We start from the raw sequence: 50,896 nt of genomic DNA, 5'->3' as shown, positions 1-50,896 counted from the left end.
GGGGGGGGGAAGCTAGAATCTAGCCTTGTCTCATCTCCTTCATCTCTTGCTAGCTTTTTTGTCTTTTTTGCTTTTTTATGCTGCTATGCTTTTATTGTATCTTATGGTAGTGCGTTGGCGGTTATTGATGACCACACGCTTACAAAGTATCTACTCATCGGGCAAAATATCCCGCTAACTCACCATATTATCCCAGAAATTGGCAGATTTTTCCCATTAAATGGGCAGGATCTCAATGTCTTAAGCGCGATCTTTGGTGCTTCTGCCTCTGTGTTTTATGGTTTTAACGCATTGTGTGTGCTAGTGGTGGGATTGTGCCTTAGCTATGCTCTAGCCACATTGCTGCCCATCATTGCCCCACATACCAAAAACCCTAAAACAACTGCCTATATATTGACTGCATTGTTTATCCTTACTCCAGCATTTTGCGGCTCGTGGTTTCGGCTTTTTGTGCCTGAGAGAATGGAGTTTGTGTTCCTAAGCATTATGCTTGCAAGCTACGCATTTGTCGCAAACAATAGGGGCGCACTAAGTGTGATTGTGCTCATTATAGGCGCACTTAGCGCGATGATTGCTTGCTTTTATAAAGAAACTTGTTTCATATTAATTGGCGGATTTGCCTTTATGCACTTGCTACTAACTTTTACCAACAAGCGTTATGCTAATCATTATGCCTTGCCAAATCGTAAGCTTGTAGTCTTTGATGTATTGCTATTGTGTGCTTGTGTAGTGTGGGTGCTTGCTTACTATATCTTTGTCATCGCGCAGAAAACGACTTCTGGCAGATATGGCGACACATTGCATAATCCACTTATCGTATTTGTTAAAAATCTCTTCACCTACATTATGAATGAGCCGTTTTTGTTTGTACTTGTGCCTTTGCTGTTTTTCTATCGTGTGTTTGTGGTTGTGCGCACTTATAAAGTAAGCCCTAAAAGCGTACTATTTATCCCTATTTTAGATTCTAGTCTTTGTGCGTGTATGGCATTTATCGGTGCGTATTTGGTGCTTAACATTTCTAGTGCGCATTATCCGCTTCCGGGTTATATCTTTGGGCTTGTGGCATTAAGTACTATCCCTGCTTTATGGACGCATTTGCGCGGCTTTATGTGCAAGGTTTTTGTGGTGGCTATTGTGTTGTGTGTGGGTATTTTTGTGAGTAACTCACTTTTTTACTCTGCTCATACAATTGCCCACTACAAAGCTTCTGGGCAGAATCTCCAATCTAGCCTAGCATTTTTTTCTAGTCAAAATCAGCCCATTACTATAAAGCTCGATGGTGTAGATTGCTCATTGATAGAAAAAGGCGAAGTGTGCTATAGCTTTGAGCAGTGGCTTAGATTCTCTGGGGTGCAAGCAAGTATTATCCCAGATAGAGATAGATATAATCCATTGCGCAAGTCTAGCGAGCAGGATTCTGGTGGCTTAGATTCTAGCACGATAGAATCTAAAACTGCGCAATACCTAATCCTAACACCTTATAGTAGCAATTTTGTCAATAGTGATTATATCGCGCATTTAGATTCTACCTATAAGCGCATATACCACGCAGATTCTGGGCTTAATCTAGGCTTTGTGGGTTTAAAAACATTGATGAAATATGCGCTAGTAAAAGACTCTAGTATTCTTGTCTTTTCTGGCAATATTTGGAATCTACCCGTGCATTTCTATGTCTATGAGCTACCGCAAAATTAGTGGCGATTACTTTAAGAAAATTTTAGCTACAATTCCCACTTAATTTTAACAAAAAGGACTTACAATGAAGACTTGCGTAGGTTTTAAAGGATTTGGTAGCGCGGCACTTGGATCGCTATTAGCTTTTAGTGCTGCAAATGCGGTGGATATTAATGTGAGCACTTATGGTAGGTTGGGCTCACTAGGCTCAATTGATTTTGGCGGTAGTAGTGAGCATTTTGCTGGTGTGCTGGCAAATGCCGGAGCAGATTTCTCACTGACAAATGGCTTTCGTTGGGGGCTTGGGGCAATTGGTGCTTGGACACCCTATGATAGTGAGAGCAAGGCACAGCCTTATGGAAGTGCTGGTGATGCGTCAGAAGCCTACATCGGGTATAAAAACCGCCTAATTTCTTTCTATGCCGGGCGATTTAAAAACGACTTTATGAAGTTTGATTGGATACAAGGCAATGTGCAAGGGCTTTCACTGCGCTTTACAACCTATGAAGATAAAATGATCTATTGGCTTACTTATGCAAACTCTTATCTCTACAATAGTAAGCAGCACAACTACCTACAAGGCGATAGAATCGCAGCTGATCTTTCAAGTCTAACTGCCTATATGAATGGTACAAGCAAAAACTCTCTCTTTGGTAAAGGCGAGCTAGTCGCTGCAGGTGTGGATTTTACTTATAAGGGCTTTTTGCTTAAGCCTTTTGCGCTTTTCCATAGTCAAGCTGGTATGGACAATAAGCTACTTTTACAAGGTGGTTTGAAAGCTGGCTATGCCTTTGATTTTAAGGGCTTAGAAGGGACAACAGTACTGCAAGGAATGTTCCAATACTGGGATCGTCCAAACGATTCTATTTCTGGGCTTGTGTGGGGGGATCAGTCTTTCCGCTATAAGAAGCAGTTTCTCTTTGGTGCAGGTATTGTGGGTGTGCTAGGTGGACCGCAAAGCTATATTTATGCGCTTAGTGATTCTTCTAAATTCTATGGCAGAAGCTTTGCTGGCTCAAATGCTAGTAATATCGCGCCATATTTTGCTAATGGTTCATTTTACGGCTATGTTTTTGGCGGATTTGACTTCAAATGGGTGCGACTTGATGCGATGGCAGCGTTTGGGACATACCAAGAGTATTCTATTATGTCTAACTTCCATGTGTGGCAGCAGAGAAATATGGGGCTTGACCTTGGTGCAGGCTATGCTTATATCAAAAACAACATCACAGGTAGTAGCTCAAACTTCAGCGACAATGCACTAAAAGTATTTGCTAAATTCTCTTACTAAATCTGCAAGGGCTTAAGCTTTGAGCCCTGCTTTTTCCTACAAACCTTTGCTATAATTCGCGTTATTTTTTGGAGTAGAGTTATGGTTATTAGTATTTTATGCGGTGGCTCTGGCACAAGGCTTTTTCCACTCTCTAGAGAGCTTTTGCCCAAGCAGTTTGCCCACATTCTTCCAAAGACCGCCAAGTATTCCACCTCTCTTTTTCAAGAGACGCTAGCGCGCAATATCGCATTAGGACAGATAGCGGGCACTACTATAAAGCTCCAAATAATCACCAATGAATCACTCTACTTTCTCGCTAAAGATCAAGCCCAAGATTTAGGTGTACAAATTGACCACTATATCTTAGAATCCTATGGGAAAAACACTGCCCCAGCCTTAGCTATAGCTGCCTTGCATACGCAAAAGCACTATGGAAACGATGAGATTATCCTAGCACTGCCAAGCGATCATCTAATCGCTAAGGATAATTATAAGTCCTGCATAGAGCAGGCTCTAGTCCACGCGGCAAATAATCAAATCGTAACTTTTGGCATAACTCCTACAAGCCCACACACTGGCTATGGCTACATACGAGTCGATAAGCTTACGCAAAAGGTCCTAGGCTTTTATGAAAAGCCAGAATCTAAAGTCGCACAGGGGTATGTGGATTCTGGGGAGTATTTTTGGAATAGCGGTATGTTTTGCTTCAAAGCCAGCGTGCTACTTGATGGACTTAAACGCCACGCCAATGACATCTATACTCTTTGTGAAGAGATCTTTATCCAAAGTCAAAGCCAGCGTATCGATGAGCAAGAATGCCTGCGTTTAGATAGAGAGCTAAGCGAAAAGCTTCGAGAAGAGAGTATCGACTATGCTCTAATGGAAAAGGCAGATAATATCGCTTGTATCACAAGTCAGTTGCATTGGAGCGATGTTGGGAGCTTTGAATCCTTGCGCGAAGAATATCCAAGTGATGAGCATAGCAACGCTACAAATACTCACTTCATCGCTAAAGATTCAAGCAACAACTTTATCCTATCATCTCGTCCTGTTGTAGGCGTGGGGATAGAGGATATGATCATTGTTGATAGTGATGATTGCTTGCTTGTTAGCAAAATGGGAGAATCTGCGCGTATCAAAGAAGTACTACCACTTTTGCGCGAGACTTACCCGGAGCTTGCGCGCACACACCGCACGACATATCGTCCGTGGGGGAGCTACACAATCCTCCTAGAATCTAGCTTTTATAAAATCAAGCAAATCATTGTCAAGCCAAAATCCCGCCTAAGCTTACAGAAGCACTTTCATCGTAACGAGCATTGGATCATAGTAAATGGTAGTGCGCTTGTGCAAATAGGAGAGAAAGAGATATTTCTACAAACCAACCAATCCACCTATATTCCTATGGGGCAGTCCCACAGGCTAGAAAACCCTGGCAAAATCCCCCTTGTAGTCATAGAAGTGCAGATGGGCGAATACCTTGGCGAAGATGACATAGTGCGCCTAGCAGATGACTATGCTCGCAGCTAAATCACTCGCCTCAAAGGACTCCAATGCTCTTTAACTCCTATCTCTTTATCTTTTGCTTTTTACCTATTGTGTGGGCTGGGTTTCATATCCTTAAGGCGTTGAATGTTAAAAAAGGTTCTGCTACATATATGAATCTTGCTAAAATCTTTTTAGTTCTATCAAGCTTATTTTTCTATGCGTATTGGAAGCTTATATATCTGCCCATATTACTTGGCTCTATTGTTATTAATTATTTTTTAGCTCAAGGTATTATAAGAAGCTTTGCAAAGCAAATAATAGATTGTAACGGGGGGGGGGGGGAATCCTGTAAGGATTCGGCTTGTAGCGATAAAGGCTTGATTGCTTCACGCTCGCTGCAGTTACATACGCCAAGTATGCGCCCTTGTGAGCGTTCGCAAAGCAAGCCTTTCTCATCTACAAGCCTAGAATCCCAAGCAGAGAGTGAAAAGCCCAAAACAAGGCGCAGCCGCAGTTTCTTTAGTAAATCCCACCGCGAGCAAGTTGCACTAGAATCCACACAAGCCATAGAATCTAAGCAGATTACAGGCGATTCTAAGATTGTAGAGAAAAATACAGAAAATGTGTTTTGTAGCCAGCTCGTAGGCGGCAGGATTTTTGATGAGAAAGCAGAGTTGTGCAGTGGTGAGCAAGGAGATAAGACTTGTGGTCTATCTCCGCAGGGAGACACAAACTCCCTGCTTTATCGCAAAAAGCCAACGCCGGAACCAAGCCAAGCTGAATCGCTTACAACACAAAAGCTCTCTGCTAAAACACTCCTAACCCTTGGTATTATCTTTAATCTCTGCCTACTTGGTGTCTTTAAATATACTGACTTTTTCTTAGAAAACTTTAATCTTTTTAGCAAGCTTTTACATTTAGACTTCACTATCCCTTTGCCTCATATTCTTTTGCCCTTAGCCTTATCATTTGTAACCTTTCAGCAAATTGCGTTTTTAGTAGATTGTTATAAACAAAGTAAAGTGAGGGAAGAAACTCAAAGATTAGAATCTAATGTAGAAAACCATCGAGAATCTCAAAGCCAGCATTCTCTAACACAAGCTACTTTATCTACAACCACCGCAAAAGAAAAAATGTTTATCCTATCCCCACTCCCCTTAGCCCAAAAGCGCAAAGCGACCGCTTTTCTTTTTTACAATCAAGGGGAGAGCCTCGCTATTTCCACTTCTAGTACTCAAGCGGCGATGGGCACTACTGCCTATCATCAATCCGCTTTCGAACACCACGAAGCGGGCGAGAATCGGTGTGCCTTTGGCGTGCCTAATGGATTAGATTCTGCTAACGCAGAATCTCAAAAGCCAATACAAGAAAGCATACATATCAATTTCTTAGATTATTGCTTATTTATCACCTTCTTCCCTCAACTCATTGCTGGACCTATTGTGCATCATAGAGAGATGATGCCACAATTTTATAAGATGAGCAGGAGGGATTCGGCTTGTAGCGATAAAGCAGGGAGCTTGTCTTTTGCTTGTGCGATAGACGCTCAAGTCTTATCTCCGCGCAAAAGCCTACGCAACCCTGCTTTCTCATCTACAATCCTAGAATCCCAAACAAAGAATAAGCCAACAAATGATTCTAGGATTTCTAAAGAAACATCGGCTATCGCCGAGCGGTATCCCTTGTTTTGCGATGAGAAATCGGGGCTTTCAAGCGATTGGCAAGGGAGTTGCCTAGATGGTAATGACCGCAGACAATCGCGCAGAATCGCCGATTTATCACGCAAAGCCGAATCCACCAAAAAAGCTGAATCGCTCCATATCATAAACTGGGAGTATATCGCTAAAGGCTTATTTATCTTCTCCATAGGATTATTTAAAAAAGTAGTCATTGCTGATAGCTTTGCTAAATGGGCAAATACTGGGTTTAGTGCGGTAGAAAATGGAGCTGTTTTAAATTGTTTAGAATCTTGGGCAGTGAGCTTAAGTTATACCTTTCAGCTCTATTTTGACTTTAGCGGATATTGCGATATGGCAATAGGATTGGGATTATTATTTGGCATTGTTTTACCTATCAATTTTAACTCACCTTATAAGGCATTAAATATTGCTACATTTTGGAGAAGATGGCATATCACTTTGGGGAGGTTTTTAAAAGAGTATCTTTATATCCCATTAGGGGGTAATCAAAATATTAAACGCGTTGCCTCTTTGAGCAAACAATCATCAAAACTAGAATCTAAGCAACCACACTCTTATAGAGAATCACTACTCAACAATCTACTCACCTTAAGAAATCTTTTTATCGTGGCGTTTTTAAGCGGAGTATGGCACGGGTCTGGGTGGGGCTTTGTGATATGGGGGAGTTTGCACGGGATGGCAATGATGGTGCATAGAATCTATATGCTTATGTATAAAAAGCTAGATTCTGCAAGTCTTTATGTGCGATTTATGCAAACTAGAATCTATATCCTGCTTTGCTGGATTCTTACTTTTAATTTTATCAATATTGCTTGGGTGTTTTTTAGGGCGGAGAATGTGCAGGGGGCGATAAATTTATTACAGGGGATGTTTTGTGGAGAGGTGGTGCTACCAAAGAGTTTAGAGTCTAAATTTGGGGCTTTGAGTGAGTGGGGGGTGGAATTTGGTGTGATGTGGATTGCAAATGTCGTGAAGTTTGAGAGCTCCATTTTTATGGTGATTTTTTTAGCCGCTGGCTTTGTGATTACGCTATTTTTGCGCAATAGCTGTGAAATCGCTAGCAATTTGCGATTAAGAGTTTATAGCGCCACTTTTTGCGCCATTTTGCTGAGCATTTCTCTGTGCTATATCGGTGGCAATGATTATAGTGCATTTTTATACTTTAATTTTTAGGAGTTGTGATGGCATATAAAGCATTTGTGCTATGGGTGATTGCGTGGGTGGTGGCTTATAGCACGACGATTGTGGGGCTACTTTATATCTATGATCCTTTGCAACTCTACCATAAGCCATATTTCCGTGAAAATGCCTTCACTGATGATACTAGAGTGCAGAATAAGGGTATTATCAAGCACTATGACTTCACGCACTATATTCTAGGTTCATCTATGCTGCAAAACATCCTAGCAAGCGAGATGGAGCAAAATTTAGGTGGAGCGTGGGTAAATATCTCTATGGCAGGAAGCTCATTTGATACAAGAGCGGTGATTTTACGCTATTTGCTAGAACATAAGCAACCCAAGCATATAGTGTATTCCTTAGATGAGTTTTCTCTCATATCACCAAGTCATAGCAAGACAGACTCCTTTGACTATCTCTATGATGAAAATCCCTATAATGATATAAAGATTTATATGAATAACAAGTTTCTTTTCTGTGCGCTTACTTTTTCTAGCGCGAAAATCTGCACAGGGGTAAAGGATCTTAATATGCTTCTGCCTTGGGCATTGGTCGATGAAAGTGGGATAACAGATCTCTTTGGTGGGTTTGATAATTGGATAGCGCACGAAAATGATAGGGTGCAATCGATGATGGAGAGTCTAAGGAGCTTTGATTACGCACCTTTTTCCAAGCTTGATAATATGTCTAGCACTGATGCAAGAGCTACTAGAATCTATTTGCAAACTTACCTTTTGTCTTTTATTAGGGAGCATCCAGATACACATTTCTCTCTCATCATCCCCCCATATTCGCGCCTACATTGGCGGATACACGGGAGCGATAAGCTCGCTAAATGGCAAGAGTCTATCACCTATCTCACCCAAGAGATTGCTGAGCTACCAAATGCTAGTATATATGGCTTTGATGATTTAAGTTATACTGCGCAAATTGCAAACTATATGGATCCAACACATTATAATATCGATATGAATAGAATCTTTATCCAAGCCTTGAGAGAGCGCACGCATATTATCGACAAAGTCAATGTTTCTAGCTACCTTTGGCAAATGGAGCAAAATATTCGCGATTATGATGTCTTGCCATTTATTACTATGCTACAGGATTTAGCCAAGTAGCTTGCGCTTAAGTCATCTTGTGCTAGAATCCGCGCATTTTACTACAAGGCAGCTTTAATAATGCGTGCTTATCAAGGCATATCTGGCATAGTATTTTTGTTTGTTGGCATTGTGCGGGCATTTGCAGCGAGCGAGTTGCTATCTAGCCAAGTAGTTTGTGATGATCTCTGTCAGGCAGTAGCGGAGCGTACTGCCATAAGTCGCCAAAAAAGCGGGAAATATATCGGGCTAGGTGTGAGCGTGAGTTTGCTTAGTGGTGCTAAGGGTGATGGGGGTATTAGTATCAATAACAACATTGCTAGCCCTTATGATGATCTTATCTCTATTCCGTCATTTGGGATACGCGCAGGCACGATGAGCTTTTTTAATCGCTATGTGGGTGTGCGCGGATTTTTTGGTTTTGATATGGGATTTGGTAAGCACTCTGGTGTGCTTACTATGCTTTCTTTGGGGATTGATGCGATCGCAGAGTTTTCTGTTTCTAAGGAGCATAATGTCTTTTTGGGCGGTATTGTGGGGATTGGGGCTGATGCCTATCTCTACTATGACCAAAAGGATTATAATCGCTGGAGTAGTATGAAAAAGGCTGGAGAGATCTTTATGCAAGCAGGATTGACAGCAATGGTAGGCAAGCATAGTCGCATTAATCTTATCTACCGCTTTTTGCCAGCACGCAGGGCATCGCACTTTAGCCCTACTGGGATAGTATCGCTAGAGTATGGGTTTAAATTTTAGCTCTTATAGATTTTGTATTAACTAGATTCTAGGCTTAGGAAGATCGCGTAGCTTTCTTGCAGGATTGCCCGCGTAGAATCCTGGCTCTGTAATATCTTTTGTCACAACTGCTCCTGCACCAATTACGACATTATTACAGATGCTAACGGGCAAAATCGTTGCATTACTCCCTATGCTGACATTTTTGCCTATATGCGCACCCCTCCATTGACTTTTATGCGCCGTCGGTGTGCCATTAGTAAAGGTATCGTTGATAAACATTACTCCATGCCCTATAAAGCAGTGATCATCAATGCGTGTGAGTGAGCAGATGAAGCTATGGCTTTGGATTCTACAATGGCTACCTATGGATACATCGCTTTGGATTTCGACAAATGGACCGATAAATACATTGTTGCCAAGAGTGCATTCATAGAGATTTGTAGGTGCAATCACGCAGAGATTCTCGCCATGCGTGATGTCGCGGATACAAGAGTGCTTGATAGTTATATCTTGCTTATCGGCTTGCTGGGTCATAAAGGTGTGCCTTGATGGAGTGGATTGCTGTATGGATTGTGTGGAGCTGGTCGCGCAGGGTATTAAGCTCTTGCAGGATGGCTTGGGCATTGTGTGCATAGGTGCTTGGGATAAGTAGGTTGGCTAGATGTTGTGTGTGGATCGTGCCATCAGCACCTGTTTTATACAAATGTGCCAAGGCTTGTTCTCCTTGCTGCGAAAACAAGTAGCAGTATAAGCCTTGCGCTATGGTTTTGCTAGGAGCGCGTAGCACAATAATCCCGGCATTGACGACACTTTTATGCGTGATTTTTCCTAAGATTGTAAGCTTTGGGGTAATACCGCGAATTGAGAGTAAAATATCATAAGAGCGAATTTGGTATTTGTTGATTTTGTCCTTATTGCCACGCTGTTTTTTGGTTTGAAAGCTCTCTGTGTAGCCACAAGGCGCAAAATCAGCAATTCCTATGTCAAAAAATTCTATCGCCTCATCTTTTTGTGTGCCATAGGTCCGCTGTCCACGGAAGATTTCTATGCCAAGATCTCTAAGCGTATGGGCTGTGGATTTTGCTGGGATGGTGCGCTCTTTGACATAGCTGTGTGCGCGTAAATCTTGAGAGTTTATGGACATAATTGGTGTTAGGCTTGAGTAGGGGCTTTGTGATTTGGTGCGGTAGAGATGTAAGATCTCTTGGATATTGATTAGGCGATTATACTTGCCATCTTTGGCGTAGAAATGCTCACTGCTTGCATCAATATGTAAAATCTGCTTATTGTGATGTGAGATCACAAGCAGGGAAAAATCGTGGCTTTGGTGAGGGAAGATGTTTTTAGGTAGCTCGATGATGGCTTCTATCATCTCATCTTCGCATAATTTATCGCGCAATCGTTTTTCTAAAGAAGATTTCATCAGGGTTTGATTGCGTACGATAAATACACCTCTTTCCCCAAGATGCGCGAGTGAATGGAGTAAAAACACTAGCTCAGGATAAGTTTTGATCAAGCTACCAGCAGTGCTAAATCGCTCATCATCTTTGAGAAGTTCTGTACCTAGGTGCGCGTTTAAAGGGGGGTTACACAGGATTTTATCAAACTTTTTGTAGCCAGAATTCTGTGTGAAAATTGGGTGCGCTAAGATGTCATTGACATAGAGTTGGCTAGATTCTAGCGCACTAAGCTTGGCAACAATGCGTGCAATAAGTGAGAGCTTAGGATCAAGCTCTTCGCCATAGAGTGTGATAGACTCCGCAGTATAGGCAAGACTTAGAAACACGCTCCCCATACCATAGCAAGGGTTGTAGATACTCTCTCCTGCTTGCATATCCAAAATGCCCACCAAAAGCTGATTAATCTCATAAGGTGTGGAGTAGAAGTAGAGCTTATTGGCAGTTTTTTTCTGCGTGATGATATGGAGAAACTGCTCTATAGTGCTGTGTGATAGCTTGGTGGTGGCTAGGAGTTTTAGAATCTTGTGTGGATTGATTTTGGGGTTTGGCTCTATAAGTAGCTCTGGCTCAATGAGTGTGCGTAATTCCTGTGCCAATGCCTCGTATGCTTTGGGTTTTTGGAGCTTTAGTATTTGCTCGAGCTTCTCTGGTTGCTTAGATTGCAAGAAAAATAACTCCATCATCACTGCTATGGCATCAAGCATATCGATATGGTAAGATTTGAGATACTCAAAGCACTTGAGCAGATTCTGCATAGGAACTCCTAAGAGATACTAGTGAAATAAGGCAAGACATTGTAATATAAAGACTATAATTTGTAAAACCGTTTTAACGATATCTAATAAAGGGGTGCTTATGTTGGAGATTTTCCCGGCGATTGACTTGCAGAATGGGCAAGCTGTGCGATTGTATAAGGGCGATATGCAGAGTGTTACAACCTATGGCGATCCGTGTGAGTTTGCTATAAGATTTGAGCAAGATGGGGCAAAATGGGTGCATATAGTCGATCTTGATGGGGCATTAAGTGGTAAAAGTGAGAATTTGTCTGCCATAGAATCTATTCGTAAAAACACAAAGCTTTCACTTCAGCTAGGCGGAGGGATTAGAGATGAGAATAGCATTAGACGCTATCTTGACTTAGGGATTGATCGATTAATCTTGGGCTCTCTGGCTGCGAACTCACCCGAACTCACTAGATCGCTTGCGGAGAAATACCCAATAGCAGTGGGGATTGATGCGATAAATGGCAAGGTCGCCACCAACGGCTGGGTAGAATCTAGTAGTATAGATGCGCTGGATCTAGCTAGATTCTATCAGAGTAGCAAGGTGCAGGCACTTATTTGTACAGATATTGGGCGAGATGGTGCGCTTAGTGGGATCAATGTGGATTTTAGCGTGGCTATGGGGATGGCAAGCGGGCTACCTGTCATCGCAAGTGGAGGACTTAAAGATGCACAAGATATAGCCTCTCTCTCGCAAGCTTTTATTGCGCACAATCTGCAAGGCGGTGTGATTATTGGCAAGGCGCTGTATGAAAAAAGAATCGATTTGCCAAAAGCTTTTATACAAGCACAAAGAAAATGAGATAAATTTTATAGTTTTATGCTATGATTCCAAATTATTACTATCCATTGAATTATCTCTGTGGGATCTTTGCAAGGCATTAGTAATTGCGGAGATTTCTCGATGATCCATATAAGGAGTTGCTTTGAAATTATTAGTTGTTGATGATAGTTCTACTATGCGCAGAATCATTAAAAACACTTTGCAGCGTTTGGGGTATGAAGATATTTTAGAAGCTGAGCACGGGGTAGAAGCGTGGGAGATTATGGATACAAAAGAGGGAATTGGTGTGCTGATCACAGATTGGAATATGCCAGAGATGAATGGGCTTGATTTGGTAAAAAAGGTGCGCGCTGATGATCGCTACAAGGAGATCCCTATCATTATGGTAACTACTGAGGGTGGGAAGACTGAAGTGATAACCGCACTTAAAGCTGGCGTGAATAACTATATCGTTAAGCCATTTACACCGCAAGTTTTGAAAGAAAAGCTTGAAGTTGTGCTTGGGGTTAATGACTAGCCCAGCACTTTTGATCTGTTGACTTATCTTGCGCTATTGTCTCACTAGAACTCCTATTCTAAAGCTTTCTTATGTCACAACACATCAGCACTAGCTCCAATACCTATGCGGAGATGGTATGTATCCCAACAGATTGTTGTGAGGTTTTCGCAGATTTTATTGCGCAGATTACAGGCGAAGCACTTGAAGAGATAGTCATTGGCACGCTGGCTGATTTGTCCGCATTTAGATTCTATAATGTCCCACAAGATGATATAAAATCTATGCTTATAACACCGCGAACTTTACCGCTCCAAGCTCTTGTGATCCGCTCTTCGTATGACCCTAGTCTTACGCCTTTGTGTGATTATACATGTGCGGAATCTGTATGGATAGATGACGAGCTTAGCGATAAGACACTTGTGCAGGCTCTAGAATCCTTCGCTTGCGTGGTGTCGCAGCGACTCGGGCGTGAGGTTGGGTTTGTTTATGCGGTGGAATATAAGTCTAATCAGGACTGGATCGCGCTCTATCAAGCTGGCATTGCTCCGTTAGAGTGTGGTAGATATTATATTCACCCATCGTGGCATTTACCCAAAGCCGGGAGAGAAAATATCGCGATTGATCCAGCTTTGGCATTTGGATCTGGACATCACGCAAGCACTTTTATGTGTATATCATTGTTGTCTGCTATGGATCTTGCCGGTAAGTGTTGTCTTGATGTGGGCTGTGGAAGCGGGATTTTAGGTATTATTATGGCAAAGCAAGGTGGCGTTGTTGATGCGTGTGATGTGGATATGCTAGCTGTGGAAGAAACACGCAAAAATTTTGAGAAAAATGCTGTGTATGCGCGTAGAGTTGAGCAAGGCTCTTTGGCAGATATGTTACTAGAGTCTAGCGTGCAACATTCTTATGATGTGATTTGCGCGAATATTGTAGCTGATGTACTTGCATGTATGCATAATGATTTTATTGCTGCTTTAAAACCTAGTGGCGTGCTGATTCTCTCTGGGATTCTTGAAGAAAAATGCGAATGGATTTTAGAGATTTTTGGTGATATGCAACTTTTACAAAAAGAGCATAGAGATGAGTGGGTGAGCCTGAAGTTTGCATTGGTAACATAAACATTATGCAAAATATATTATAATGTAAGGATCTAAGCAGTTATACAAAAGAGGAAGAAATGGCACAAAATGATAATCCGAACAACGATAAAAAACCGCCAATGAAGCAAAACCCCATCTTGCTTTTTGTGGTATTTGCGATTGTGGCTATGCTTGTGGTGAAGTTTACAAGTGCAGATTCTAGCTTGGGTGGCTTTGGCACAAGTGCTAGCAGAAATATTGAGTATTATGAGCTAAAACAGCTCATTGCGACTAAGCAAGTGCAAAATGTCAGCATTGGGCAGACAATCATCAAGGCAAGTGGGATTGATGCAAGTGGTGCAAAGGTCGTGTATGTCGCACGCAAAGTCACTGATCCTTCACTTGTGCCGTTGCTAGAAGAGCATAAAATCAGCTATGGTGGTTTTAGTGAATCCAATTTCTTTACCGAGACGCTTGGCTGGTTACTGCCTATTTTTGTATTTTTGGGTTTGTGGATGTTTCTCGCGAGTAGAATGCAAAAGAGTATGGGCGGAGGTATCTTTGGTATGGGGAGTAGCAAGAAGCTTGTTAATGCCGAAAAGCCTAAGGTCAAGTTTGATGATATGGCGGGGAATGAAGAGGCTAAAGAAGAGGTTGTAGAAATTGTAGATTTTCTCAAATACCCTGATCGTTACGCTGCTGTGGGCGCTAAAATCCCTAAAGGCGTACTACTTGTAGGACCTCCGGGCACGGGGAAAACTCTCCTTGCCAAAGCTGTGGCTGGAGAAGCAAATGTGCCGTTTTTTTCTATGAGTGGAAGTAGCTTTATAGAGATGTTTGTAGGGCTTGGTGCGAGTCGCGTGCGCGACTTGTTTGAAATGGCGAAAAAAGAAGCCCCTAGCATTATCTTTATTGATGAAATTGATGCCATAGGAAAGTCTCGCGCTGCTGGTGGTATGATAAGTGGTAATGATGAAAGAGAGCAGACTCTTAACCAGCTTTTAGCAGAGATGGATGGTTTTGGCAGTGAAAATGCTCCTGTGATTGTGCTTGCTGCGACAAACCGCCCTGAGGTACTAGATCCAGCTTTGTTGCGTCCGGGGAGATTTGATCGGCAAGTGCTTGTAGATAAGCCGGACTTCAATGGGCGTGTGCAGATTCTTAAGGTACATATTAAATCTGTCAAGCTTGCGCGTGATGTCGATTTAGAGGAGATAGCCAAGCTTACAGCTGGGCTTGCTGGAGCGGATTTGGCAAATATTATCAACGAAGCAGCTTTACTTGCAGGGCGCAATAATCAAAAGCAAGTATCTCAAGTAAATCTTAAAGAAGCCGTTGAGCGTGGGATCGCTGGATTAGAGAAGAAATCTCGCAGAATTTCTCCTAAAGAGAAAAAGATTGTCGCTTATCACGAGAGCGGACACGCACTAGTAGCTGAGATGACAAAAGGTGCATCTAAAGTCAATAAAGTTTCCATTGTACCGCGTGGTATGGCAGCACTTGGCTATACGCTTAATACCCCAGAAGAAAATAAATACCTTATGCAAAAGCACGAGCTACTTGCAGAAGTTGATGTATTACTTGGGGGTAGGGCAGCTGAAGATGCTTTCTTGGGTGAGATTTCTACTGGAGCGAGCAATGACTTGGAGCGTGCCACTGACATACTTAAGGCGATGATTAGTTACTATGGTATGACTGATGAAAACGGACTGATGGTGCTAGAGAAGCAGCGCAACGCGTTTTTAGGTGGGGGAATGGGGAATGCTAGGGAGTTTAGTGAGAAAACAGCGGAATATGTAGATGTATTTGTGCGTAGGACTCTTGATGAGCGATTTAAGGCTGTAAAACAACTCTTGCAAGAATATGATGGTGCTATAGAATCTATGGTGAAAGAGCTGTTTGATAAAGAAGTAATTGATGGTGATAAGGTGCGCGAGATCATCGAGGCATATGAGCAGGAAAACAATATGCCATCGCGCATCGTTAAGGAGCAAGAAGAGGAGGTGTAGAGATGAATAGTATCCAAATCATCACGAGAGAGTCTTTTCTTGGTATTATGTGGTTTATTGTATGGATTGCGCTTTGTCGTGTGTTTGATTTTTCTTTAGGGTTTTTACTTGGTGTTGTGCTACTACTCGCTTGGCTTTGGGCTTTTAGGAATCCAGAGCGAACACCTATTGATAGGGGTGATGATATTGTGCTAGCACCTATTGATGGGGTTATTAGCAATATTGAGCATAGGCAAGATACTGCGCGCATTAGTATAAAAGTGTCATTTTTTGATGTTGGACTTGTGCGCGCTCCCCAAGAGATTGAGACTATCACGCTTGAGAAAAAGTTTGGACTTGTGGCGTATTTTTCTCCATTGCAAAAGGAGTTAAATGAAGTGATGCGTGCGGATATTGTCGGCAAGATTTCTTGTTCGATATGGCTATATCCTAAGGTGTTTAAACACACTAGATTCTATGCTCCAATTGCCTATTACTTAGGCGAGAGAATAGGCTTTATGAAAGTTGGCACATTGGTTTTGGAGCTTCCGGATTCTGTGGAGATTCGCGCACATATTGGCGATAAGCTTAAAGGTGGGGTGAATGTTTTGGGATATATCAAATGAATATCAATCCTCTATATGCTCTACCAAATTTTTTTACTGCAGGGAGCATATTTTTTGGGATTGTGAGCATTATGCTTGCATCTAACTCCTTGTTTGAGCAAGCAGCTTGGCTTATAGTGCTATCGATGATTTTTGATGGGCTAGATGGGAGAATTGCTCGGCTTACCAATACTTCAAGTAAATTTGGTGTGGAATTTGATTCTTTGGCTGACATTGTGGCATTTGGTGTCGCCCCCGCTATGCTTGTGTATTACTATTTACCAACAACAGGGGCAAATTATGGGTTTGATGGTATGTATGGTTTGTATCGTGTGTTTGTGTGCGCACTTTTTGTGATTTTTGGCGCAATCCGCTTGGCACGATTTAATGTAACGACTTCAAATGCTGAGCCGAATACTTTCATTGGACTGCCTATACCATCGGCTGCCGTGATTGTGGTGCTATGGATTCTGGTTGATTTGCGTTATGGGTTTTTAGCACCACACTATGGCTATGTACTTTTGATTATTGCATTTATTGTAAGTATTCTTATGGTGAGTAATATTCGCTATCCTAGTTTTAAAAAAATCGTGTGGAATCTAAAAATTTTTGTCATAATGCTTATTGTCATCGCAGCTATCATTAGTTCTAAGTTTTATGTAGAAGTATTGTGCGTGCTGATTAGTGCGTATGTGGTGTATGGGATTGGGCGATGGTGCTTTTTGCTATGTAGAATGATGATAAAGCGAGTGTAGATTCTGTTTTTCGTGTTTTTGGTACTAGAATCTTATTTTGGCATATAGAGGGATAGTATGGTAAATGATATTATGATTTTTGATACAACATTACGAGATGGGGAGCAAAGCCCAGGTGCTTCTATGAATATGGAAGAGAAGGTAAAAATAGCCTTGCAACTTGAAAAGCTTGGGGTTGATGTAATTGAGGCAGGTTTTGCAGCTTCGAGTAAGGGTGATTTTGAAGCAATTTGTAGAATTGCTGAAGTCTTAGAGCATGCTATTGTTTGCTCGCTTGCACGCGCTATCCCTAGTGATATCGAGCAAGCGGCAAAAGCCACACAACAGGCTAAAAGACGCAGAATCCATACTTTTATCGCTACAAGTCCTATCCATATGCAACACAAGCTCAAGCTCTCTCCAGAAGCTGTGATGAAAAAGGCGATTGAGGCGGTGCAGTATGCTAAGACTCTGTGCGATGATGTGGAATTTAGCTGTGAAGATGCGTTGCGTAGCGATATGGGGTTTTTGCGTGAGATTATTCCAGCTGTGATTGAAGCAGGTGCTAGCACGATTAATCTCCCTGACACTGTTGGCTATCGTTTGCCTGCAGAGATTGGGGCGTTTGTCGCTCAGGTGCATAGTTTTGTTAAAGATTCTGCAATGCTCTCTATGCACTGTCATAATGATTTAGGCTTGGCTGTGGCAAATTCCATAGCAGCCATTGACTCTGGGGTTAGGCAAGTGGAATGCACGATAAATGGGCTTGGTGAGCGCGCAGGTAACACTGCCTTAGAAGAGCTTGTGATGATTATCAAAACACGCAAAGAGCTTTTTAATGTGAATACGCATATTAATACAAAAGAAATCTACCCCACAAGCAAGCTCGTAACTGATATTACAGGGATTTGCCCACAGCCAAATAAGGCAATTGTTGGGAAAAATGCATTTGCTCACGAGAGTGGTATACATCAAGATGGGATACTAAAACATAGAGAGACTTATGAAATCATCAAGCCAAGCGATATTGGTATGGTGGAATCTACCAGCCTTGTGCTCGGTAAGCATTCTGGGCGCGCGGCATTTAAGGACAAGATTGTCGATCTTGGCTTTAGTCTTAATGATGAGGAGCTACAAGCAGCATTTACGCGCTTTAAGCATTTGTGCGATAGTAAAAAAGAAGTGTTTGATGATGATATTCGTGCAATTATAGGAGAAGAGACTACACATATCCCACAAGTTTTCACACTCTCGCTTGTGCAAGTAAGTGCCTGCTCCAATGCTAAATATTGCGCTGCAGTAAGTGTTGTGCGTGATGGGATAGAGCTAAGTGATTCTGCACTTGGTAATGGTGTGGTAGATTCTGTGTTGAAGAGTGTTGATAGAGTTAGCGGGATAGTGGGTACACTTAAGGACTATAAAGTGGAGTCCGTTACAAGCGGTAAAGATGCTTTGGCAAAAGTCGTTGTCAAAGTGGAGTTTGCACAGGCAAATCGCGCAGTTATTGGACACGGAATTGATGTAGATACAATGAGCGCCACGGCAAAAGCCTATATTTCTGCACTCAATAGTTATTTATCTATGCGAGAATTGATGAAGAAGTGATTCCATATGGGTGACACTTTAGATATTTTTGGCTGATTGATAGGCGTGCTTGCAATACCCTTGTTACGAAAAATGGATATATCTGCACAAGGAGACAAAATCCTGTAGTACTACGCCTGCGCAACCTATAATTTCCCATCTAGCAAAGTGTGGGATAAAGCCTTTGTTGGTATCTACTGTATCTTGCAAGATTTCTTCACAGAATTTTTGCGATCTTTCTTTCATCTGCCTGCGCAATAAAAAGGCTCAATCTTAGCTTAGCAAATGCGGACTATTTCGTAATGATCAAATAGTAGAATACATCAGCACCAACTCTTTGCAATTTTAGTATGGGCTGGATTAGACAATATTGATAGTAGTATGTCAAAGATTTTTGGCAAAATGCCTGAAATTCTGTGTGTTTTAAAGTTTTGGCACATAGTACCAAAGCGCGTAGAGTTTAGCTTCTATCTTCTTTGATTCTAGCTGCTTTACCTTTGCGATCACGCAGATAGTAGAGCCTAGCTCTTCTCACGCGCCCTACGCGAAGCACACTAATACTCTCAAGACTCTCGCTATAAAGTGGGAAAGTTTTTTCCACGCCGACATTATTTGCGCCGATCTTGCGCACAGTAAAGGTCTTGCCCACATTATTACCACGAATGCAAATGCACACACCCTCAAAATTTTGGATTCTAGTCTTATCTCCTTCTACGATGCGAATTCCTAGCTTAATAGTATCGCCAGCCTTGAAGCTAGGTACTTGTTTGTCCTTGATCTGAGCTTTTTCAAAGCTTTCTATATATCTATTTTTCATTGCGCACCCTTTGTGTAGTTTTCCATCGCTCGAATAAATCTGGTCTAAAATAGCGTGTCTTGCACAGAGCTAGATGGTTTTTCAAAAGGGCTATTTTATTGTGGTTTCCCTTTGAATACTCTGAAATGGGAGTAAAATCCTCGAATTTTTCGTTTGTGCGCGCAAAGACTGGTGCTTCAAGTAAGGAGTCTTCAAAGCTCTCGCCTTGAAGCGAGTTGGCATTGCCCAGCACTTGTGGAATCTGGCGCGCAATGCTATCACATAGGCATAGCGCAGCAAGCTCTCCGCCTGTTAAGATAAAATCTCCAATGCAAAATACTTCGTCTGCCCACGCTTCAATCACTCGCTCATCAATTCCCTCATACCGACCACACACAAAGATAATATGCTCCTTTGTGGTTAGACGGACTGCATCGCTTTGGGTAAAATGCTTAGCGCAAGGAGTGAGAAATATAATGTGGGGGTTTTTGGACTCCGCTTCTTGTGTATGCTGGCTAGTAGCGTGCTTGATTGCTTTTTCTAGCACATTGGGCAAAAGTACTTGCCCAGCTCCTCCGCCAATTTGCGGAGCATCGACACTTTTGTAAGAATCAAGCGCAAATTCGCGTAGCTGGATCGTATGTGTGGTGATTAAACCTTTTTCCCTAGCGACTTTTAAAATGGAGTCTTGAAAGTAGCCTTCAATAAGCGCGGGAAAAAGCGTGATGAAACTAAAGGTCATTGCATTACCCATAGAGTAATTTGGCATTCTGTGTGAAAACTCCACCACTTTGCGTAGGGCTAGCAAGTGTGATAGTAAGCACATAAGTATCAATGTAGGGGATATAAAATACCTTGGACTTCTTTTTTGTAGTTTTGCTTGGGCTTGATGGGATTGTGGCTTGTGTTTGACTATTTTGCTCGATAAGCAAATAATCTGTAGTGCCAATGCGCTCTATATCAATTACTTTGCCTAGCACTTCACCTTCTTCAATCACTTCCAACCCAATAATATCAAAGTAGAAAAACTCATCTTTTTTGAGTAGGCATTTCGTGCGGGTTTCTTGCTCGCTGGTGAAAAGCCTCGCATTGACAAGTTCTTGTGCTTTCTCTCTAGAATTTACACCTTCAAAGGTGAGAAGCATACTGCCGTGTCTTTTAGCGATAGACTCTACGATAAGTAGGCGACTAGGCTTGTGTGCTGCAAGCGTTGTACCAGCTTGGATAAACTCCGCGAAATCGCTCATAAGATGGAAAATTAGTGTACCTTTAAGCCCCACTGTTCTACCAAGCTTGCCTACTTCAATTGTATAGCTTTGAGCTATGTAGCTTTCGTCTTGAGAGAGTTGCTGCGTGTGTGTTTTGGGAGATTTGGCTATACTGTCATAGGGAGTGGTGGTATCCATAACTATGTCCGACATGGATGCACGGTGATTTTGTAGGTCATCCCATCTTTTGCCTTACAGCCAGAGACAAAAGTTTTTAAAGAGACGATCATTTTGCCATCTTTGCCAATGACTCGCCCCATATCATCAAGTGCGACGAACACATCTAAGAGTCGCACACCATCTTCTTGAGTAGATTGTATAGAGACCTTCTCTGGGAATGCAACAATCTTTTTCACATAAGTCTCTAAAAATTTCTCAACCATAAGTCCCAAGCCTTTGAGAAGTTGTAACGCTTACTTGACTATTTTCCACTTGCGAGCTTCTCTACACGCTCGCTCATTTTTGCTCCCACACCTCTCCAATAAGCGAGTCGATCGGTATTAATCTTAATTATTGCAGGTTGGGTTAGCGGATTATAGTAACCAATGGATTCTATCCAGCCTCCATCGCGTCTCTTGCGAGAGTCTGTAACCACTACACGATAAAATGGCTTTTTCTTTCGACCCATGCGAGTTAGTCGTATCACAGTTGCCATATTTTCTCCTTAGATTATCAAGTGAATTGCGGGATTATACACAAAAAATATATTTTTACCCTTAAATAGGCTGTGTTCTAACGCCTTATATTGCCTTTCATTTGCTCCATTAAGCTCATAAAATCCTGCATACTACCTTTTTGGCTAAGTTTCTTTGCCATTTTTGATGCCATATCAAACTGCTTGATAATGCGATTAATATCAGCTACTTCAAGTCCAGCTCCCTGTGCTATTCTCTTGCGCCTTGAGCCATTAAGTAAGTTTGGATTCTCTCGCTCCTTTTTCGTCATAGAATCTACCATCGCACGGATATTTTTTAGCTCTTTAGAATTATCCAAATCCACATTTTTAAGTTGTCCAGCTACTTGAGAAAGCCCCGGAATCATCGATACAAGCGAACTCATTGAGCCAAGCTTTTTGACATTTTCTATTTGCGCTAGGAAGTCTTCAAAGCCAAATTGTCCCTTTTTAAGTTTTTTGCTAATGGATTTTGCTTCTTTTTCATCAATGATTGTGGCAGTTTTTTCTGCAAGCGATACTATATCTCCAGCTCCCATAAGTCGTGAGACAATGCGATCGGGGATAAAAATGTCAAGATCAGGGATTTTCTCACCATTACCAATAAATCGTAGCGGGATTTGTAGCTGATAAGCAATATTAAGCGCGATGCCACCTTTAGAGTCGCTATCAAACTTAGTGAGAATCACCCCACTAAGTCCCACAAGCTCGTGGAAACTCTGCGCACTTCTAATACCATCTTGCCCACTAAGGGAGTCTGCTACATAAAAGATCTCATTAGGCTCTAAGATCTTGCGTAAATCTTGTAGCTCACTCATTAGTGCTTCATCAATTGCTAATCGCCCAGCAGAATCCACAATCATCACATCAAAGTCTCCTTGCTCTGCACGCTTTTTGGCTGCTTGTGCCACTGCTATTGGGCTAGATTCTGCTGGGTTTGACATAGAATCTGGACTAAAGACTTCTATCTCGATTTGCTCTCCTAGCACTTGGAGTTGTTTAACTGCTGCTAGCCTTGCTAAATCACAGGCTACAAGCAATACCTTTTTGTTACGCGTTTTTAGGTAGTTGGCAAGCTTGGCAGAAGTAGTTGTTTTCCCGCTACCTTGCAAGCCACACATAAGCACGATTGTAGGGGGTTTTGGTGCGTAGGTAAAGCCGTAATGTCCGCTTGTGGTTAAAATGTGTAGCAATGCAGCTTGCAGAGCATCTAAGAAGCTTTGCTTGCCTATGCCCTTTTCTCTTGTTTGTAAAGCGATTTGATCAAGCAGAGATTTGGTAACTTTGTGATGAACATCATTTTTAAGTAGGATTTTTTTGAGCTCATCTAGGGCGCGAGCGAGAGCCTTTTCATCATCATTAAAGCGGATTTTAGCCGTGATAGCGCGCAGCGAGTTACTAAGTGTATCAAACATCAATTCTCCTTCATTAGATTCTAGCTATTGTAATACAAGCCTACTTAAACTATTGCTTTACGCGTGTGATGCAGTGCCTTGATAGACAAAGTCTAAATACTCTTGGCTGATCTCATCAACAGCTATGGCGAGATACTGCGGCACTTCATAGCTATGGAGTGAGAGCAGCACCGCCCTTGTCTCTTCTAGCGCGCTTTTGGTGGTTTTAAGCCGCAAGAGATATTCTTTATCACAGCAGATTTTGCCATCAAAGCGATAAAGGCTCTGGATTTTACTCCACTGCGCACAGGCGATGAGGTTGCGCTTTAGGAGAGCTTTGGCGATGGTCTTTGCCTCCTTTTTGCTACTTGTGGTGGTGAGAATCACATAAATATCCATAGTATTGCCTTAGACAATCTCGTGCAAAAGCCCAACTGCTGCGATAACTAGCACGACCCCCACATAGCCTATGGCATTAAGCCTCTCTCCAAATAAGATTCTACCTCCAGCAATCGTGCCAATAATCCCTATCGCTCCCCAGCTAGAATACGCCACTGCAAGCTCCATAGAATCTAGTGCGAGCATTAGTAGATAAAATGCCCCAATGACCACGCCCACCGCTCCTAGCCCATAGCCTAGCTTAGAGAAGCCATTTGATGCTTTAAGCAGGAGGTTTGCCACTACATCAAGCACCGCTGCCGCACATACTAAGAAAAACCCAAATAGCGCGCCATTAACAAGAGAGCAAGCCCAAGCAAGAGCTACAACACCAAGCAGCCCTGCTGCAAGAATGGCTAGGGCTTTTATAGATGGCGTAGTGTGCTCGCTAGAATCTATCTCGCCAAAGTTGATTAGCATAATCCCAGCAATCGCACACGCAATCCCAGCATACTGCACTAAAGCTAGATTCTCATCAAAATACCAAATCCCAATTAAAACAATACATAGAACACCAAGCACTTCCCACATCGCATACGCTACGCTCACGCTTATGCGCTTAATGGATAGCCCAATGAAGTAGTAAGATACACAGATGAAAAAGGCTGTAACCAAAAAGCCATAGCTCATACTCTGCGCGAGTTTTAAAAAGCTTGAGCCTAGCACTTCTGTGATGATAGCAATCAGTAGCCATAGCCACGCTAGAAGCTTAGGATTTAGATGAAGCATTGTATGTTCCTTGCAAATTGTTTCGTAGGTTGTTTTTCATAGCATAGATGATGACTAAAACCCCTAAGATAATCATTATTAAGGAGAGAATCTGCCCCATACTCAAAGAGCCAAATAGCCCAAGCTGTGGATCAGGCTCTCTCCAATACTCTGCGACAAATCGCATAAGCCCATAGCTGACCCCATACACGCCAATAAGTGCGTTTGTAAGGAGCTTTACGCGCGAGCTTATTATGATGATGATAAATACCACCAAACCTTCAAGGATCGCTTCTAGAAGCTGGCTTGGATAGCGTAGCACACCATCGACCAAAATTCCGACCCTTTGCCCTAAGGTGTCATTTTCACTCACCACTCGCCCAAATAACTCGTGGTTTAAGAAGTTTCCTACACGCCCAAAAACATAGGCTAGAGGCACGCTAATAGCTACTAGATCTAAAAGTGGCAGGAGTGTTACGCGCTTAGCTTTGATAAACACATATGATACAAGCAAGAACCCAATAACTCCGCCGTGAAAGCTCATACCGCGGATACCAACAAAATTCCCAAAAGAATCAAATGGGTTAAAAACCTCTAGAGGATGGGCTAGATACCAAAATCTATTAGGGTCATAAATAAGCACATAGCCAATCCTAGCCCCTATAATCACGCCAATTTCTGCCCAGATGAAATAGCTATCTAAAAGTTGCTTTGATATAGGGAAGCGCGTTGGATTTATGCGGATAAAAAAGTGTGCAACAAAAAGCGCGAACACTAGCGCACACATATATGCAATACCATACCAATGTACATTAATGCCAAATATACTAAATGCCACAGGATCAAAGTGTGCATAAATCGTGTTCCACAGGCTGTAATGCTCTATCATAAATATCCCTTAATTGTTCTTATATACGCGCGGATCGTGCTCGATACTGACAGAAAACATCGTAGAAAACTCCACAGATTCTAGTAGCTCAAGCAAGTGATAATTATTAGTGGCAAGAGTAAAGTCGTAATTGTTATAAAGCTTTAGGCGCAGTAAATGCCCTAGTGCGTAGGTATTAAAGGGAAAGGCATCAAGGAGCATAATGCGCCAAGAGCTAAAACTATGCTCGCTAGAATCTATATGCTCTGCAATGAGCCCATCAAGCTTGCGCGCAAACTCCAAATACTCTTCATAAGTTTTCACGCGCCCTTCACAGCATAGGTATAAAATGTCATTTCGTTTTGCTGTGGTAAATAGCAAGGTATTGTCCTTTGATTATCATCGATATGGTGCGATGTCGTGCGGAAGTGATCATAAATTGCGGTGCATTGTAGCAGAAAATTTCCGCATATCGTTTAATGACCTTGTGTCCTAGATTATGATGATGGGTAAAATCTTGCTTCACATTTGGGGCAGAGGGTGTGGGCTGGGCTAGGTGGGGCGTGGGTTTAGAGACTAGGTAGAATCTAGGAAGTGCTACTAGGTAGTTAAATGCAAGATAGAGTGCGCCTTGTGGGAGATGGCGGGTGAGTATGTGCAAGGTAGAATCTAGTGCGTGTTGGGGGTAGGAGCTTGATAAATGTGTATGCACCACTTTAGCATATAGGTCATTTATGCCGTATTTTAGGATGTTTGTGCCTAGCTCCCAAAGTAGTAGATACACGCTATCGCGCCACTGTGTGGCTATGAGTAGGGAGCTAGATTCTAGCGCGTGCTCCAAATTAGCAAAGGCTAAATGGCAGGGGGGCTTCAAAGCTTTCTCCAAGCACGCAAATCTGGCTTGCGTGTAGCATAAGGCGTGCAGCATTTGATCTGCCATAGAGTGTATCGCCGATGATTGGGTGTCCTATGTGGGCTAAATGCACGCGGATTTGGTGCGTCCTGCCTGTTTCTATCTGCACTTTTAGTAAAGTCTTTTTGCCTACGATAGATTCTGGGGTGATGTGAGTTATGGCAGGGAGACCATCTTTATGCACCTTGCTTTTAGCACTTTTATCCTTTTTGGTGAGGATGGGAGCATTGATGGTTTTAGATTCTGGGATAATGCCACTTACAAGTGCGTAGTAAGTTTTCTCTACTTTGCGTGCTTTAAAGGCGCGGATAATTTCTAGGGCTTTTTGGCTTTGTGTTTTGCCAAGCAGTAGGACTCCACTTGTTTCTTTATCAAGTCTATGGAGTAATTCATAGCCCTTAAAGCGTGCTTGGATGGCATAGCTCTCAAGGAATGCTGGCTTATCTACCACAAGTAGATCTTCTTGTTGCACGATTATACGCAGTGGCGCGACTTTTTGGACTTGGAAGTTTGTGGTAGGCTCTAATAGGGTGCGCGCAAGGGTAAGTCGCTTGCCATTAGCACTAACAAGCCCACTATCGATGAGAGATTTTGCTTGGTTATGGGAAATGCGCTTTTGTAGGCTCAGGAGCTTGTAGGCCTTATCCATTACTGCCCCTATGCTGTGGAGATTGCTTTGGGCGAGTGATGATATGCGCAAGTGTGGAGAGATCTATGGGCATAGGCTTATAGCCTGCTTTAGGTAAGCTTTGGTAGGCTAGGAGTGTTTCTTCTAGCTCGCTTGCTTCACATAAGGTGTAGCCGTCAATGCAGGCAAAGAGAGCTTCTTGATTAAATATCGCCTTGCCACTAATAAGTTTAGTGTGAAAAAATGCTGGCTCAAGTGGATTGTGTCCTCCAGCTTGGACAAATGCACCACCTAAAATCACTATATCAGCGATTGCATAGCAGTTATTGAGCTCTCCTAGTGTATCAAGCAACACAACATCAAGCTTGGGGTCATTAAGCACCTGTGATCCCTGCGTGAATCGCGCACTTGCAAATGGATAGGAGACAAGATTTGCGGCTACTTGGGCAAAGCGTTCAGGGTGGCGGGGGGCTAGAACTAGTAGGCTAGAAACTGCTTGATTAGATTCTAGCTTTTTAAGCGCGCTAAAGGCTTGTAGCACCAGTTCTTCTTCGCTTTGGTGCGTTGAAGCAGCGACAATGACTAGGCGACTAGGCTTAGGGTAGGTGGCACTTGTGGTGATAGGACTTAGTAGCTTTAGATTGCCAAGGACTTCGATATGGCACGCACCAAGGGTGCTAAGGCGATCTTTGTCAGCTTGACTTTGGGCAAAGACTCTATCAACATAGCTAAAAAGCAAGCGATAAAAGGCACGGAAATATCGGTATTTTGGGTAGGAGCGTGTGGAGATTCTAGCATTTATGAGCAAAGTTTGTGCGCCTAGGCATTTGGCTGTGTGAAAAGCCCCTAGCCAAAGCTCGGCTTCTGTGATGATAAGAGTTTGTAGGTTTTGTAAGCGGCGTTTGTAAAAAGGCAAAAATAGCTCAAATGGCAGAAACTCTACGCGGATTGTCGGCTTACTAGCATAGGTGCTTTGGGCTAGGTCAAAGCCTGTTTGCGTAGTGGTTGTGAGCAAAATGCTACGCCCCGGAGCGATTAGAGATTGGATAATTGGAGTAAGGGATTTTATCTCGCCAAAGGAGCAGGCGTGTAGCCAAATATGTGGGCTAAAATCTTTGCAAAATCCACCAGAGTGTGGCATAAGCTGGCGCAAAAATGGGAAAAATCTGGCAGGTATAGAGCGATGGTATTTGGGCTTAATGCTAAGATAGAAAAACAACGGCATAAGCAAGCCCCACGCAAAAGCGCAGAGAAGATAGTAGAGAGCTATGCTTACGCGCTCTGGCTTGCTTGCCATTGACACGATTAAGATTCTAGGTAGAGAATCCTACCACAATGTGGGCAGGTGATAATATCAGAGGTGTGGGAGATGTCGCTTAAAAGCTTGTCATTTAGGCGAATAAAGCAGCCTCCACATGCTCGGCGTTTGATAGGCACGACACTAGAGTTTTTCGCCCATTTGCGGATTTTCTCATAAAAGGCGATGATGTTTTGATCCATAGAGGTAATGCACTTTTCTTTTTTAGCAAAGATGGCTTGCTGAGCTTGCTTGACCTCTTCAACTTCCCCATCGACTTTACACTGTTCTTCTTCAATGCTAGATTCTAGGAGCACTAGTTGTTGGGCGATCTCCTGCTCTCTTGGTATGTAGGATTCTAACTCTTTATTTAGGCGTGCTATTTCGTTGTTAGCGTGCTTGATTTGCTCCTTTGCTAAGTCTTCTTCAATTGCAAGCGTACGCGCTTCTCTATCTGAGCAACCGTCTTTAATACGCTGGGTGATAGACTCTAGCTTGGCAGTATTGTCTGTGATATTAGCTTCATTGCGCGCTATGGCTCGGATGTTTTCATCTTTTGCTTCACTAAGGTGTGATTGCGTAGCGATAAGCTCAAGCTTTTGGGCGATGAGCTTATCTAAATGCTCACGCTTTTGTAGCATCACAGGCACAAGTGCGTCAGATTCTGTGTCGATTTGTGCAATTTGTATAAGCTGTTGCAAATGTTTGTTCATAAATGTCCTTATAGGTAAGAAAATGGGGAAAAGTTAGGCAGTATTGTAGCACTGAGATTCTTAATTTGCAAAAGGCTTTGTAGGATTTTTGCAAAATGCTTTTCACTTGCGTAATGTTCCACATCAATGAAGCTAAGTCCATTGCTTTTGCCAATCATTGCATCGTGGTATTTAATATCACCACAGATTAGGCAACTATTTGGTGTGGCTATTTCGCGTGCATAGCTAGCTCCTGAGCCACATACGATATAAATATGCTTTATATTCTCCCTTGCTTGCACGAAGCGAATATGCTCTAATGATAGAGTTTTCTTGCAGATTTTAGCAAGCTCTAGTAGTGGTGTAGGTGCGATCTGGCAGTACTGCGCTATGTCTTGCTCTGTGGTAGTAAAGCCTAGAATCTTTTGTGCGAAATATGCATTTAAATGCGTGTGATCAAAGTTTGTATGCATAGCAATGAGCGCGCAGTTTTTTTGCAAAAGTGTGGCGATTAAGCTTGCTGGGTAGGTGTTAGTGTTTAGGGATTTTAGCGCGGAGAAAATGAGCGGGTGATGGGTGATAAGCAAGGTATTGGGCTTAAGGGTATGTGCCATAGTAGAATCTAGCTCCAAGGCTAGCGCGATAGATTCTACTTTCTGCTCCATAGAACCGATGTTGAGTCCAGAATTATCCCAGCTTGCTTGTAAGCTAAAGGGACTCAACTCATCGAGAATTGCATAGATTTCACCCACTTGCATTGGGGTAGCTAGAGTCTCTAGCATTGCTCTAATCGCTTAGCGCGCTCTGGCTCTTGTTCTTTGTAGAGTAGGGCACACTCTTTAGCAAGCTCGCGGATTTTCAACACATAGCTTTGTCGCTCTGTAACAGAAATCGCCTTTCGTGCTAGTAGGATATTGAAATAATGTGAAGAGAGCATTACGCAGTCATAGGCAGGGAGAGGGAGCTTGGTAGCTAGGCAGTTTCTAGCTTCATCTTGGGCTTTAGCAAAGAGATCAAAGAGCATTGGCACGCTAGCTACTTCAAAATGATAGCGTGAGAATTCATACTCGCTTTGCAAATGTACATTTTTATAGCATACGCCGCTATCATTCCACTTAATATCAAAGATAGATTCTACCCCTTGGATATACATAGCAAGTCGCTCTAATCCATAGGTGATCTCCACTGCCACAGGGTCGCAGGCGATCCCCCCTACTTGCTGAAAGTAGGTAAATTGCGTAACTTCCATACCATCAAGCCACACTTCCCAGCCAAGCCCCCACGCTCCAAGAGTCGGTGACTCCCAATTATCTTCAATAAAGCGAATATCGTGTATTTGGCTATCAATCCCCAAAAGCTCTAAAGAAGCTAGATATAAACTTTGGATATTGCTAGGGCTAGGCTTGATAAGCACTTGAAATTGATAGTAGCTTCCTAGGCGGTTGGGATTATGTCCATATCGTCCATCACTTGGACGGCGAGATGGCGCGACATACGCCACGCTCCACGGGCTAGAGTCTAGCGATCGTAGCAAAGTAGCTGGGTGGAATGTCCCCGCACCTGCTGGAACATCATAAGGCTGGACAATCACGCAATCCTGTTGCGCCCAGAACTCTTGCAAGCGCAAAATAATCGTAGAAAAGCTATATGCCATCTTGTATCCTTATAAAACTCTTAGCGTGTGCCAGATGTGACACTACTTGCTTGCTTTAGTGTGCTTCCTAGATTGTAGTAGCTCTGCTCGCTTTGCCATAGTGCTTGTAATAGTGCTGCTGATGAAATCCCCTTTTTGCGGGCATTAGCATAGAGTTTTTGGATATGGGTAAAGAAAGCTTCTTGCAAACTCTTTTGATCTTGTGTGCTCTGCTCGCTCCATATTTGCTCTAGAGTTTTTGCTACTTTTAATGCTTCATCACTTGGGCTAGATTCTAGTGTCTCAAAGCTTTCATAAAGTGTGTTGAAGTCGGCATTATCGATCTCTAAAAACGCTGCAATATCTAGGATAATATCTTGCTCATCGTGGTTTAGATCTCTATCACTCCACGCTAGGATGAGCAAAAGCTCGACAAACTGCAAACGCTTTTTATACTCGCCATAAGTATTGTCTAAAAAGATTCCAGCAAGATGTGCGATGCTGGGTTGTTCTAGGGTGCTAAAATCTAGCGTGCTTTGAGCCTTTTGCTCACTCTGTAACTCTGGTATGGATGCATAATGCGCAAGCAAGGCGCGTAGATCCTGTTCATACTCTGGCTTAGTAGCGTGTGCACAAAGCGTGCGGACAAACTCTTCCACAAGTCCAAACTGCAAGGGTGTAAGCTTAGAATCTAGCGTGCTAGATTCTAGTGGGGTTTCTTGCTCTAGGGAGACTTGAGCCTTTGTCTGCTTGTTTATACCCGCTTGCAAGACATAGGCAAGCAGAGTTATGCTAGCTCCTTCATAGGAGTTTTGTAGCTTTTGTGCTGGGGTTTGCGTAGCATAAGGGTTAGATTCTAGTGGATAGGGAGATGGACTTGGCTCTTTTGTAGGGGGCTTTATCGTGGTTGGGTTTTTTAGGTATTCTTGTAGAGTGATGTAGAGATAATACACTACAACGCCCGCTAAAATTAGTAGTAAAATGCTCATACTAGTCCTTTATAGTGTGGATTTAGGATCGATTTTTCATTCGTGCGTGGAATTCTTTCTGTTCTTTGGCTTCTCTATCTTGCTTTTCTTTCTTCAAGCGCGCTCGCTCTTCTTTTTGCTTTTGGGCTATGGCGAATTTTTGCTCCTTTTGCTTGCGAATTTTTTCGATGTATTCTTCGCGCTTTTCAGGGGATTGAAATTTAACAGGGTTCATCAAAAGCACTGCTAGAACAAAGAGAAAGAGCACGATCGCTACACCAGCTGACTCGTTGTCGATTTGATGCCAAGTGCCAGCGATGAGTGAGGCGATGAGAATTTTTAAAAATATCTTCACAAGATGCCTACGCAAGCTCTAAGGTGCGGTATTTTTTATCTAGTTTGTTGTGCATACCTAGTGCAAGTAGCGCGACTTGCGGCAGATAGAGCGTAGGGGTATTGCTTGGGTCGCGCCCTATGCTTTTTGCGCCGGCTTTTGCTAAGGTGGTAAATGCCCTAAAAAGCCCAACATTAGAGACTACAAGCATATCTGCTCCTGCATCAATGCCAGCAAAGCGAATTCTGCTAGATTCTTTTAAATACCCTTCATAGTTGTAGGCTTGCAAATGTGAAAAGTCCTGCCTACTCTCTACAATATCTAGCCACTCGCCTCCTAATTTGCTTACAATAGGGTGATGGTGCGCGTGGAGATTTTGTGTCGCGTTAATAATCTCTTCTTGTGTGGGATTTGGTCCTAATAAACGCTTGAGTACAATGCTAGCCACCTGCTGACAGCCATCAAGAGCATCACAAGCAAGCAAGCTTGGATATGCTACAAGCTTAAGATGAGTTAGAGGGGATTCTCTCTCCCATAGCTTGCTTTGACTGCCTGCGATGATGGTATTGATATGTTGTACAGGGTTTATGTAATAATCAATTTGCCCGTAGAGCGCACACACTTCATTAAGCAGGGTTTTATCTCTTAAAAGCTCAGTTTGTGCAAATACCATAGAGCAGTAGCTCTCGTAATCACCAAATACTAAAACTGCGCGTTCTTTTGCAGCAAGGGCAATGTTATAGGCAGCGCGTTTGATAAATGCCCTAGTATCCACAATGCTCCCAAAGTATCCTCCAAGCGGAAGTAGCTTGCTTCTAGGCTCTATAAGCGGATGTCCCAAAGCTTGCAATAAGGCTTTGGTGCTAGAGATAAGTGGCTTTGCACTAAGGCTTGCATAAGCGTCAAACACTATAAACACCCTAGAATCTTGACTATTTTCTTTATTTGCTCCGCCCGCTCCACTCTTGTTTTGTGTGTTTGCTTGTGAGGTGCTTAGTGCTTGCAAGGCGGAGCTTGGGATAGAATCTACTTTGATAGATTCTAGCTCATTGATCCACGCTCTTCCGCAGCCAAGACATTGCCCAAAACGCACGACCTTATTGATAAGTGCGTGGATTGTGTGTGTGATATGGGGGGCATTAGGCTTGTTTATGTAGATAAGATCTTCAATGGGTGTGTAGCTCATCACGCCACTTTGCGCGTTTGCTAGCGTGTGGATGAGAGTGTCAAAGTGCTTGGGGTATCGCTCAAGTAACCACTGTATATATAAGAAGAACCCATCGCCTAGGTAGGAGTCATCGCTTTGGAGTGAGATGGTGTTTGCCCACAGGTATTTATATAGCTCATAGCGATCGCTTGGGGCAATGAAGTCATATTTGCTAAAAAACCACTCATAGCGCGCAAACATCGCTTTTTTATCGAGGACTAGATCTTTGCTCACATATTTTTGACTTAGTGGCTCAAGGTAGAGATTTGCCCCAAACTCACGCACAAGCTCATAAAGTGGCACATCATCAAAGACACAAAGCCCTTGTACTCTAAGCCCCATTGATCTATCAAAGCCTAGATTTTCTATGGATTCAAGCGTGCTAAATAGCGTAAGGTTGTGGTCATAGGCTATGGGGTATTTTTGGAAGTAGTATTCATAGCTTTCTTTGGCACAAAAGCGAAAGATGGATAGTTCTAATGTTTGCATAGTGTCACTCCTAATTTGGCTGGTTATTATAGCAGGTTCTTTGTGCGTGTAGTTATTTAGGCTCATCGCTTTGCATAGCGAGTTGCTCAAAAACCTCGCGATTATGGGAGTTTTGCAAGATTGCTTGCAGGGACTGCCGTTCTTCTTGGCTAAAGAGATCGTGGTTAGGGCTTGCAGATTCTAGTGGGATAGAATCTGCTGGGAAGATCAAGCTAGAATCCACTCGTGTAAAAAGCGCACAATCTTCGTGCAAAGTATCTTTGATGAAAATTTGGTAGATCCCACGCACACGCACACTCACCAGTTCGCCATCACCACCCGGAGTTAGCCCTACGACAAAATGCACAGATATTTGCCCTAGGGAGTCTTGGCGAATGTCTAATGATGCAAAAGTGCTACCAGAGATGAGAAACTCGAGCATTTTACCCATTTTCTTAGCTTGTTCTTTGGCTAGTGGCGGATCAAATCGCACCTTTTGTTTATCACACAAAATCCCAAACTGCCTACCACTTTGCTGCAAAAATGTCAGTATTTGCGCGCAGTAGTGGTCATAGAGTATCTCAAACGCTTGGCTTGGCGTATATTGCATAATGCTCCTTTATCGTTTTAGCTTGCGTACCTTGTAGCCACTAGCGCGCAAGATCGTGTGGAATTCTTCTAGCATAGCGCGCACTTCTTGTATACCAACCTCCCAAAATCTATCGCTTTCTATATCAAAGCCAAATGCCTTGATAAGCTCGCTTGGTGCTTTGCTCCCACCAAGGGATAGAAACTCTGTATATGTGGCGACAAAGTCTTTGCATTTCCCACTCTTATAAAGCCCAAAGAGTGCTAGTACAAGCAACTGCCCATAGCTATAAGCATAGCAGTAAAAGGGTGAGTGGATAAAGTGTGGGATATAGCTCCACCAGCGCGCGTAATTTTTGGTAAGCTCTACGCTCTTGCCAAACATTTTGGCATTTTCTTCTCGCCAGATTCTATCAAAATCAGTGATTTGTAGCTCTCCATCTTTGTCGTGGATTGCTCGTTCAAAATTTGTCATCACCACTTGGCGGAAAAGTGTGGAGAATATATCTTCAAGCTTGCCAGCATAAATTGGTAGTAGCTCTTGCTTGCTTAGCGTGGATTTAAGATGATCAAAGAGTAACATTTCTCCAAAGACAGAGGCAGTTTCTGCAGTGGTTAAGGGTGTATCGTGGCTTAGCGTGCCTACTTTTTTACTTAGCTCTTGGTGGATCATATGCCCAAATTCGTGCGCTATGGTGAAAGCATCTCTGCGATTACCTGTCCAGTTAAGCAAGACATAAGGGTGTGCGCTAGGCACACTGCCGTGGCTAAACGCTCCGCCGCGTTTGTTTGGCATAGGGTGGGAGCTTATCCAGCCTTCTTGCAAGGCTTTTTCAACGATTGCGCCAAACTCTTTGGAAAACCCCTTATAAGTTTGTGTAACAAGCCCTATTGCCTGATTGTAGTGCATAGCAGAAGTGTGGGAAAAAAGTGGCGCGTATCTGTCGTAGTCTTTAAGCTTTATGCCCATAAGATCAGCTTTTATGCGGTAGTAGTCTTGCACGATATGGTAGTGTTTAGTTGTGATGTCTATCATAGAATCAACGCTTTTTTGTGTGATGTGGTTGCTTAGGTGGCGTGGCGCTTCTTTGCTAGGGTAGCCGCGTAGCTTTGTGGTAATGGATACATCTTTGCGCACCATATTTAGGATATAGCAAAGCAACGGACTAGAATCTTCTAGGCTTTTAGTAAAGGCTTTTTGCGCATTTTTGCGCTTTGCGCGCTTGGGGTTATGGAGCTCTGCTAGCACTTCTTCTTCACTTCGCTTATGTTTGCCAATTTTTAACGCACTTAAATGCTCATCAAAGAGCCTACTAAAGGCATTGACTCCCACGCTTGAAGTAGCAATTAGGGCTTGCTCTGCGCTTAGTGGAAGTTGATAGGGCTTAGCTTGCAGAAGTGTTTGTAAGTAGAAGGTATGCGTGTGTGCTTGCTTGATGAAAGCCTGCTGGATTTTAGGCTCTAGCTCGCAAAACTCTAGCTCAAAAAACACAAGCAGACTTTGGGCTTCGTTGCTTTTAAGTTCATATTGTGCGTAAATATCGCCTTTTTTTGTATCTTGTGCAAAGAGTAAAAACGCATAAGTCATCACTCTGCTAATACGCTCGATTAGTTGCTCGTATGCAAGCAACGCGGTATAAAAATCCTCGGGGGTAAGCGTGGCTAAGGTATTTTGGTAATGCTCCTGAAAAGCTTTGGCTTGTTTATAAGTGGTAACAAGATATTTGCTTGCTTGCTCATTGTTTGCAAAAAGCGCGCTTAAATCCCAATTGTGTGGGATTTCTTTTGACTTTGATGATTTGTGTAGTATATTTTGCTTATGTGGTTTTGCCATTGGTGTGCCTTTATCGTAGATTAGGATATTGTACCATAACTCTGCTAGCAAAGGCTGCTTGCCCAAAGGCTATACCGCCATCATTGCAAGGTACAAGAGTGTGGAAGTGGTATTCTATCCCCTGCACTCTTAGCATTGCCCCTAGAATTTCGCATAAAAGCTTGTTTTGAAACACGCCACCGCTAAGCCCTATGCGTACTTTAGCTTTGTGTATTAAAATAAATGTCCTAGCAATGTGGGCTAGTGTGTAGAGAAATTTATAGGCAATGATACCTCTTGTGGCATTTGTAGCAAGAGAAGTAGTAGAAGTGGATTCTAGTGCTTGTATATCATCACAAATTGCTGCGATCATTGGCTGCCATTGGATAATGCCACTCTGTGTGATTATATAGGGGTAATGGGTTTTAGGGGCGTTTGGCTCTTGTGCTATGGATTCTAGCAGTGCGCCTGCTTGCCCTTCATAAGTAGTAGAATCTAGTAGTCCTAGCAAATGCGCTACACCATCAATGATCCTACCTACACTGCTTGTTGTTATGCGTGTATCCTGTGGGCTGGACTTTGCTAAAGTGAGCAAAGGCTTTGGTAAGCAAGCTTCATAGCGTGCGATCATTGCGCAAGCTCCCGCTTCTAATGCAAGTATATAAGCTATGCGCTTAATATCGACTATCGCTCGTTGGCCACCAAGTAGATAAAATGGAGCGAAATGTCCCACACGCTTAATTTCTCTACAATTACCAAGCAAAAACTCTCCACCCCAGATACTGCCATCTTCTCCAAGCCCACTTCCATCCCACACGACACTTAGGATCTGCTCGTCTTCACTGCGTACCATCTCTGCCCAAATCGCGCAGTGGTGTGCGTGGTGGTGATAGAGATTAAGATGCGTGGCTTGGTATTGTGTAGCGAAATTTTGGGCTAGCTTGGTCGTCTCAAATCGTGGGTGCTTATCGCTTACGATGATGGAAGGCTTTTGCATAGATGGTAAAAATACTGCCAGATTTTCTTCCAAGCGCGCTAATGATGCAGGACTTTGTAAGCTACCGATATAGGGGGTTATGATGATGTGTGTGGCAGTGGCTAGAGTGGGGGTGATTTTCTCCCCTGCGCCTAGGGCTACGATTGTTTGATGTGGATTTTTAGGCGTAGTGAGTTGGGAATTTATGGTGTTTGGAGTTAGTCCTCTTGCTAGACGGATAGGACGCATACTAGAATCTATATAGCGCGTAATGGAGTCATCAACCCCGTGTAGAATCTCTCTACCAATATCTAGCACATAAGGTGTGATATGTGCTAGCTGGCTTAGGGCATCATCTACTTGAGTGATGATAGGCTCTGCTTTAAGATTAGCACTTGTGTAGAGTATAGGATTGGGAAAAAGATCAAGCAAAAGATGGTGCAAGGGGGTGTTGGCAAGTAAAATGCCAATGGTGCTTAAGTTTGGGGCGATGGCATCTATGGCAATGGGTGTTGGCTTTGCCTTGGAGGATTTGGCTTTGGAATGCACTAGGACAATGGGCGCAGCCAGCGAAGTAAGCGCATCTTCTTCCTCTTTGTACAAATGTGCGATACTTCTTGCTTGCTCTAAATCTTTACACATTATGGCAAAGGGCTTATGTGGGCGGTTTTTACACTCTCTTAAGCGATAAATTGCGCGCTTATTTGTGCTATCACAAATAAGCGCAAAGCCCCCTAACCCCTTAATGCAAACAATCTCTCCTTGCTTTAAGAGTTTAGCGCATAGCTCTATGCCTGCATACTCTTTGGCAAGTATGATATTGCCCCTAGAATCCAATAGCTTTAATGTAATTGCGCAGGTATTGCAAGAAATGGGCTGAGCGTGGTAGAAGCGACTGCTTGGTGAGCTAAAGTCTTGCTTGCAAGCTTTGCATAATGGGAAGTCTCTCATACTTGTGCGCTCTCTATCATAGGGCAGGGCGTCAATGATGCTATATCTTGCGCCACAATTTGTGCAAGCACATAGATGATAATGGTAAAAACGCGAAGTAGGTGTGAAAATCTCCCGTAGGCAATCTTTACAAGTCGCGCTATCACGAGGGATAGAGAGTGAGCTTTGGCTCTTAGAGCTATGAGATGGTAAAATGCTAAATCTCGCTTGCAAGGTGCGTGAATCAATCTGCGCTAGGCTAGGGAGCGCGCGAAGTGCTAAGTGTAAGGGATAGATAGTGATATGTGTAATATGGGCAAGTTGTGGCAAGGCACAAAGAAGTGCATTAAGGAATATGAGCGCGCGTGTTGGTAGTAAAGAAGCTTTGGTACTAGAGTCTATAACCACGCAAGGATAAACTCGCACAAATCGTGCTTTATGCCTTGATGGTATGGGTTTAGGTAGCCTTGGGCAATCAATAACTATGACCGCATCACCATTGTCATTATACACACCCCCACAAAGTCCAAGCTCTGTGGCTATGCGATACACAATTGGGCGGAATCCAACGCCCTGCACCACACCTACAAATCGCAGAACTAGCATCAATAAAGCTGCATACTTACGCAGTGCAAACTGCCGTGCCACTCAATGAGTGCGCGTGCATTGATCCCTAGCACTGCTCGATTAGGTAGAGCTTCTTTGAGTAGAGCTAGGGCTTGCGCATCGCTTGGATCATCATAGATTGGCACAAGTAATGCACCATTAACAAAGAGAAAGTTTGCATAGCTAGCAGGCAATCGCTCGCCAAAATCATCATAGATTGCACGCACAAAAGGCAGGCGACAGAGTTTATAAGGACTGCCATTAGCTTGTTTTAGTGCGCGCACTTCTTGCTCCATAGCTTGTAGGGCTTGATAGTGTGGGTCGCTTGTATCATCGCAGCTAATGTAGGCTATGGTATCTGGGCTTAAAAAGCGCGCTAGCATATCAATGTGGCTATCGGTATCATCACCTTGTAAGAAGCCATTTTCTAGCCATAGCACGCGCTTTGCTCCTAGACTTTGGCATAGAGTGGATTCTATCTCTGCTTTGGTGTAAGTGGCGTTGCGATTAGGCTCTAGCAAGCAAGCAGTGGTTGTAAGGATCGTGCCTAAGCCATCAGTATCAATGCTCCCTCCTTCTAGGATAAAGGAGCTAGATTCTAGTGGGAGCTGCCCTAGCGCGCCTAGTTTATGTAAGGATTTGGTGATTTGGTTATCAAAATTACTGGGGTATTTTAGCCCCCAACCATTAAAGCTAAAATCTAGCAAGAGATTAGATTCTAGCGCACTAGAATCTAGCTTTTGTGCGCAAGTAATCACCCCAAAATCTCTAGCCCAAGTATCATTTGTAGGTACAAATGCTAGAGTGATTTGGGGAGTAAGTGTATGTGTTGTGTAGGGAGTAAGCGGTGGCATATTGCTGCCAAAATGCTTGCATAACACTGCTAGTCCTTGTGTATCTTGTATATCGATACACACAAGTACTCTCTCAAATGTGATAATGGATTCTATAATGTCTAAAAAGCATTGCCTTGCTTTGTCAATCTTGTTTGCCCAATCGCTCTTAGCGTGTGGGAATGCAAGCAATATAGCTGCTTGTTTCTCCCACTCTGCGCGCATTCTTTTTTCTACTTGCTTCATAGCTACCCTTCAATCAATAAGTCAATAGAAGTACAAGGTGGTATTGTAGCAAAGCGAGATGTGTTTTTAAAGAAAAGCTAGGAAAGCTTTGGTTACAATCGAAGCGAGATTTGCCAGTAAGATCTGGTGCTTTGCTTTCTTTTAAGGATATATATGAGACATGATGATGCAAATGCATATTTACTTAATGTCGAGCGTGGGCTTATCGCAGCATTTTTGTTTGATGAGCATATTTTCACCCAAGTGCAAGACTCGCTTGTAGTAAGCGACTTTTTGTTTGCTCAGCACCAAAAGATCATTGAAATATGCCTTGAGCTAAAGTTGCAAGATCTCCCTATAAATGCCGAGTTTGTCGCTTCTAGGATCAAAGATAGCAAAATCAGCGAAGAGGACTTTGCTCATATCATTGCCACAAGTCCTATTGCCAATGTCGTTGCTTATATTAAAGAGATCAAAACCGCTTCTATTAAACGCCAGCTTGCCACTCTTGCGACTAAGATCGCCTCTCGCACAAGTGATGTAAGTATTGAGAGTGATGTATTGCTTGATGAGGTCGAGCGCGAGATTTATGCGATTTCTTCAAAAAGCGCGCATACAGAGTTTCAAAGCGTGCGTAGTGTGATTGATAGTACACTACAAGAAATAGAAGAGATGAAAGAGCGTGGCTTTAATGATCTTGTGGGTGTGGATACGGGCTTTGCAGAGTTGAATAAATACACCACGGGCTTTCGTTCTGGAGAGCTAATTATCATCGCTGCGCGCCCTGCTATGGGGAAGACTACGCTGTTTTTAAATATGATCCAGCATACACTTAACCGTGGTGGTGCAGTAGCAATCTTTAGCCTAGAAATGCCCGCTACGCAGTTGATGTTTCGTATGCTTTCTTCTCTCACTTCTATCCCCTTACAGACTTTACGGCAGGGCAAGCTAGATGATGGGGATTGGAGCAAGCTTACAGAAACGACCCAAATGCTCCTGTCAAAGTCTCTTTATATCGATGATGGTAGTTCGCTTACCATAGCCCAGCTACGCTCCAAGCTTCGTAAGCTTAAAGCTCAAGTCCCAAGCCTACAAGTAGCAGTGGTGGATTATCTGCAGCTTATGCGCGGTGGTGGAGGGAGAAGTGATAGCGCAAGGCACGAAGAAGTAAGCGAAATCTCTCGTGGGTTAAAGACGCTTGCAAGGGATTTAGAAATTCCCATTATTGCACTTTCTCAAGTAAGTAGGGCGGTGGATTCTAGGGATGATAAACGCCCGCAATTATCTGACTTAAGAGAATCTGGATCAATTGAGCAAGATGCTGATGTGGTGCTATTTTTGTATCGAGAAGATGTCTATGCCATTAGCACACTACGCAACAATATAGAAAAAATCCAAAACAACCCAAAAGATGATCAAAAAGACAAAGATAGCCTAAAGAAGCTTCAAGGCAAGCTTGAAGAACTGCGCACAAAGAGCGTGGAGCCAGCAGAAATCATCATTGCTAAAAATCGAAATGGCGAGACTAAAACTATTAGAATCCAATTTAATAAGCCCTTTATTCGATTTGAAGATGTGGCAAACGGCGCGCGTGAACTTTCCTATGAGCCTACGCAAGCTAAAATTGATGTGTCCACAGATGTAGCTCCTGTACAGGTTGTGCCAATTTAGCGTAGTCTAACCAAATGGCGCAAAAGACCAAAGGCTCACCTTATGCAATCGCACTTTTTTCACCTAGGCAGTGGGTGGTGGCATATTTGGTACTTTTTGTGCTACTTTGCGCACGCATTGGACTTGATTATTACCAGTTTCGCGCACTGCCTTTTGAGCAGCCTAGCGAGATAGAAGCTGTTGTACAAGCACAATATACAAAGATTAAGAACAATAAATCTTATTTTGTGCTAAAGCTTAGTCATAATTCTCATACACTCTATACAACTTCTAAAGAAGATTTAAAGCTATTGCAAGGGCGTAGTGTGCGGCTGTATGGAAAAATGGGAAAGGATTGCAGCTTTGTGAAATATTTGCAAAGCTGTTTTTTTATGAGCTTTTCTATCGCACTATTGTCGCATAAGCAAGCTAGTGCTCCGCTCAAAGAGGCGATTTACAAGCAGCACACAAACCCTATCCACGCGAGTTTATTTAGCACATTATTTTTTGCCACTTCACTTGATAAAGCGTGGCGCGATGTGAGCAATAAGCTAGGACTTGCACATATTTTTGCTATTAGTGGATTCCACTTAGGGATCATATCTTTTGTGCTTTTTGCTCTGCTAGCTCCATTGTATCGCGTAATGCAAAGGCGGTATTTTAGTTACCGTAATGAGATTTATGACATAGGTTTGCTCGTGCTACTCGCGCTTTTTGGATATTTGCTTGTGTTGGATTTTACACCTTCGTTTTTACGGGCGTTTGTTATGGCATCTGTGGTGTTTATGCTCTATGTCTCTGGTTTACAGGTTTTAAGCTTTGCTATGCTCTTGTTTGTGGGAGTGCTTTGTGTGGTGCTCTTTCCCGGCGTAGCGTTTAATCGTGGGTTTATCCTATCAATGGCTGGGGTGTTTTATATTTTTTTGTTTATGCGTTATGTAAGTAAGCCTAGCTCGTGGCGTAGTTTATGTGCGCAGATTCTTGGGCTTAATTGTGCGGTGTTTTTGAGCATTACGCCAATTGTGCATTGCTTTTTCCCATATTTTTCGCCATATCAGCTTATCTCAATCCCCGTGAGCATTGCTTTTGTGGCGATTTTCCCCCTTGCGGTGCTTTTGCATAGTATTGGCTATGGTGGGAGCTTTGATGGTTTGCTAGATTTTGTGCTTGCGGCGCAAATCCCAAGTATAGAGATTTATACTCCGCTGTGGTTTTTGGTTGTGTATATTGGGATAAGTGCTTTGGCCATGCGATTTGCTTATAGTTATTATGCGCTTATCTGCTTGGCTTTAGGATTTTATGGCTATTTATGCTATGAGATGTATTTGGGAATGTAATTTGCTTGAAACTTATGTAATCTGCTAATGTAAAGTATTTAGGAAGTTTGGGAGTGTCTTGTGCGAGCATATATGAGTCTTGTGTATGGTGTGGTGTGTGGGGCGTTTTTCTTAGGCTGTGCTAATAATCTGATTGAGATGAAATATACTTCTTCAATCCAACATAGCTATCAGTTCAATATCAATGCTCCTGTGATTATCGCACCTTATAAAGGGGACTTGCTCGCTGCTTCATACATACTTTTTATCAAGCAAGAACTAGAAAAAAGAGGGTTTAACTCCTTGTATATGCAGGGGCAAATCCCGGAAAAAAGTGCGCGCAATATCATCTATGTAAGCCTTGTGAAAATGGCGAGAAGCCACCCTAGCTCTAGCGTGCAGTATGTCCCATCGAAGATGATAGATCGCTCCGCGTGCTTTAATTATGATGGGATGTATTACTGCAGGGAGGAGACTTATCCGATCATCACTGGCTATACCACTTCGCTTAATCTCTCTGCAGAATACCATTTCATTATGGATTGGTATGATAATCATATGAAAAAGCGGATTCTCTATATCGATGGCTCTATCCAAGATGGCGTGTGCATTTATGAGGGAATTTATCAAGATCTAATCCATCAGACAATTTCTAGAATCGATTTTACTAGGGGCGAGAGCTATAGCTATAGCGCGCCACTTACTTACTACAACTTTAGCTGCCTTATTAGTCGCACTAAAATGCTTGGGGTTAAAAAGTAAAATCTCAAGCAAACCCTAGCAGGAAAAAATTAGTTAGGTAGAATCTACCCCTAATAGTGTATCCATTGTGTAAGTGCGTGTATATCATCATAGCTTGTCATATCTAAAGTAATTGGTGTGATAGAGACATAGCCACTCATCACCGCGTTAAAGTCGCTTGCTCTCTCGCTACGCTCCTCCCACTCAAGCTGATGTGTGCCTAGCCAATAATATTCTTCATCGCGTGGGTTGCGTGCTTTAACCACATCATTGCCATAGAGACGCACGCCTAGCTCTGTGATCTTGTAACCTTTGGATTCTGTGGCGATGGGGATATTGACATTGAGAAGCTTGCGCTTGGGCAGTGGGTTATGTGTTAAGAGCTTTTGCGCTAGGTCAAAGGCCACTTTTTTTGCAAGGCTAAAATCACACTCCCTATCGCACTCTTTCTTAAGTAGTTGTGAAATCGCAATGCTAGGGACTCCTAAAATCGCGCCCTCCATAGCTCCTGCTACAGTGCCAGAGTAGGTTACATCTTCACCCATATTGCAACCGATGTTAATCCCAGAGACAATTAAGTCTGGCTTGCGATTATACTCCTTATAGAGTGTGTTGCACGCTAGATAAATACAATCTGCAGGCGTGCCATCATCAAGCTTGTAGGCATCTTTGCCCACAGAGATAAGGGAGAGAGGTTTTGTGATAGTAAGTCCGTGTCCGCACGCGGACTTCTCTCTAGCTGGAGCGACTACACACACACGCCCCAGTGGGCTAAGCGCTTCCTTTAGAGCTAGAATCCCAGCAGCATCAAAGCCATCATCATTGGTGATTAAAATCTCCTTCATGCAATCTCCTTAAAATAATCCCCCAAAAGCATTGAGAGATTCTCAACTATGGACTGCGGGAAATCATGCAAGCTTTGTGTGAGTGCGCTAGATTCTGCTTGCAAAAGCTCTTTAGCCTGTGCAAGTCCTAAGAGATTAACATAACTGTTTTTCTTCCAATCATTGCGCGTGGGCTTGCCTGCTTGGACTTCTTCTTGTACTGCATCAATCACATCATCTCGTATTTGGAAAAACAGCCCAAGTCGCAAGCCAAAGTCCCATAAATCCTGGGTGAGAGAATGTGTGGCATTGGCTATGATTGCACCCATTTTGAGACTTGCGGCGATGAGCTTTGCTGTTTTGTTGATGTGGATTTCTTGGAGCTTTTCTAGCGGTAGGGCTTGATTCTCAAAGTGACAGTCAAGTGCCTGCCCAATGATCATACCACCTATGCCACCTGCATAGGCAAGCTCTTTTACCAGCCGGACTTGTATGCTAGAGTCTAGCTTTGAGCAGCTTAGGAGATAGAATGCATAAGTATTAAGCCCATCGCCCACAAGTGTCGCACTCACTTCATCATAGGTTGTGTGTAATGTGGGCTTACCCCTGCGCAAAGGAGCATTGTCCATACAAGGTAGATCATCGTGGATTAGCGAGTAGGTATGCAAGCACTCTAGTGCCAATGCTGGTAAAAAGGAGTTTTTAATCATTAGGGGATTTAACCCAGAGACAACAGCAAGTAGCAGATTAGGGCGGAAACGCTTCCCTCCATAAAGGAACATTTCCCAAAAAGCCTTGGCAAAATACGGATGGAAACTTGGAATTTGCGGTGCGCTTGCTTGTAAAAATTGCTCAAACTCTTGGATACTTTGTTGATACTGCATTGTGCTCCTTAGATTCTAGCTTATTGCTTAGAGTGCCATTCGCACGGAATCAAAAAGTGCGTCCATATTCTGCTCTGGGATAAAATATTGCACGCCAAGTTGCTTTGCCTCCTCGGCTTTTTCATAATCAGGCAGTTTTGCTACCACAAGGCAGAATGCAATGGGCTTTGCCGGCTCTTTTTGTGGGAGTTGTTTGGTGTTTTGGATAAAATCTAGTGCGCTTATCTCTCCGATTTGCTCATCTAGCACGACAATATCTTGCCGTGTGGTAGCAAGTAGCTTTAACGCATTGATTGGGTTTGTATCTACACTAACTGTAAGGGTAGAATCTATTTTTTCAATGACTTCTTTGTATTTAAGCGCATTAACAGCTGAGCTACGCAGAACAAGCACATTTTTATGACTGACTTCTTCTAAATATTTTAAGAGGTTGAAAAGCTCTTTTGTCTTTGGTGAAGCCTTGTTTCTATCAAGACCGCGGAGAAAATAGCGCAAAAATGTCTTAGAGGAAAACCCCCCTTCGATCCGCGCATCGCGGAAGAACTTGCGCACGATTTGAGACTTCTTTGCCCTAGTCCAAAGCTCAGAATCTAAATCATATGCTTTGGAGTTTAGTAATCCTATAAATCGGTCTTTAATGTCACGCAACATTGGCGCATAGACATCAGCAAACTCTTGAAAATGCACTTCCTTGAACTTTTTCATACGCTCTCTTTCGTGCGCTAGCCACTCTTGGCGCGTGGCGACAAACTGAATAAGATCGACATAGGTTCTGCGCATCATCTTGACTTCTTTTTCAAAGCGCAAGTATTCCTGCCCACTGCGTCCAGATCCGCTTGCCATACGCTGCAGACGCTTTTCGCTAGCATCAAGATTGTTTCCTAGGACTTGACATTGTGCTTTGGCATTGTTTAGGGCTAGCTGAGTGGCTTCTATGTCTTTTTCTACCTTGATGTATTCTGTTTGTTTGGAGAGAAAGATCTTTTCAAACGCGTATGCTGGGGTGTATTGAGCTTTTTTGACATAGTTTTCAAACTCTTTCCATAGGTGGTTGATCTCTATCTTTGTTTTGCGCAGTTCGTCGTTTTCTATAAGATTATCCATTTCGCATAGGTCATTATACGCCGTGAGCAAAAATCTTCTCATACGCAAAAAGTCAAGACTCAAATGCCCTTCTATAAAGTCCCTGTACTCAAGCAAGATTTCATTCTCCCTAGCAAAAAACTCTTCAATACATACATTTGGTAGCTTGGTCATAGGGATTTCATCGGGGTCTATGGGCTTTGGCTTGATTCTAGCATGGGTTACTACACGCATTTCTACTTCAAATTCTACTTCTTCCCCCACAGCCATCTCTCCAGAGTCTGTATCCCACACTGTAAAATCAAAGTCAAATACGCGCTGGTTTAAATCTTGCTCTATCTTGCCCTTTTTTGCCTCTTCATCAATAACAATCAGCTTTCCTGTTAACATATAGATTCTCTCCTAAAAATTCCTAGAATTAGTCAACACGCATAGTCCAAACTCACCAAATTCAAATTATAGCAAAATATAAATATACCCGCATAAAACCTAGATGTGACAAATCGCAGTACATAAGTTTTGCTCTTTTGTTATAATTGCCCAAATCTATCAAGGATACACTGCACTATGGCAAATGTAAAAAACATAAAACTACACAACATTGCTACGATGACTATGATGCAAGCACTACTATTTTGGCTTACTTGTGTCTGCTGGGCGTATGGACTTGATTATTCAGCTTGTAAGACTTACTACAAGCAAGCAACGAGTGTGATAGATTCTACTAGGGTATATTCTATCTTGTATAATGATGTTCCTTATCTCATTGCTTTTTCGCAAAAACCTTTGCACTCTTCGCGCATTATCAAGCATGATCCTTTTTTGGGGCTATATCTTTTTTCTGGAAGGCTACAAAAAAGCTACCGCTTAAAGCCACTTGATGCCTTTGCTCATACTTTGCCACTAGCTGCTGTCAATGCGACACAAGTGATACCTGGGAGTGTTGTAAATTTTGAAAAAGGTATGTTTGATCTAGGGAAGTTTAGCACGACCTTGCCTAAAGATTCTGTTATTAGCACGATTTGCTACCAGAGTTATGGGATTAGCGCGTATGGGCAATACTTCGTCCCTAAAATCTTAATCGATAGATTTTTAAGTGCGCGTGGCGGGCAATATGGAGATATTGGCGTGCGAGTTGCCCCCAATTTACAAACCACCAAAGATCAGCACCCAAAAGGCGTGATTGTCGAGCAAATTGATATATTTTTTCCACAAAGACTACTGATGCCAAAAGATAGGATTATAGCAATCAACGGGCGTGAGATTTCTTCTCTTGCGCAGTTTGAGTGGCTTGTAGCAGATCTTGTGCCAAAAAGTAAGGCGCAAGTAAGAATCCTGCGCAACAATAAGTTGCTTGAAGTATCTGTGCAGGTGGATCGTCGCTATGGTGGAGGGATATTGCAGGATACATTTTTTGAGCGTTATGGGGTGGTGATTGATAGAGACTTGGTGATTAGAGCGATCGCAAAGCCCCTGCCAGATGGACTCTCTCAACTAAGTGTGGGAGATAAATTTATTTGGATCAATAAGACCCCCATTAAAAAAGATAGCGAATTTTGGCATTTTCGCCAGCTTTTTTCGCAAGCAGCCTTGCGTGGGAAAGTTGAGTTGCTGTTATTGCACGATGGGGTGGAACTGTTTTTGCGATCAAATCTCTAGAGTCTTGTAATGCTACAGGTAAATTAGCCCTAAAGCTATGTTTGGTTGTGTGCTCTAGGGCTAGTGAAATTGTTTTTTTACCACAAGTAAGCTACAATGTGGGGTATTACTTTAGATTTTGCTTAATGCATTTTGTGGTTTTGAGGTTTGGTATGAAAGAGTTATTTGAAGGTGCGATTAAGTTTCAAGAAGAGGATTTTTCCGCGCACAAAGATCTGTATGAGTCGCTAAAGCAGCACCAAGACCCACATACGCTATTTATTACCTGTGTGGATTCTCGTGTCGTCCCCAATCTTATCACCAATACCAAGCCCGGAGATTTATTTGTCGTGCGTAATGTGGGCAATATCGTCCCTCCTTACAAAGAATCGCAAGCTTTGCGTGAGGGTTTTTTGGCTACGACAGCAGCTATTGAATATGCACTTACTATTTTAGAAATACAAAACATCATCATTTGTGGGCATAGTAATTGTGGTGCTTGTGAGTTCATCTATGAGCCACCCAAAAAGCTTGATGAGACGCCCTATGTGAAAAAATGGCTAAGGTTGCTTGACCCCGTAAAAGAAAAAGTGCAAGCTTTGAAGCCTAGTTCTAAATCAAAGCGTACTTGGCTTACAGAGCTAATCAATATCGAGCAACAACTAGAAAATCTTATGAGTTACCCTTTTGTTGAAGAACGATTTGATAGGGGAGAGTTGCGCGTGTATGGGTGGTATTACATTATCGAGACGGGCGAGATCTTAAACTACAATATGATTAAACGCGAGTTTAAGTCCATTGTCCAAAAGGACAAAAAGTGATACCTACAAAACAAATGCACTATTTTCTCGCGCGTTTGTGCGCTATGGTTTTGCTTTGCTGTGGCACATTAGTTGCAAAATCCCTAGTGGCTGAAGAGATCTTTGATGCACTAAATATGCAAGTATTGTTTGATAACATTACTACCCAGCCTAAAGAAACGCAGTATAAGGCGCAATTGTCATCTTGCTTAAGCAAAGAGAGTCAAAAGATATTTAAAAATAAAACGACAAAGGCGATAGAAGTTGTCCAAAAAGATGGCAAAAGATTTTTTCTACAAATGTTAGAATCTCGCCCCTATAAATACGAGCTTTTAGACGCACTGCAAACACCCATTGGCAAGAGATTTACCAATGCTCTTGCCAGCAAAAATATGAGTATATTTAGCTGTAAATTCCAGTATTTTGATCTATATGAGAACTTTTGGAATGATGAGTTTAGTCTGCAAGATATGCGAACTTTCACAGATATGCTTCTAAGCAAAGCACCGGCATTTATGCAAGAGTATGACTTATTTGTGCTTGGGCTTTTTGAAAAGCTAGAATCTAAAGAGCTAGATTCTATCGACTATGAGCTTATAAGCTGCTATATTGACTTTAAGGAAGGGGATTGTGGTTAGTGCAAAGGTTTTATAATGCAGATTAGAATTTGAGAGTAAGGAAAAACAATGGCAGAGATATTTCAACCAAATAGTAGTGGGCTAACCATTTTCTGTGGTCCTTGTGTGATTGAGAGTCTAGAACAGTTGCAGCGCATTGCTGCTGGGCTAGAATTTTTACATAAGCGTAATGATTGTGAGCTTTACTTCAAGGCAAGTTTTGATAAGGCAAATCGTACAAGCCTTGAGAGCTACCGAGGTCCGGGGCTTGATAAAGGGCTTGCAATGCTAGAATCTATCAAAAGAGATTTTGGTTACAAGCTTATCACAGATATACACGAGCCCTACCAAGCAGTTTCACTTGCTGAAGTGGTTGATGTGATTCAGATTCCAGCATTTTTATGTAGGCAGACAGATTTGATTGTTGCGGTGGCAAAAACAACGGCACAAATCAATATCAAAAAGGGGCAGTTTATGAACCCAAAAGATATGCGTTATAGCGCACTCAAGGCGATTAAAACGCGTGGGGGCGCAGAGGCTAGCTATCTAGAATCTAGCAAATATGGGTTATGTCTCACTGAGCGTGGGTCAAGCTTTGGTTATGGAAACTTGGTTGTAGATATGCGCTCGCTTGTGGTTATGCGTGAGTTTGCACCTGTGATTTTTGATGTAACTCATAGTGTGCAAATGCCCGGTATGGGCGGGGGCAAAAGCGGTGGGGATAGCTCCTTTGCCCCATATCTTGCGCGTGCAGCAGCTGCTGTTGGGGTTGATGGGTTTTTCATAGAGACACATTACGATCCGGCAAATGCCCTAAGTGATGGAGCAAATATGATTGCTTTAGAGAAGTTACCCTCACTTTTTGATGAAATCTTTGCCATTAGAAATGCGCTTAATGCGCACTAAAGTGTAAATTTATAAATAAGGAGCGCTTTATGAGAATACTTGAAGGGAAAATTATCTTACAAGGTGATGAGAAAGTCGCCATTATTTGCTCTAGGTTTAATCACATCATCACAGATCGCTTGGTGGAAGGAGCGAAGGATAGCTTTTTGCGCCACGGGGGGGATACTGAGCTACTTGATATTGTACTAGCTCCGGGGGCGTGGGAGTTGCCATTTGTGCTTGATCGCTTGCTCAAAAATGGACAATATCAAGGGGTATGCACGCTAGGAGCAGTGATCCGTGGTGGGACACCGCACTTTGACTATGTAAGTGCAGAGACGACAAAGGGCATTGCCAATACTACCTTGCAGTATGGAATCCCTGTGAGCTTTGGTGTGCTAACGACTGATAATATTGAGCAAGCAATTGATAGGGCGGGAGCCAAAGTAGGGAACAAAGGCTTTGAAGCGATGAATTCACTCATTGAGCTTATGGATTTATGTAGGACAATTTAATGGCGACTAGGACGCAAGCGCGTGAGGCTGTCGTGGGACTGCTCTATGCCTATGCGTGCGGAAATACTGCTATTATGCAAAATGCACCAGATATGCTATTAGCGCGCAAGATTAAAAACAAGCAACAAGACTTCGCGCTAGGGCTTTTGCAGGGGGTGATTGAGCGTTTTGACTCTTTGGGAGAGATGCTGGAGCAGTATTTGAAGGAGTGGGAGTTTTCTCGATTAGGACAAATGGAGAAGAGCATATTACGACTTGGAGCGTATGAGATACTCTACACGCAAACCGACTCACCCATCATCATCAACGAAGCCATAGAGCTAGCTAAAATGTATGGAGATGATAACGCCCCTAAACTTATCAATGCTGTGCTTGATGCACTCTCTCGCGCACAAAAGCAAGAGAGTTGAGCTGTGGTTATGTATCGTGTGCATTGTGGGTTGGTTCTAGAAGAATGGGGTAGAAATCATAATGCTTGTAGTGCGCGCTTGGCGTGAGCTTTGAGCTAGTCTTCTATTACATCGTGCGGATTTTAGCTATCTCATCGCGGATTCTAGCTGCTTCTTCAAACTCTAGTGCTTGGGCTGCTTGGTGCATTTTGTGTTTTAGGTCTTTAATGATTGCTTCTTTTTCTGATTTTGGGAGCTTGCGTAGCTTGCTGGATTTTTCATAAAGGGTGCTAGAGCTCTCTAATCGCAACTCTTGCTCGACATTGCGCGTGACACTCTTTGGCGTGATGTTATGTGTTTTATTAAATGCTTCTTGCTTAGCTCGGCGATAATCTGTAATATCAAACGCCCTCTGCATAGAGTCTGTAATTTTTTTAGCATACAAAATCACCTTGCCATTGACATTCCTTGCTGCTCTCCCCATTGTTTGAATAAGGCTTGTTTCACTACGTAAGAATCCTTCTTTATCCGCATCCATTATGGCTATTAGGCTAACTTCTGGTAAATCCAGCCCCTCGCGCAAAAGATTTATTCCAATAAGCACATCAAAATCCCCTAGTCGCAGTGAGCG

The 50,896-nt window shown here is 42.8% G+C and carries 51 protein-coding genes and 1 pseudogene; 22 read left to right on the top strand and 30 right to left on the bottom strand.

Features of this window, described 5'->3' with window-relative positions; genetic code table 11:
- The 6 genes from IKB69_RS07405 to IKB69_RS07380 all read left to right on the top strand — a co-directional run.
- Positions 1–1,695: hypothetical protein (locus tag IKB69_RS07405; RefSeq protein WP_290947906.1), on the top strand; the 1,695-nt coding region annotated here is incomplete at its 5' end.
- 64 nt (positions 1,696–1,759) lie between these two features.
- Positions 1,760–2,965, top strand: a complete 1,206-nt coding sequence (locus IKB69_RS07400) for a hypothetical protein (RefSeq protein WP_290947904.1) — start codon at positions 1,760–1,762, stop codon at positions 2,963–2,965.
- 81 nt (positions 2,966–3,046) lie between these two features.
- Positions 3,047–4,477, top strand: a complete 1,431-nt coding sequence (locus IKB69_RS07395) for a mannose-1-phosphate guanylyltransferase/mannose-6-phosphate isomerase (RefSeq protein ID WP_290947902.1) — start codon at positions 3,047–3,049, stop codon at positions 4,475–4,477.
- Positions 4,478–4,500: 23 nt separating this feature from the next.
- The gene (locus IKB69_RS07390; RefSeq protein WP_290947900.1) at positions 4,501–7,308 is read left to right on the top strand and encodes an MBOAT family O-acyltransferase; all 2,808 of its coding nucleotides are present in this window, start codon (positions 4,501–4,503) and stop codon (positions 7,306–7,308) included.
- An 8-nt stretch (positions 7,309–7,316) separates the two neighbouring features.
- Positions 7,317–8,432 carry a hypothetical protein gene (locus tag IKB69_RS07385; protein WP_290947898.1) on the top strand — a complete coding sequence of 372 codons (1,116 nt, stop codon included), beginning with the start codon at positions 7,317–7,319 and terminating at the stop codon, positions 8,430–8,432.
- A gap of 60 nt (positions 8,433–8,492) precedes the next feature.
- Entirely contained in the window at positions 8,493–9,167 is a 675-nt protein-coding gene (locus IKB69_RS07380) for a hypothetical protein (RefSeq protein WP_290947896.1), read from the top strand.
- A gap of 21 nt (positions 9,168–9,188) precedes the next feature.
- Here IKB69_RS07380 and IKB69_RS07375 read toward each other — a convergent pair whose 3' ends face one another.
- A complete protein-coding gene (locus tag IKB69_RS07375; RefSeq protein ID WP_290947894.1) occupies positions 9,189–9,683 on the bottom strand; it encodes an acyltransferase in 495 nt (164 codons plus the stop codon).
- Entirely contained in the window at positions 9,664–11,364 is a 1,701-nt protein-coding gene (locus tag IKB69_RS07370) for an N-6 DNA methylase (protein WP_290947892.1), read from the bottom strand. Before IKB69_RS07370 ends, IKB69_RS07375 begins: the two co-directional genes overlap by 20 nt.
- A 100-nt stretch (positions 11,365–11,464) precedes the next feature.
- Between IKB69_RS07370 and hisA the strand changes: the two genes are divergently transcribed.
- From hisA to IKB69_RS07335, 7 genes are all read left to right on the top strand, one after another.
- Positions 11,465–12,193: a 1-(5-phosphoribosyl)-5-[(5-phosphoribosylamino)methylideneamino]imidazole-4-carboxamide isomerase gene (gene hisA / locus IKB69_RS07365; RefSeq protein ID WP_363240388.1), complete on the top strand. Its 729-nt coding sequence runs from the start codon at positions 11,465–11,467 to the stop codon at positions 12,191–12,193.
- A 124-nt stretch (positions 12,194–12,317) separates the two neighbouring features.
- Positions 12,318–12,692 carry a chemotaxis response regulator CheY gene (locus tag IKB69_RS07360; RefSeq protein ID WP_290947890.1) on the top strand — a complete coding sequence of 125 codons (375 nt, stop codon included), beginning with the start codon at positions 12,318–12,320 and terminating at the stop codon, positions 12,690–12,692.
- Positions 12,693–12,763: 71 nt separating this feature from the next.
- Positions 12,764–13,795 (top strand): 50S ribosomal protein L11 methyltransferase, encoded by a 1,032-nt coding sequence (gene prmA / locus IKB69_RS07355; RefSeq protein ID WP_290947888.1) that lies wholly within the window; start codon positions 12,764–12,766, stop codon positions 13,793–13,795.
- 59 nt (positions 13,796–13,854) lie between these two features.
- Positions 13,855–15,765 (top strand): ATP-dependent zinc metalloprotease FtsH, encoded by a 1,911-nt coding sequence (gene ftsH, locus IKB69_RS07350; RefSeq protein WP_290947886.1) that lies wholly within the window; start codon positions 13,855–13,857, stop codon positions 15,763–15,765.
- Between the two features lie 2 nt (positions 15,766–15,767).
- On the top strand, positions 15,768–16,370 hold the full coding sequence (locus tag IKB69_RS07345; RefSeq protein WP_290947884.1) for a phosphatidylserine decarboxylase: 603 nt from the start codon (positions 15,768–15,770) through the stop codon (positions 16,368–16,370).
- A complete protein-coding gene (gene pssA / locus IKB69_RS07340; protein ID WP_290947881.1) occupies positions 16,367–17,104 on the top strand; it encodes a CDP-diacylglycerol--serine O-phosphatidyltransferase in 738 nt (245 codons plus the stop codon). Before IKB69_RS07345 ends, pssA begins: the two co-directional genes overlap by 4 nt.
- 57 nt (positions 17,105–17,161) lie before the next feature.
- On the top strand, positions 17,162–18,688 hold the full coding sequence (locus IKB69_RS07335; protein WP_290947879.1) for a 2-isopropylmalate synthase: 1,527 nt from the start codon (positions 17,162–17,164) through the stop codon (positions 18,686–18,688).
- Positions 18,689–19,127: 439 nt separating this feature from the next.
- On the opposite strand, the gene rplS is transcribed toward IKB69_RS07335, so the two are convergent.
- The 24 genes and pseudogenes from rplS to IKB69_RS07215 form a co-directional block, all read right to left on the bottom strand.
- Positions 19,128–19,484: a 50S ribosomal protein L19 gene (rplS, locus tag IKB69_RS07330; protein WP_290947877.1), complete on the bottom strand. Its 357-nt coding sequence runs from the start codon at positions 19,482–19,484 to the stop codon at positions 19,128–19,130.
- Complete coding sequence (trmD, locus tag IKB69_RS07325; RefSeq protein WP_290947912.1) at positions 19,474–20,205, bottom strand: tRNA (guanosine(37)-N1)-methyltransferase TrmD; 732 nt, start codon at positions 20,203–20,205, stop codon at positions 19,474–19,476. Before trmD ends, rplS begins: the two co-directional genes overlap by 11 nt.
- A 4-nt stretch (positions 20,206–20,209) precedes the next feature.
- A complete protein-coding gene (gene rimM / locus IKB69_RS07320; RefSeq protein ID WP_290947875.1) occupies positions 20,210–20,869 on the bottom strand; it encodes a ribosome maturation factor RimM in 660 nt (219 codons plus the stop codon).
- A 2-nt stretch (positions 20,870–20,871) separates the two neighbouring features.
- Complete coding sequence (locus tag IKB69_RS07315) at positions 20,872–21,114, bottom strand: KH domain-containing protein (protein ID WP_290947873.1); 243 nt, start codon at positions 21,112–21,114, stop codon at positions 20,872–20,874.
- A 38-nt stretch (positions 21,115–21,152) separates the two neighbouring features.
- A complete protein-coding gene (rpsP, locus tag IKB69_RS07310) occupies positions 21,153–21,386 on the bottom strand; it encodes a 30S ribosomal protein S16 (protein WP_290947871.1) in 234 nt (77 codons plus the stop codon).
- Positions 21,387–21,463: 77 nt separating this feature from the next.
- A complete protein-coding gene (gene ffh, locus IKB69_RS07305) occupies positions 21,464–22,819 on the bottom strand; it encodes a signal recognition particle protein (RefSeq protein ID WP_290947869.1) in 1,356 nt (451 codons plus the stop codon).
- Between the two features lie 57 nt (positions 22,820–22,876).
- Positions 22,877–23,197: a divalent-cation tolerance protein CutA gene (gene cutA / locus IKB69_RS07300; protein WP_290947867.1), complete on the bottom strand. Its 321-nt coding sequence runs from the start codon at positions 23,195–23,197 to the stop codon at positions 22,877–22,879.
- Positions 23,198–23,206: 9 nt separating this feature from the next.
- Positions 23,207–23,575, bottom strand: coding sequence for an SMR family transporter (locus tag IKB69_RS07295; protein ID WP_290947910.1), 369 nt, complete (start codon positions 23,573–23,575; stop codon positions 23,207–23,209).
- Between the two features lie 111 nt (positions 23,576–23,686).
- A pseudogene (locus IKB69_RS07290) lies at positions 23,687–23,965 on the bottom strand (SMR family transporter); the annotation flags it as partial.
- A complete protein-coding gene (gene lgt, locus IKB69_RS07285; RefSeq protein WP_290947865.1) occupies positions 23,946–24,833 on the bottom strand; it encodes a prolipoprotein diacylglyceryl transferase in 888 nt (295 codons plus the stop codon). The pseudogene IKB69_RS07290 and the gene lgt, both read right to left, overlap by 20 nt.
- A 9-nt stretch (positions 24,834–24,842) precedes the next feature.
- On the bottom strand, positions 24,843–25,193 hold the full coding sequence (locus IKB69_RS07280) for a hypothetical protein (RefSeq protein WP_290947863.1): 351 nt from the start codon (positions 25,191–25,193) through the stop codon (positions 24,843–24,845).
- Positions 25,165–25,686: a hypothetical protein gene (locus IKB69_RS07275; RefSeq protein ID WP_290947861.1), complete on the bottom strand. Its 522-nt coding sequence runs from the start codon at positions 25,684–25,686 to the stop codon at positions 25,165–25,167. The genes IKB69_RS07280 and IKB69_RS07275 overlap by 29 nt, the downstream gene beginning before the upstream one ends.
- Positions 25,655–26,374, bottom strand: coding sequence for an RluA family pseudouridine synthase (locus IKB69_RS07270; RefSeq protein WP_290947859.1), 720 nt, complete (start codon positions 26,372–26,374; stop codon positions 25,655–25,657). Before IKB69_RS07270 ends, IKB69_RS07275 begins: the two co-directional genes overlap by 32 nt.
- Positions 26,367–27,650, bottom strand: coding sequence for a lipid IV(A) 3-deoxy-D-manno-octulosonic acid transferase (gene waaA / locus IKB69_RS07265; RefSeq protein ID WP_290947857.1), 1,284 nt, complete (start codon positions 27,648–27,650; stop codon positions 26,367–26,369). The genes IKB69_RS07270 and waaA overlap by 8 nt, the downstream gene beginning before the upstream one ends.
- 8 nt (positions 27,651–27,658) lie before the next feature.
- The gene (locus IKB69_RS07260) at positions 27,659–28,363 is read right to left on the bottom strand and encodes a C4-type zinc ribbon domain-containing protein (RefSeq protein ID WP_290947855.1); all 705 of its coding nucleotides are present in this window, start codon (positions 28,361–28,363) and stop codon (positions 27,659–27,661) included.
- Between the two features lie 8 nt (positions 28,364–28,371).
- On the bottom strand, positions 28,372–29,124 hold the full coding sequence (locus IKB69_RS07255) for a Nif3-like dinuclear metal center hexameric protein (RefSeq protein WP_290947853.1): 753 nt from the start codon (positions 29,122–29,124) through the stop codon (positions 28,372–28,374).
- The gene (gene glyQ / locus IKB69_RS07250) at positions 29,118–29,996 is read right to left on the bottom strand and encodes a glycine--tRNA ligase subunit alpha (RefSeq protein ID WP_290947851.1); all 879 of its coding nucleotides are present in this window, start codon (positions 29,994–29,996) and stop codon (positions 29,118–29,120) included. The genes IKB69_RS07255 and glyQ overlap by 7 nt, the downstream gene beginning before the upstream one ends.
- Before the next feature lie 20 nt (positions 29,997–30,016).
- Positions 30,017–30,964 (bottom strand): TerB family tellurite resistance protein, encoded by a 948-nt coding sequence (locus IKB69_RS07245; protein ID WP_290947848.1) that lies wholly within the window; start codon positions 30,962–30,964, stop codon positions 30,017–30,019.
- A 22-nt stretch (positions 30,965–30,986) separates the two neighbouring features.
- Positions 30,987–31,298, bottom strand: a complete 312-nt coding sequence (locus IKB69_RS07240) for a hypothetical protein (protein ID WP_290947846.1) — start codon at positions 31,296–31,298, stop codon at positions 30,987–30,989.
- A 7-nt stretch (positions 31,299–31,305) separates the two neighbouring features.
- Complete coding sequence (locus IKB69_RS07235) at positions 31,306–32,973, bottom strand: DUF5644 domain-containing protein (protein WP_290947844.1); 1,668 nt, start codon at positions 32,971–32,973, stop codon at positions 31,306–31,308.
- Between the two features lie 52 nt (positions 32,974–33,025).
- Entirely contained in the window at positions 33,026–33,562 is a 537-nt protein-coding gene (locus IKB69_RS07230; protein ID WP_290947842.1) for a hypothetical protein, read from the bottom strand.
- A 9-nt stretch (positions 33,563–33,571) separates the two neighbouring features.
- Entirely contained in the window at positions 33,572–35,374 is a 1,803-nt protein-coding gene (locus IKB69_RS07225) for a M3 family oligoendopeptidase (protein ID WP_290947840.1), read from the bottom strand.
- A 10-nt stretch (positions 35,375–35,384) separates the two neighbouring features.
- Positions 35,385–37,865: a carbamoyltransferase HypF gene (hypF, locus tag IKB69_RS07220; protein ID WP_290947908.1), complete on the bottom strand. Its 2,481-nt coding sequence runs from the start codon at positions 37,863–37,865 to the stop codon at positions 35,385–35,387.
- On the bottom strand, positions 37,865–38,944 hold the full coding sequence (locus tag IKB69_RS07215; RefSeq protein ID WP_290947838.1) for an agmatine deiminase family protein: 1,080 nt from the start codon (positions 38,942–38,944) through the stop codon (positions 37,865–37,867). The genes hypF and IKB69_RS07215 overlap by 1 nt, the downstream gene beginning before the upstream one ends.
- 153 nt (positions 38,945–39,097) lie before the next feature.
- On the opposite strand from IKB69_RS07215, the gene dnaB reads away from it, so the two are divergent.
- From dnaB to IKB69_RS07200, 3 genes are read left to right on the top strand one after another with little or no spacing between them, the layout of a single operon-like run.
- Positions 39,098–40,594: a replicative DNA helicase gene (gene dnaB / locus IKB69_RS07210; RefSeq protein ID WP_290947836.1), complete on the top strand. Its 1,497-nt coding sequence runs from the start codon at positions 39,098–39,100 to the stop codon at positions 40,592–40,594.
- 14 nt (positions 40,595–40,608) lie between these two features.
- Positions 40,609–41,910 carry a ComEC/Rec2 family competence protein gene (locus IKB69_RS07205; RefSeq protein WP_290947834.1) on the top strand — a complete coding sequence of 434 codons (1,302 nt, stop codon included), beginning with the start codon at positions 40,609–40,611 and terminating at the stop codon, positions 41,908–41,910.
- Positions 41,911–41,970: 60 nt separating this feature from the next.
- Complete coding sequence (locus IKB69_RS07200; RefSeq protein WP_290947833.1) at positions 41,971–42,651, top strand: hypothetical protein; 681 nt, start codon at positions 41,971–41,973, stop codon at positions 42,649–42,651.
- Between the two features lie 50 nt (positions 42,652–42,701).
- On the opposite strand, the gene surE is transcribed toward IKB69_RS07200, so the two are convergent.
- Genes surE through IKB69_RS07185 form a run of 3 tightly spaced genes read right to left on the bottom strand, consistent with a single transcriptional unit; the run spans position 42,702 to position 45,811 of the window.
- A complete protein-coding gene (gene surE, locus IKB69_RS07195) occupies positions 42,702–43,475 on the bottom strand; it encodes a 5'/3'-nucleotidase SurE (RefSeq protein WP_290947831.1) in 774 nt (257 codons plus the stop codon).
- Positions 43,472–44,338, bottom strand: coding sequence for a polyprenyl synthetase family protein (locus tag IKB69_RS07190; protein WP_290947829.1), 867 nt, complete (start codon positions 44,336–44,338; stop codon positions 43,472–43,474). The genes surE and IKB69_RS07190 overlap by 4 nt, the downstream gene beginning before the upstream one ends.
- A 27-nt stretch (positions 44,339–44,365) precedes the next feature.
- Complete coding sequence (locus tag IKB69_RS07185) at positions 44,366–45,811, bottom strand: hypothetical protein (RefSeq protein ID WP_290947827.1); 1,446 nt, start codon at positions 45,809–45,811, stop codon at positions 44,366–44,368.
- Positions 45,812–45,988: 177 nt separating this feature from the next.
- Here IKB69_RS07185 and IKB69_RS07180 point away from each other — a divergent pair, with 177 nt between their 5' ends.
- The 6 genes from IKB69_RS07180 to nusB all read left to right on the top strand — a co-directional run bounded on the left by IKB69_RS07180 (position 45,989) and on the right by nusB (position 50,286).
- Positions 45,989–47,080 carry a PDZ domain-containing protein gene (locus tag IKB69_RS07180; RefSeq protein ID WP_290947825.1) on the top strand — a complete coding sequence of 364 codons (1,092 nt, stop codon included), beginning with the start codon at positions 45,989–45,991 and terminating at the stop codon, positions 47,078–47,080.
- A gap of 152 nt (positions 47,081–47,232) precedes the next feature.
- Positions 47,233–47,880 (top strand): carbonic anhydrase, encoded by a 648-nt coding sequence (locus IKB69_RS07175; protein ID WP_290947823.1) that lies wholly within the window; start codon positions 47,233–47,235, stop codon positions 47,878–47,880.
- Positions 47,877–48,497 carry a hypothetical protein gene (locus IKB69_RS07170; protein WP_290947821.1) on the top strand — a complete coding sequence of 207 codons (621 nt, stop codon included), beginning with the start codon at positions 47,877–47,879 and terminating at the stop codon, positions 48,495–48,497. The genes IKB69_RS07175 and IKB69_RS07170 overlap by 4 nt, the downstream gene beginning before the upstream one ends.
- A gap of 48 nt (positions 48,498–48,545) precedes the next feature.
- Positions 48,546–49,382, top strand: a complete 837-nt coding sequence (kdsA, locus tag IKB69_RS07165; protein WP_290947819.1) for a 3-deoxy-8-phosphooctulonate synthase — start codon at positions 48,546–48,548, stop codon at positions 49,380–49,382.
- 29 nt (positions 49,383–49,411) lie between these two features.
- Positions 49,412–49,876 carry a 6,7-dimethyl-8-ribityllumazine synthase gene (gene ribH, locus IKB69_RS07160; RefSeq protein ID WP_290947817.1) on the top strand — a complete coding sequence of 155 codons (465 nt, stop codon included), beginning with the start codon at positions 49,412–49,414 and terminating at the stop codon, positions 49,874–49,876.
- Positions 49,876–50,286, top strand: coding sequence for a transcription antitermination factor NusB (gene nusB / locus IKB69_RS07155; protein ID WP_290947815.1), 411 nt, complete (start codon positions 49,876–49,878; stop codon positions 50,284–50,286). Before ribH ends, nusB begins: the two co-directional genes overlap by 1 nt.
- Before the next feature lie 106 nt (positions 50,287–50,392).
- Here nusB and IKB69_RS07150 read toward each other — a convergent pair.
- Positions 50,393–50,896 (bottom strand): helicase-related protein (locus IKB69_RS07150; protein ID WP_290947813.1); only part of this gene is annotated, 504 nt, incomplete at its 5' end.

The sequence above is a fragment of the Helicobacter sp. genome (genome assembly GCF_017502485.1).
Taxonomy (GTDB): domain Bacteria; phylum Campylobacterota; class Campylobacteria; order Campylobacterales; family Helicobacteraceae; genus Helicobacter_B.
Note: the sequence above shows the minus strand (reverse complement) of the source record. Positions and strands in the feature narration are given on the sequence as shown.

What these genes read in the sequence shown, in the direction of transcription:
- IKB69_RS07400 (WP_290947904.1), top strand. Translation starts at nt 1,760, where the DNA reads ATGAAGACTTGCGTAGGTTTTAAAGGATTTGGTAGCGCGGCACTTGGA.
- IKB69_RS07395 (WP_290947902.1), top strand. Translation starts at nt 3,047, where the DNA reads ATGGTTATTAGTATTTTATGCGGTGGCTCTGGCACAAGGCTTTTTCCA.
- IKB69_RS07390 (WP_290947900.1), top strand. Translation starts at nt 4,501, where the DNA reads ATGCTCTTTAACTCCTATCTCTTTATCTTTTGCTTTTTACCTATTGTG.
- IKB69_RS07385 (WP_290947898.1), top strand. Translation starts at nt 7,317, where the DNA reads ATGGCATATAAAGCATTTGTGCTATGGGTGATTGCGTGGGTGGTGGCT.
- IKB69_RS07380 (WP_290947896.1), top strand. Translation starts at nt 8,493, where the DNA reads ATGCGTGCTTATCAAGGCATATCTGGCATAGTATTTTTGTTTGTTGGC.
- IKB69_RS07375 (WP_290947894.1), bottom strand. Translation starts at nt 9,683, where the DNA reads ATGACCCAGCAAGCCGATAAGCAAGATATAACTATCAAGCACTCTTGT.
- IKB69_RS07370 (WP_290947892.1), bottom strand. Translation starts at nt 11,364, where the DNA reads ATGCAGAATCTGCTCAAGTGCTTTGAGTATCTCAAATCTTACCATATC.
- hisA (WP_363240388.1), top strand. Translation starts at nt 11,465, where the DNA reads ATGTTGGAGATTTTCCCGGCGATTGACTTGCAGAATGGGCAAGCTGTG.
- prmA (WP_290947888.1), top strand. Translation starts at nt 12,764, where the DNA reads ATGTCACAACACATCAGCACTAGCTCCAATACCTATGCGGAGATGGTA.
- ftsH (WP_290947886.1), top strand. Translation starts at nt 13,855, where the DNA reads ATGGCACAAAATGATAATCCGAACAACGATAAAAAACCGCCAATGAAG.
- IKB69_RS07345 (WP_290947884.1), top strand. Translation starts at nt 15,768, where the DNA reads ATGAATAGTATCCAAATCATCACGAGAGAGTCTTTTCTTGGTATTATG.
- pssA (WP_290947881.1), top strand. Translation starts at nt 16,367, where the DNA reads ATGAATATCAATCCTCTATATGCTCTACCAAATTTTTTTACTGCAGGG.
- IKB69_RS07335 (WP_290947879.1), top strand. Translation starts at nt 17,162, where the DNA reads ATGGTAAATGATATTATGATTTTTGATACAACATTACGAGATGGGGAG.
- rplS (WP_290947877.1), bottom strand. Translation starts at nt 19,484, where the DNA reads ATGAAAAATAGATATATAGAAAGCTTTGAAAAAGCTCAGATCAAGGAC.
- trmD (WP_290947912.1), bottom strand. Translation starts at nt 20,205, where the DNA reads ATGACCTTTAGTTTCATCACGCTTTTTCCCGCGCTTATTGAAGGCTAC.
- rimM (WP_290947875.1), bottom strand. Translation starts at nt 20,869, where the DNA reads ATGGATACCACCACTCCCTATGACAGTATAGCCAAATCTCCCAAAACA.
- IKB69_RS07315 (WP_290947873.1), bottom strand. Translation starts at nt 21,114, where the DNA reads ATGGTTGAGAAATTTTTAGAGACTTATGTGAAAAAGATTGTTGCATTC.
- rpsP (WP_290947871.1), bottom strand. Translation starts at nt 21,386, where the DNA reads ATGGCAACTGTGATACGACTAACTCGCATGGGTCGAAAGAAAAAGCCA.
- ffh (WP_290947869.1), bottom strand. Translation starts at nt 22,819, where the DNA reads ATGTTTGATACACTTAGTAACTCGCTGCGCGCTATCACGGCTAAAATC.
- cutA (WP_290947867.1), bottom strand. Translation starts at nt 23,197, where the DNA reads ATGGATATTTATGTGATTCTCACCACCACAAGTAGCAAAAAGGAGGCA.
- lgt (WP_290947865.1), bottom strand. Translation starts at nt 24,833, where the DNA reads ATGATAGAGCATTACAGCCTGTGGAACACGATTTATGCACACTTTGAT.
- IKB69_RS07270 (WP_290947859.1), bottom strand. Translation starts at nt 26,374, where the DNA reads ATGGATAAGGCCTACAAGCTCCTGAGCCTACAAAAGCGCATTTCCCAT.
- waaA (WP_290947857.1), bottom strand. Translation starts at nt 27,650, where the DNA reads ATGGCAAGCAAGCCAGAGCGCGTAAGCATAGCTCTCTACTATCTTCTC.
- IKB69_RS07260 (WP_290947855.1), bottom strand. Translation starts at nt 28,363, where the DNA reads ATGAACAAACATTTGCAACAGCTTATACAAATTGCACAAATCGACACA.
- IKB69_RS07255 (WP_290947853.1), bottom strand. Translation starts at nt 29,124, where the DNA reads ATGCTAGAGACTCTAGCTACCCCAATGCAAGTGGGTGAAATCTATGCA.
- glyQ (WP_290947851.1), bottom strand. Translation starts at nt 29,996, where the DNA reads ATGGCATATAGCTTTTCTACGATTATTTTGCGCTTGCAAGAGTTCTGG.
- IKB69_RS07245 (WP_290947848.1), bottom strand. Translation starts at nt 30,964, where the DNA reads ATGAGCATTTTACTACTAATTTTAGCGGGCGTTGTAGTGTATTATCTC.
- IKB69_RS07235 (WP_290947844.1), bottom strand. Translation starts at nt 32,973, where the DNA reads ATGCAAACATTAGAACTATCCATCTTTCGCTTTTGTGCCAAAGAAAGC.
- IKB69_RS07230 (WP_290947842.1), bottom strand. Translation starts at nt 33,562, where the DNA reads ATGCAATATACGCCAAGCCAAGCGTTTGAGATACTCTATGACCACTAC.
- IKB69_RS07225 (WP_290947840.1), bottom strand. Translation starts at nt 35,374, where the DNA reads ATGGCAAAACCACATAAGCAAAATATACTACACAAATCATCAAAGTCA.
- hypF (WP_290947908.1), bottom strand. Translation starts at nt 37,865, where the DNA reads ATGCTAGTTCTGCGATTTGTAGGTGTGGTGCAGGGCGTTGGATTCCGC.
- IKB69_RS07215 (WP_290947838.1), bottom strand. Translation starts at nt 38,944, where the DNA reads ATGAAGCAAGTAGAAAAAAGAATGCGCGCAGAGTGGGAGAAACAAGCA.
- dnaB (WP_290947836.1), top strand. Translation starts at nt 39,098, where the DNA reads ATGAGACATGATGATGCAAATGCATATTTACTTAATGTCGAGCGTGGG.
- IKB69_RS07205 (WP_290947834.1), top strand. Translation starts at nt 40,609, where the DNA reads ATGGCGCAAAAGACCAAAGGCTCACCTTATGCAATCGCACTTTTTTCA.
- surE (WP_290947831.1), bottom strand. Translation starts at nt 43,475, where the DNA reads ATGAAGGAGATTTTAATCACCAATGATGATGGCTTTGATGCTGCTGGG.
- IKB69_RS07190 (WP_290947829.1), bottom strand. Translation starts at nt 44,338, where the DNA reads ATGCAGTATCAACAAAGTATCCAAGAGTTTGAGCAATTTTTACAAGCA.
- IKB69_RS07185 (WP_290947827.1), bottom strand. Translation starts at nt 45,811, where the DNA reads ATGTTAACAGGAAAGCTGATTGTTATTGATGAAGAGGCAAAAAAGGGC.
- IKB69_RS07180 (WP_290947825.1), top strand. Translation starts at nt 45,989, where the DNA reads ATGGCAAATGTAAAAAACATAAAACTACACAACATTGCTACGATGACT.
- IKB69_RS07175 (WP_290947823.1), top strand. Translation starts at nt 47,233, where the DNA reads ATGAAAGAGTTATTTGAAGGTGCGATTAAGTTTCAAGAAGAGGATTTT.
- kdsA (WP_290947819.1), top strand. Translation starts at nt 48,546, where the DNA reads ATGGCAGAGATATTTCAACCAAATAGTAGTGGGCTAACCATTTTCTGT.
- ribH (WP_290947817.1), top strand. Translation starts at nt 49,412, where the DNA reads ATGAGAATACTTGAAGGGAAAATTATCTTACAAGGTGATGAGAAAGTC.
- nusB (WP_290947815.1), top strand. Translation starts at nt 49,876, where the DNA reads ATGGCGACTAGGACGCAAGCGCGTGAGGCTGTCGTGGGACTGCTCTAT.